This is a genomic window from Streptococcus taoyuanensis (assembly GCF_029589235.1).
Taxonomy (GTDB): domain Bacteria; phylum Bacillota; class Bacilli; order Lactobacillales; family Streptococcaceae; genus Streptococcus; species Streptococcus taoyuanensis.
Map to the genome: position 1 here is coordinate 1 of NZ_JARQVW010000018.1, position 43,485 is coordinate 43,485.

50 protein-coding genes and 1 tRNA gene are annotated in these 43,485 nt (G+C 38.8%); 43 read left to right on the forward strand and 8 right to left on the reverse strand.

Annotated elements, in window-relative coordinates:
* The first annotated feature begins 259 nt into the window (after nucleotides 1-259).
* The 8 genes from aac(6') (at nucleotide 260) to P5Y91_RS09580 (ending at nucleotide 5,158) form a co-directional block, all read left to right on the forward strand.
* Nucleotides 260-688, forward strand: a complete 429-nt coding sequence (gene aac(6'), locus P5Y91_RS09545) for an aminoglycoside 6'-N-acetyltransferase (RefSeq protein WP_129269384.1) — start codon at nucleotides 260-262, stop codon at nucleotides 686-688.
* Between the two features lie 120 nt (nucleotides 689-808).
* Nucleotides 809-1,687, forward strand: coding sequence for an aminoglycoside phosphotransferase family protein (locus P5Y91_RS09550; protein WP_277839338.1), 879 nt, complete (start codon nucleotides 809-811; stop codon nucleotides 1,685-1,687).
* Nucleotides 1,688-1,818: 131 nt separating this feature from the next.
* On the forward strand, nucleotides 1,819-2,595 hold the full coding sequence (locus P5Y91_RS09555; protein WP_277839339.1) for an alpha/beta hydrolase: 777 nt from the start codon (nucleotides 1,819-1,821) through the stop codon (nucleotides 2,593-2,595).
* 32 nt (nucleotides 2,596-2,627) lie between these two features.
* Nucleotides 2,628-3,365, forward strand: a complete 738-nt coding sequence (locus P5Y91_RS09560; protein WP_070665972.1) for a DUF4336 domain-containing protein — start codon at nucleotides 2,628-2,630, stop codon at nucleotides 3,363-3,365.
* Nucleotides 3,366-3,624: 259 nt separating this feature from the next.
* Nucleotides 3,625-3,918, forward strand: a complete 294-nt coding sequence (gene relB / locus P5Y91_RS09565) for a type II toxin-antitoxin system RelB/ParD family antitoxin (protein ID WP_048716237.1) — start codon at nucleotides 3,625-3,627, stop codon at nucleotides 3,916-3,918.
* Nucleotides 3,911-4,249, forward strand: coding sequence for a type II toxin-antitoxin system RelE/ParE family toxin (locus P5Y91_RS09570; RefSeq protein ID WP_070594508.1), 339 nt, complete (start codon nucleotides 3,911-3,913; stop codon nucleotides 4,247-4,249). The genes relB and P5Y91_RS09570 overlap by 8 nt, the downstream gene beginning before the upstream one ends.
* Before the next feature lie 12 nt (nucleotides 4,250-4,261).
* Entirely contained in the window at nucleotides 4,262-4,687 is a 426-nt protein-coding gene (locus tag P5Y91_RS09575; RefSeq protein ID WP_154857917.1) for a hypothetical protein, read from the forward strand.
* Between the two features lie 27 nt (nucleotides 4,688-4,714).
* The gene (locus P5Y91_RS09580) at nucleotides 4,715-5,158 is read left to right on the forward strand and encodes a GNAT family N-acetyltransferase (protein WP_442478252.1); all 444 of its coding nucleotides are present in this window, start codon (nucleotides 4,715-4,717) and stop codon (nucleotides 5,156-5,158) included.
* Nucleotides 5,159-5,393: 235 nt separating this feature from the next.
* Here P5Y91_RS09580 and P5Y91_RS09585 read toward each other — a convergent pair whose 3' ends face one another.
* The 3 genes from P5Y91_RS09585 to P5Y91_RS09595 are packed head-to-tail and all read right to left on the reverse strand — an operon-like array spanning nucleotide 5,394 to nucleotide 7,722.
* Nucleotides 5,394-6,110 (reverse strand): ABC transporter permease, encoded by a 717-nt coding sequence (locus P5Y91_RS09585; protein WP_277839340.1) that lies wholly within the window; start codon nucleotides 6,108-6,110, stop codon nucleotides 5,394-5,396.
* On the reverse strand, nucleotides 6,107-6,922 hold the full coding sequence (locus P5Y91_RS09590; RefSeq protein ID WP_277839341.1) for an ABC transporter ATP-binding protein: 816 nt from the start codon (nucleotides 6,920-6,922) through the stop codon (nucleotides 6,107-6,109). The genes P5Y91_RS09585 and P5Y91_RS09590 overlap by 4 nt, the downstream gene beginning before the upstream one ends.
* Entirely contained in the window at nucleotides 6,919-7,722 is an 804-nt protein-coding gene (locus tag P5Y91_RS09595; protein WP_277839342.1) for a MerR family transcriptional regulator, read from the reverse strand. The genes P5Y91_RS09590 and P5Y91_RS09595 overlap by 4 nt, the downstream gene beginning before the upstream one ends.
* A 128-nt stretch (nucleotides 7,723-7,850) precedes the next feature.
* On the opposite strand from P5Y91_RS09595, the gene P5Y91_RS09600 reads away from it, so the two are divergent.
* From P5Y91_RS09600 to P5Y91_RS09690, 19 genes are all read left to right on the forward strand, one after another.
* Complete coding sequence (locus P5Y91_RS09600; RefSeq protein ID WP_277839343.1) at nucleotides 7,851-8,870, forward strand: DNA/RNA non-specific endonuclease; 1,020 nt, start codon at nucleotides 7,851-7,853, stop codon at nucleotides 8,868-8,870.
* A gap of 119 nt (nucleotides 8,871-8,989) precedes the next feature.
* The gene (locus tag P5Y91_RS09605) at nucleotides 8,990-9,166 is read left to right on the forward strand and encodes a hypothetical protein (RefSeq protein WP_277839344.1); all 177 of its coding nucleotides are present in this window, start codon (nucleotides 8,990-8,992) and stop codon (nucleotides 9,164-9,166) included.
* A gap of 418 nt (nucleotides 9,167-9,584) precedes the next feature.
* Nucleotides 9,585-11,336, forward strand: coding sequence for a glycoside hydrolase family 13 protein (locus P5Y91_RS09610; protein WP_277839345.1), 1,752 nt, complete (start codon nucleotides 9,585-9,587; stop codon nucleotides 11,334-11,336).
* A gap of 101 nt (nucleotides 11,337-11,437) precedes the next feature.
* Nucleotides 11,438-11,956 (forward strand): RDD family protein, encoded by a 519-nt coding sequence (locus P5Y91_RS09615; protein ID WP_277839346.1) that lies wholly within the window; start codon nucleotides 11,438-11,440, stop codon nucleotides 11,954-11,956.
* Between the two features lie 59 nt (nucleotides 11,957-12,015).
* Nucleotides 12,016-12,459, forward strand: a complete 444-nt coding sequence (locus tag P5Y91_RS09620; protein ID WP_277839347.1) for an 8-oxo-dGTP diphosphatase — start codon at nucleotides 12,016-12,018, stop codon at nucleotides 12,457-12,459.
* 216 nt (nucleotides 12,460-12,675) lie between these two features.
* Nucleotides 12,676-13,536 (forward strand): MerR family transcriptional regulator, encoded by an 861-nt coding sequence (locus P5Y91_RS09625; protein ID WP_277839348.1) that lies wholly within the window; start codon nucleotides 12,676-12,678, stop codon nucleotides 13,534-13,536.
* Nucleotides 13,537-13,686: 150 nt separating this feature from the next.
* Complete coding sequence (locus P5Y91_RS09630) at nucleotides 13,687-13,998, forward strand: hypothetical protein (RefSeq protein ID WP_277839349.1); 312 nt, start codon at nucleotides 13,687-13,689, stop codon at nucleotides 13,996-13,998.
* 204 nt (nucleotides 13,999-14,202) lie between these two features.
* Complete coding sequence (locus P5Y91_RS09635) at nucleotides 14,203-14,790, forward strand: Ltp family lipoprotein (protein ID WP_277839350.1); 588 nt, start codon at nucleotides 14,203-14,205, stop codon at nucleotides 14,788-14,790.
* Nucleotides 14,778-15,113: a hypothetical protein gene (locus P5Y91_RS09640; protein ID WP_003006842.1), complete on the forward strand. Its 336-nt coding sequence runs from the start codon at nucleotides 14,778-14,780 to the stop codon at nucleotides 15,111-15,113. The genes P5Y91_RS09635 and P5Y91_RS09640 overlap by 13 nt, the downstream gene beginning before the upstream one ends.
* Nucleotides 15,114-15,272: 159 nt before the next feature.
* The gene (locus P5Y91_RS09645; RefSeq protein WP_277839351.1) at nucleotides 15,273-15,584 is read left to right on the forward strand and encodes a hypothetical protein; all 312 of its coding nucleotides are present in this window, start codon (nucleotides 15,273-15,275) and stop codon (nucleotides 15,582-15,584) included.
* A 202-nt stretch (nucleotides 15,585-15,786) separates the two neighbouring features.
* Entirely contained in the window at nucleotides 15,787-16,560 is a 774-nt protein-coding gene (locus P5Y91_RS09650) for an Ltp family lipoprotein (RefSeq protein WP_277839352.1), read from the forward strand.
* A 201-nt stretch (nucleotides 16,561-16,761) separates the two neighbouring features.
* Nucleotides 16,762-17,649 (forward strand): DUF4300 family protein, encoded by an 888-nt coding sequence (locus tag P5Y91_RS09655; protein WP_277839353.1) that lies wholly within the window; start codon nucleotides 16,762-16,764, stop codon nucleotides 17,647-17,649.
* Between the two features lie 3 nt (nucleotides 17,650-17,652).
* Nucleotides 17,653-18,066: a hypothetical protein gene (locus P5Y91_RS09660; protein ID WP_277839354.1), complete on the forward strand. Its 414-nt coding sequence runs from the start codon at nucleotides 17,653-17,655 to the stop codon at nucleotides 18,064-18,066.
* A gap of 67 nt (nucleotides 18,067-18,133) precedes the next feature.
* Nucleotides 18,134-18,985, forward strand: coding sequence for a CbrC family protein (locus P5Y91_RS09665; protein WP_277839355.1), 852 nt, complete (start codon nucleotides 18,134-18,136; stop codon nucleotides 18,983-18,985).
* A 60-nt stretch (nucleotides 18,986-19,045) separates the two neighbouring features.
* Entirely contained in the window at nucleotides 19,046-19,801 is a 756-nt protein-coding gene (locus P5Y91_RS09670; RefSeq protein WP_277839356.1) for a CPBP family intramembrane glutamic endopeptidase, read from the forward strand.
* Nucleotides 19,798-20,553: a CPBP family glutamic-type intramembrane protease gene (locus tag P5Y91_RS09675; RefSeq protein WP_277839357.1), complete on the forward strand. Its 756-nt coding sequence runs from the start codon at nucleotides 19,798-19,800 to the stop codon at nucleotides 20,551-20,553. The genes P5Y91_RS09670 and P5Y91_RS09675 overlap by 4 nt, the downstream gene beginning before the upstream one ends.
* 159 nt (nucleotides 20,554-20,712) lie before the next feature.
* The gene (locus P5Y91_RS09680) at nucleotides 20,713-21,384 is read left to right on the forward strand and encodes an ankyrin repeat domain-containing protein (RefSeq protein ID WP_070589156.1); all 672 of its coding nucleotides are present in this window, start codon (nucleotides 20,713-20,715) and stop codon (nucleotides 21,382-21,384) included.
* A 187-nt stretch (nucleotides 21,385-21,571) separates the two neighbouring features.
* Nucleotides 21,572-23,080: a glycerol kinase GlpK gene (gene glpK, locus P5Y91_RS09685; RefSeq protein ID WP_277839358.1), complete on the forward strand. Its 1,509-nt coding sequence runs from the start codon at nucleotides 21,572-21,574 to the stop codon at nucleotides 23,078-23,080.
* Nucleotides 23,081-23,563: 483 nt separating this feature from the next.
* Nucleotides 23,564-24,328 carry a (S)-acetoin forming diacetyl reductase gene (locus P5Y91_RS09690; protein WP_049472783.1) on the forward strand — a complete coding sequence of 255 codons (765 nt, stop codon included), beginning with the start codon at nucleotides 23,564-23,566 and terminating at the stop codon, nucleotides 24,326-24,328.
* Between the two features lie 114 nt (nucleotides 24,329-24,442).
* Here the strand turns inward: P5Y91_RS09690 and P5Y91_RS09695 are convergent, their stop codons facing one another.
* The 3 genes from P5Y91_RS09695 to P5Y91_RS09705 all read right to left on the reverse strand — a co-directional run bounded on the left by P5Y91_RS09695 (nucleotide 24,443) and on the right by P5Y91_RS09705 (nucleotide 26,385).
* The gene (locus tag P5Y91_RS09695) at nucleotides 24,443-24,685 is read right to left on the reverse strand and encodes a type B 50S ribosomal protein L31 (RefSeq protein ID WP_003016441.1); all 243 of its coding nucleotides are present in this window, start codon (nucleotides 24,683-24,685) and stop codon (nucleotides 24,443-24,445) included.
* A 161-nt stretch (nucleotides 24,686-24,846) separates the two neighbouring features.
* The gene (locus tag P5Y91_RS09700; RefSeq protein ID WP_277839359.1) at nucleotides 24,847-25,410 is read right to left on the reverse strand and encodes a lantibiotic ABC transporter permease; all 564 of its coding nucleotides are present in this window, start codon (nucleotides 25,408-25,410) and stop codon (nucleotides 24,847-24,849) included.
* Between the two features lie 30 nt (nucleotides 25,411-25,440).
* Entirely contained in the window at nucleotides 25,441-26,385 is a 945-nt protein-coding gene (locus P5Y91_RS09705; protein ID WP_277839360.1) for a DHH family phosphoesterase, read from the reverse strand.
* A 148-nt stretch (nucleotides 26,386-26,533) separates the two neighbouring features.
* Here P5Y91_RS09705 and P5Y91_RS09710 point away from each other — a divergent pair, with 148 nt between their 5' ends.
* The 10 genes from P5Y91_RS09710 (at nucleotide 26,534) to P5Y91_RS09755 (ending at nucleotide 33,254) form a co-directional block, all read left to right on the forward strand.
* Nucleotides 26,534-26,803, forward strand: a complete 270-nt coding sequence (locus P5Y91_RS09710) for a TIGR04197 family type VII secretion effector (RefSeq protein ID WP_041818175.1) — start codon at nucleotides 26,534-26,536, stop codon at nucleotides 26,801-26,803.
* Between the two features lie 17 nt (nucleotides 26,804-26,820).
* A complete protein-coding gene (locus P5Y91_RS09715; RefSeq protein ID WP_201087791.1) occupies nucleotides 26,821-27,180 on the forward strand; it encodes a DUF3958 family protein in 360 nt (119 codons plus the stop codon).
* Complete coding sequence (locus tag P5Y91_RS09720) at nucleotides 27,170-29,152, forward strand: DUF3114 domain-containing protein (RefSeq protein WP_201087790.1); 1,983 nt, start codon at nucleotides 27,170-27,172, stop codon at nucleotides 29,150-29,152. Before P5Y91_RS09715 ends, P5Y91_RS09720 begins: the two co-directional genes overlap by 11 nt.
* On the forward strand, nucleotides 29,073-29,720 hold the full coding sequence (locus P5Y91_RS09725) for a hypothetical protein (protein WP_013903472.1): 648 nt from the start codon (nucleotides 29,073-29,075) through the stop codon (nucleotides 29,718-29,720). Before P5Y91_RS09720 ends, P5Y91_RS09725 begins: the two co-directional genes overlap by 80 nt.
* Before the next feature lie 97 nt (nucleotides 29,721-29,817).
* Complete coding sequence (locus P5Y91_RS09730; protein WP_229099228.1) at nucleotides 29,818-30,516, forward strand: hypothetical protein; 699 nt, start codon at nucleotides 29,818-29,820, stop codon at nucleotides 30,514-30,516.
* A gap of 162 nt (nucleotides 30,517-30,678) precedes the next feature.
* The gene (locus P5Y91_RS09735; protein ID WP_003007049.1) at nucleotides 30,679-31,122 is read left to right on the forward strand and encodes a flavodoxin; all 444 of its coding nucleotides are present in this window, start codon (nucleotides 30,679-30,681) and stop codon (nucleotides 31,120-31,122) included.
* 63 nt (nucleotides 31,123-31,185) lie between these two features.
* Nucleotides 31,186-31,458 carry a chorismate mutase gene (locus P5Y91_RS09740; protein WP_129824137.1) on the forward strand — a complete coding sequence of 91 codons (273 nt, stop codon included), beginning with the start codon at nucleotides 31,186-31,188 and terminating at the stop codon, nucleotides 31,456-31,458.
* Nucleotides 31,459-31,504: 46 nt separating this feature from the next.
* On the forward strand, nucleotides 31,505-32,668 hold the full coding sequence (locus tag P5Y91_RS09745; protein ID WP_277839368.1) for a chloride channel protein: 1,164 nt from the start codon (nucleotides 31,505-31,507) through the stop codon (nucleotides 32,666-32,668).
* A 123-nt stretch (nucleotides 32,669-32,791) separates the two neighbouring features.
* Nucleotides 32,792-33,139 (forward strand): 50S ribosomal protein L19, encoded by a 348-nt coding sequence (rplS, locus tag P5Y91_RS09750; protein WP_003003254.1) that lies wholly within the window; start codon nucleotides 32,792-32,794, stop codon nucleotides 33,137-33,139.
* A 43-nt stretch (nucleotides 33,140-33,182) separates the two neighbouring features.
* Nucleotides 33,183-33,254: transfer RNA gene (locus tag P5Y91_RS09755), tRNA-Arg, on the forward strand.
* A gap of 321 nt (nucleotides 33,255-33,575) precedes the next feature.
* Here P5Y91_RS09755 and P5Y91_RS09760 read toward each other — a convergent pair.
* Complete coding sequence (locus P5Y91_RS09760) at nucleotides 33,576-34,832, reverse strand: MFS transporter (protein ID WP_277839361.1); 1,257 nt, start codon at nucleotides 34,830-34,832, stop codon at nucleotides 33,576-33,578.
* A gap of 710 nt (nucleotides 34,833-35,542) precedes the next feature.
* On the opposite strand from P5Y91_RS09760, the gene P5Y91_RS09765 reads away from it, so the two are divergent.
* The 5 genes from P5Y91_RS09765 (at nucleotide 35,543) to P5Y91_RS09785 (ending at nucleotide 40,922) form a co-directional block, all read left to right on the forward strand.
* Nucleotides 35,543-36,163 carry a tetratricopeptide repeat protein gene (locus P5Y91_RS09765; RefSeq protein ID WP_277839362.1) on the forward strand — a complete coding sequence of 207 codons (621 nt, stop codon included), beginning with the start codon at nucleotides 35,543-35,545 and terminating at the stop codon, nucleotides 36,161-36,163.
* A 1,604-nt stretch (nucleotides 36,164-37,767) separates the two neighbouring features.
* The gene (locus P5Y91_RS09770; RefSeq protein WP_260314309.1) at nucleotides 37,768-38,055 is read left to right on the forward strand and encodes a hypothetical protein; all 288 of its coding nucleotides are present in this window, start codon (nucleotides 37,768-37,770) and stop codon (nucleotides 38,053-38,055) included.
* Nucleotides 38,056-38,327: 272 nt separating this feature from the next.
* Entirely contained in the window at nucleotides 38,328-39,296 is a 969-nt protein-coding gene (locus P5Y91_RS09775; RefSeq protein ID WP_277839363.1) for a YdeJ family lipoprotein, read from the forward strand.
* Between the two features lie 169 nt (nucleotides 39,297-39,465).
* On the forward strand, nucleotides 39,466-39,957 hold the full coding sequence (locus P5Y91_RS09780) for a hypothetical protein (protein ID WP_277839364.1): 492 nt from the start codon (nucleotides 39,466-39,468) through the stop codon (nucleotides 39,955-39,957).
* A 152-nt stretch (nucleotides 39,958-40,109) separates the two neighbouring features.
* A complete protein-coding gene (locus tag P5Y91_RS09785) occupies nucleotides 40,110-40,922 on the forward strand; it encodes a PrsW family glutamic-type intramembrane protease (protein WP_277839365.1) in 813 nt (270 codons plus the stop codon).
* A 280-nt stretch (nucleotides 40,923-41,202) separates the two neighbouring features.
* Here P5Y91_RS09785 and mnmE read toward each other — a convergent pair whose 3' ends face one another.
* Nucleotides 41,203-42,576 (reverse strand): tRNA uridine-5-carboxymethylaminomethyl(34) synthesis GTPase MnmE, encoded by a 1,374-nt coding sequence (gene mnmE / locus P5Y91_RS09790; protein WP_277839366.1) that lies wholly within the window; start codon nucleotides 42,574-42,576, stop codon nucleotides 41,203-41,205.
* A 162-nt stretch (nucleotides 42,577-42,738) separates the two neighbouring features.
* Here mnmE and rpiA point away from each other — a divergent pair, with 162 nt between their 5' ends.
* On the forward strand, nucleotides 42,739-43,410 hold the full coding sequence (rpiA, locus tag P5Y91_RS09795) for a ribose-5-phosphate isomerase RpiA (protein ID WP_070594529.1): 672 nt from the start codon (nucleotides 42,739-42,741) through the stop codon (nucleotides 43,408-43,410).
* The last annotated feature ends 75 nt before the right edge of the window (nucleotides 43,411-43,485 follow it).

Here is a 43,485-nt window from a genome sequence, read left to right on the forward strand (position 1 = left end):
TTGAGGCGGTATCACTGCTTGTACGAGTTGTGGCATCAACGAAGTAGAAGTAGATGTTCCGCCCATGGGATAGGACTCGTAGAATGAGGGGGAAACCGACGAAATGATACAGTAAGTTCGAACCGCTGAGTGTGTGACTCTGCTCTTCCAATCTGAGACAGCGAAAAGTAGAAGGGTATGGTATTGGTATCAATCAATGAGTAACAAATTAACAGGATGATTCGAAACACTTGCTTGTAATTTGCGGAGGAACATCAATATGGATGGAATAACAAAAGATTCTATAAAAACGGCTGAACTAATGAAACAATTATGGCCCCAATTGACCGATAAAGAAGCTATTGATGAAGTAAAAAAATATACGAATAGCAAAAATACTGCAATCTTTACAGAAGTTGAAGGTGACACAATTGTAGGGTTAGCACTATGTTCACTCAGATTTGATTATGTTGAAGGTTGTAAATATAGTCCTGTTGGATTCTTAGAAGGAATTATTGTCGACGAGGAATATCGTTTAAAGGATATTGCTAAAAATCTCTGTGCAAAATGTGAGGAATGGGCGAAAAATAAAGGATGTAAGGAATTTGCAAGTGACTGTACTTTAACGAATACGGATTCTATAAGATTTCATCTCAATATTGGATTTCAGGAGGCAAATAGAATTATTCATTTTAAGAAGAAATTATAATTTCAGAACGTGGTCAAAATTTATGTATCTTTAGGAAGTGTAAAAGAATGGACGGACTACGAATTACTTTTCATTAGTTAAGAATATAGTAATGTTGTAAAGTTAATCGAGGAGTTATTGATGGATTTTAGTAGTAAGATAGCCATAAATAAAGGCTGGTCAGATGATAAAAAATATTGTGTGACAGATCAAAATCAACAAAAATATTTCTTGCGTGTTTCTGATAAGGAGAAGTTAGATTCTAAAAAATTTGAATTTGATATGATGGAGAAAGTAGCTTCTCTTGGAGTTCCGATGTGTAAACCGATTAGCATAGAACTCTGCGATGACGAGGTACACTCTTTACACGAATGGATAGACGGGAAAGATGCAAGAGAAACCATTTTAACTGTTTCGAAAGAACAACAATACATTTACGGAGTAGAAGCAGGAAGAATCCTCCAAAAAATTCATTCACTCCCTATTACAGAAGTTCGTGAAGATTGGGAGGTCTTTTATAATCGAAAAATTGATGACAAAATCTCCAAATACAAAGAATGTCCCGTCCAATATGAAAATGGTCAAATCTTTATTGATTTTTTAAATGCAAATCGAGAATGGCTAAAAGATAGACCTCAGGTTTTCCAACATGGAGATTTTCATATCGGGAATTTCATGATTGGTGAAGATCGTAAAATTTATGTCATTGACTTTGATCGATTTGATATCGGAGATCCTTGGGAGGAATTCAATCGTATTGTATGGTCTGCTCAAGTCTCTCCCTCTTTTGCGTCTGGTATGATAGATGGATATTTTGATGGTAAGGTTCCAGAATTATTTTGGAAACTTCTTGCCATCTATATTCTAAATAACATAGTTGGTGCTCTGTCATGGGCTGTACCATACGGAGCTGAAGAAATATCAGTAATGCAACATCAAGCTAAGGAAATTTTAGAATGGTATGATGATATGAAGCAAATCATTCCTAGTTGGTATTTGAACAAGAAGAAGACTGAATAATGTAAACGTTGGAATATCATTTTTGGAAAATATGACACGATTATTTGCCCAAATTTAAACACATCTGACTATCTTTAATATGGGTGATTTTAATCAATACAAGTTAAACTGGTATAGTAAGGAGTTTAAATATGAAATTCCATGAATTTGGTGATAAGAATTTGCCTCCTATCTTGCTGATACATGGCGGTGGCAGTTCTTGGTGGAACTATCTTCGTCAAGCACGGATCTTGTCAGGAGAATACCGTGTTATTTTACCTACTTTGAATGGCCACGGTGAAGAATATCATCTCGATTATGTTTCTACGGAAGATTCTGCTTTGGAGATCCTAGACTATATCAAAGAACACTGTGGTGGGAAGGTATTTGCGATCGGTGGTGTTTCACTTGGTGGTCAAATTGCTATGGAGCTTTTGTCCTTAGACAGCGAGATAGCTGAGAAAGCCATCATAGACGGAAGCCTCTGTATTCCTCAACCAGGGTTAGCTAAACTCAGCATCTTTCTAGTGTCCCTATTTGGTAAACTGATGTTCAGTAAATTCTCTTGTAAACTTCAATTAAGCATGATGGACAAACTCTATCCTAAACTGGCTTATCCAGAAGAGATAAAAGCATATTATTTGGAGGATCTGCCAAAGACGCCTATCAAAACATTAGTGACTATTTACAAAACCTATATGGGGTGTTACAAGCTGAAGGACACGATTTCTGCAAGCAAGGCCCAGGTTCTGTATATTTATGGTGAAAAAGAATTAAACTGTGTGAAAGCATCAGCGAAATTATTTCAGCAGCTACATCGCAACACGATCCTGTATGAAGCAAAGGGGTATAACCATGGCTATTTATCAGCTTACCTGCCTCAAGAGTGGGTTGATTTGGTGCTACCGTTTTTGGAGAATAACGATTGATTATACTTTATTAATTTAGAAAGCAGAGTTTCATGGAAGTCAAAAAATATAGTCCGCTCAATTCCTTAAAAAAGATAGCAGATAACCTCTGGATTGTAGATGGGGAAGAAGTACTGATGAATTTCAAACTCTTCAAAGTGCCTTTTTCAACTAGAATGACAGTTATCCGTCTGCAGAATGGTGGTCTTTGGGTGCATTCGCCGATTAAGCCTAGTGATAATTTACTTTTTGAAATCAAGCAATTAGGTGAGGTAAAACACCTTATTGCACCCAATGTCTTACATTATAGTTATATAAATGAGTGGCACGAACTATTTCCGGAAGCAGAAGTATGGCTAGCTAGTGGTGTTCAAAAGCGTGCCGGAAAATCGGGAATGAATTTATATTATGGTCATGAACTAGAGAAAGCCAATTGGAACGAGGAAATTTGTTTTACAACATTTGAGGGAAGTTTTTACGTGAAAGAGGTTGTTTTTTTCCATACTGAAAGTTCAACTCTAATTTTAACGGATCTTATTGAAAACATAGAAACAGAAAATTTATCGATTTTTGAAAAGCTACTGTTAAAAATAGGTGATAATCACTATCCAAATGGTAAAACACCAAGAGATTTAAGAATGACTTTTTTATTTGGTAAAAAACAAGCATTGAAGAGTTATCATAAAATAAAGAAATGGGAACCTAAGAATATTATTATTTCTCATGGACCGTGTATCATTGGACAAACAAAAGAGATGTTAAACCAAGCGTTCTTTTGGCTAGAGAAATAGGAATTTACTATAAAGAAATTAATAAAATATATCTAATATAATTGACTACAATTACTTGGAGTTGTTAAATTAAGATGTGGAATCTACTTAAATTGTTGATTCTAAGAGGTATCAGTTGACACGAGAGAAAGAATATAGATTAACTAACGGTATCTCTTAATTAGATTTAGTGAAAGAAGAATCCATTTTTCACTTGAATCCCTTCTCTTTCGTATGGTAGAATGTATATACAAATTGTATGTACAAAGGAGAGGTAGAAATGGCAAACACGAAAGCAGTGAATTTTCGCGCAGATGCGATGTTTTACCAAAAAACAAAAGAGGTACTTGCAGATCAAAAAATTTCGGTGTCAGATGTCCTAAATGCAGCACTTCGAAAAATTGCCAACGGGACTGTGGATCCAAGAGAATTTGTTTCAAGTGATTTGCAGGACACGCAGTATCAAGTGGCCTTTGAGGATTTGAAGAAGGAGATTTTAGTTGGGCACCAGGAAATTGCTCAAGGGAAAGTCACTTCTGTAGCCGATGTGAGAAAGGAATTTGGTCTTGACTAAGTTGAAACGCTATCAGGTCTTTCTTGCAGATCAGGCTAAGCAGGACTTGCGTGGCATTCACGACTATATTCTTGTGAATTTTTATAGCCAGCAAGCTGCAGATGGCAAAGTTGATTTGCTATTAAGTGCTCTTGAGACCCTAGAACTGTTTCCAGAAGCCTGTCCTCTGGTATCAAGCCGGGGCTATGGTGAGATGACGAATGATGGGAAACCCTATCGTTATATGCCAATAGAGAACTATCTCGCATTTTATTATATTGAGAAGCATACAGTGTATGTTGCTCGTATACTCAGTGCAAAGCAGGATTGGGTCAAGATTTTTTATAAGTAGGATGAGGACCCCATGTTAAAATCGAATAAGCTAATTATTTTTTTAATTTCTCTACCTTTTCTGATGGTCATTGTTTTCTATTCTCTTAGTGAGCATCCTGGATACAGTGATGATGGGAATTTCGTCAGAAGTCATGAGGCTGCCATTAAGCGTGAGATCATCGCACACTTAGCCCGGGAAAAGCAGGACATAGAATCTGTTACCTTATTGCCAAATACTGCTAGAGGAGAGTATGATAATGGTGGTGATGTGAGTGGACATTACCATATCTATTTTACAGCCTACGTCAATCATAATCGCGAGCAAACGATAAGCGTAGAACTATTCTTCCCAGATGCCAGCATCCCCCCTTTCACCTTGTTTCCTCCTAACCCTTATAAAGACAAAGGCAAAAAGATGTCCAATTGGTTGATGGGGAATATTGAAGTATCGGAATAAATCTCTAAATAGAAATAAGAACAAGTCATGATGAATAGAATAGTAGACGAACAGATCACTCTTATTCCTTATTATAGGAATGATGACATCTCCCTTCTTTGGTATCAGGATAGTGAGGTTTGCAAACAAGTGGATAATACTGATCAGATTTACGATGTAACAAAACTTCATAAAATGTATGATTACCTATCTTCATATGGTTCTTGCTATTATATCCAATATGAGGGAGTGTTAGTTGGAGATGTGACACTTCAAGATAACTCGGAACTTTCTATAGTGATCAGCAAAGAGTATCAGAATTTACAGATTGGAAGACGATGTATTTCTGAAATGATACAGTTGGCCAAAGAGAAAAAAATGGTTAAGGTAACTGCTCAAATTTATCCTTTTAATACTCAAAGTCAAAGAATGTTTTTGGCTTTGGGATTTCAGAAAGTAGATGAAGAGTGGTATGAATATAAGTTGATATAGAAAAGTTGTGTATCTCCATATATATTAAGACTGTAATCTACTGTTTATAAAACAATGTTCATGAAAAATAGAGTTAAAGGGTACCTCCTGATACATAGACAAGAGGTTTTTTCAGAAATCTAAAAATGAAGAGAACACCAACAGATGATTTTTTGTTGGTGTTCTCTTCATTTGATTTTACGATCTATCTCGCTTTTGCTTTAAAGTAAATGCTGCCATGGAATTATTCAGGCATCTAGTTAGATTTTTGTTTATTCAACAGGAAGAAAGATGATATTATTGCAATGCAAGATACAAGAATCAGATACCAAAGGTTTTCAAGACCAAAATCATAATCGACCATCAATCGGAATCCCCAAGAAGCGGGGAAAAGACGCCCTATTACTTGGAGAAAATCAGGCAGTAAGGTGATGGGAAACATGATTCCTGAGAGCATAATTGATGGTAAAAAGATAAGTTGTGCTATCAAGGTCAGCTTTGCTTGATTATTAACAGTAAGGCCCAGTATACTTCCGATACTCAACGATACAAAAATGTAGATGGCAAGCGCGAGAAAGAATAAGGGAAATTGACTTGGTAGACTTGCTTTAAATAAAATTGGAGCAAGTAGTAGGATCACCATGCAAGTCATTATCAAATGAACAAAGGCAGAGAGAACCATGGTCACCAAACCTAAGTGAATAGGCACACCATTTGCTTTATAAATCTTTTTTATGTCGCTTCCGTATGTTTCAATCAAGGAAGGCGGTAAGCCAAGAAAGGCTCCCATAGAAACACTCATGACAATCATAGACTGTATAAGTGTACTACTCATATCTGGTATAACGGAAGTAAAAATACCACCCATGAGAAGAAAGAAAATAAGCGGTACAATATAGTAAGTAACCAAAAGAGACTTACTTCGTATGTCCAATCTCCACTGTAATGCTAGGCTATATAAAAAACCATTCATTCCGATCCCCTCCTTGCCATTTCGAGGAAATGCTCTTCCAGTGTTCCACGATCAACCTTAATATCCAATATCTGGATATTTTTTTGTTTGCATTCCTCCAATAATGAAATTAAGCTATCCTCAATCGTATCTGTTTCATATGTGTCCTCCCCTGCCTGGGTCTTTAAATGGATGAAATATTTTCTTCCAAGTTTTACTGTCAGTTCTGAAGGACTACCACAAAAGACAATCTTTCCACTATTCAAAATGGCAATGCGGTCACATAAAGTTTCAACTTCGGCCATATCGTGGCTTGCCAAAACAATTGTCTTGCCTTGTGATTTGAGCTTTCGGATTTGTTCATGGAGAGATAGTCGTCCTTCAACATCAAGTCCCGCTGTAGGTTCATCGAGAAAAATAATATCCGGATTACTGATAAGTGCAAGAGCAAGATGTAATCTCCTTTTTTGACCGGTGGATAATTCTATGTATTGCGACTCTTCAATTTCTTTTATGCCAAGGGCCTTTAGCATAACATCATCAATGTGTGTATGATTCCATTTTGCAAAGAGTTTTATGGCTTCCATCGGTTTGATGTGGGCGGGTAGAGAGGAGGACTGTAGTTGAATTCCGGTTTTTCCGTTTACAACTATTGTGCCTTCATCATATTTTCTCAGACCTTCGATACATTCAAGCGTTGTTGTTTTACCAGCTCCGTTCACTCCGAGCAGAGCAAATATTTCTCCTTGTTTGATTTGAAAATCGAGACCTTTAAGAATTAATTTGCTACCATAACTTTTCTTTAATCCAGAAATCTCTATCGCGTTTTTCATGGTTCCACCTCCTCAAATGGATTTGTTCCAAGCCTTGAAAAATAGACTTGTAAGGCGGGTCCTAGATAATCATTGACGATTTTTTGCTTTTCTTCCCAAGCGTTTGAGGCGGTGTCAATTGTACCAACTTCCATCAACTTCGGAAGCATGCTCATATCACCATTTGTAAACTCCATAATCAAGCCCCAATATTCCTTCACAACTTGTTGGCTTTGTTCGCTTTCAACTGGTACGTTTTCTTTTTGAAGCTCCACGATTTGATCAGTTAGGTGGTTCAATCTCTCCATAAAGTCTAGTCCGCTTTTCTTGTCAAATCGACTGCGTATCTGGTCGAGTGTATCATCATCAAAACGCTTAATGAGAGAGTAGGAGTCATTTTTCATCTGGAGATTGACGATGATGTCTGCATACTTCTTAAAATTGACCGTTTGTATTTGTAAAACTTCGGCCTTTAGCTGCTCTATTGCGACCAAAGAATCCTTAAGTTGCTCTATATTTTTACGAATAGTGTCTGCCTGCTCTGTAAGAGCTTTAGCAACATCATCAGGTGTTTTTAAAGAGATCAAACGCCCTTTTATATCCTTGAGAGAAAAACCTAATGATTTTAAAGACAATATCTGGTGGAGCAGTACTAAATCTTTATCGGAATAAAGCCTGCGACCGCCCCCACTTTCTGCCGATGGGGAAAGCAATCCTTCTTTATCGTAGTATTGTAGAGTTCGGATGGTAACCCCCATTTTCTTAGCAAGTTCTCCAACTGTCATAAATCCTTCCGGAATTGCTCTATATTTAACCATCATTACCCACCTCCTCATACCTATTATACATCGTTACGTAAGGTCATGAACAAGAGTTTTTTGAAAAAATATTTTTTTGTAACCGCTTTGTTCTGCTATAATAATACTAGATAGTAACGCGGGGGGTTATTATGGTTACAAAACGTTTTTTTAAAAATGTCATCGTTGGGATAGTTGCGGTTTTCATGTCCTTAACCTTTGTTCAAGGTGTTCAAGCTCAGCAAACTGGACTCGATTACCAAAGTCTTAACCTGCTACCTTTTACTGGTAGCAAGAAGCTCGTTTTAGGTGAGTTTGATCATTTAGGTCGTGCGACTTCAGCTCATATACAGTTACAAGATAAGGATGAACCAAAGCAGAAAAGAGAGCCGCGACTTACCTACAATCCAGTTGGCTGGCATAATTATAAGCTGTCCTATGGAAACAAAGGGAAGAAGGCCTGGTTGTTCCATAGAGGACATCTGGTGGGCTATCAATTTAGTGGCTTGTCTAATGAAGGGAAAAATTTAGTTCCCTTAACTGCTTGGACCAATACGGGGAATTATAAAGGGACAGCGGATAGCAATGTGGAGGGCATGCTCTACTACGAGAAACGACTCGATAGCTGGTTGGCCACTCACCCTCATTATTGGTTAGACTACAAGGTGACCCCAGTCTATACTGGTGATGAATTAATTCCGAGACAAATCATCTTGCAGTATGTAGGGATTGATCAAGAAGGTAATTTACTCCGTATAAACCTGAGCAGTCCAAAAGAATCTGTAGATGCTTATGGGATTACCACTGTTACCTTGGACAACTACTCTAAGAATGCGACCATTGACTATCTGAAGGGAACCGCCAAACCGTCCTTAGTGCCAACGGAGCCAAGTAGTCAACCACAACCTGCCAGTCCTCCTGTAGAGACCCAACCAAGTCAAGCTCCTCAACCGAGTCAAGCAGTAGAGCCGGCTCAGCCAGTTCAACCCGTAGAGCCTACAGAACCAAGTCGTCAGTTAGCACCAGTTGTTTATGTAGCCAGAAATGGAAGTGCGGATGTTTATTGGTATTCTTTGGACAGTATGCCTCGCAATACTAATTTTTCTAAGGTTGTTCAAATGTCAGAAGAGCAAGCGCTAAGTCTTGGAAAGCGGCATACAAGTAAGGAATGAGGATCAGTTATTCTGCTGAAGAGAAAGCCCAATCACTGGGCTTTTTGTGTAGGGTAAGTACTAAATAGGAAAACTAAAATGATTGAAAATATGCTATAATAATAGGATGGAGGTAGAATATGACCTTAGATGTAGATAAAAAAAGAATGATGATTATGGGTGTGATTTTTGACAACAAAAAGGTTTTTAAGAGCGTCTGGTTTGCTCTGAGCACCAATATGATTGAAGGATGGCATCCCACGGTAGAAGATGTGGAACGACTGAGAGAAGAGGCTATTCTAGAAAGCGTAAACTAGAATAATCTATTTTTGAACCAAAAATGTAGGTTTATTTTTCTGATTGTATCAATAATTGCATTAGTAAATGTTAAAAAATATGAATAACACTTGAATTATCTAGTAAAAACTGTATAATACAATTAATAGGACCGCCCACCTCTCTTTGATGTGACAAGGCGGACATTTTTTTTACAAAAATATTGAAATAACTATTTCATAATTGGTTCATTAAGAATAATTCAATAAAAATCTTTCAAGCCCAATTGCTGGGCTTTTTGTGTTGCATTACAATCTTGAAAAGTTAGTAGTCTAAATTTATCTCTTACAAGATCTTGCAAACCTTTTCATAAAGTTGTATACTAGTACATGATTTTATGTAATCGTTTGCATGAATTGATGAATGATGAGAAAGAGAGTAACGTAGGAGACGAGACAGATGGAATTAACAGCTATTTATCACAGGCCTGAATCGGAGTATGCCTATCTTTATAAGGACGGCCAGCTCCACATTCGCATCCGGACCAAAAAAGAGGATATCAAACGGATCTTCTTGCATTATGGGGATCCCTTTATTTTTACAGAGGATCTATATGAGGCAACTGAGGAGATGGACAAGGTAACCTCAGATGATTTGTTTGATTATTGGCAGGTTTCCGTAGCCGTTGGCTATGCACGGATCCAGTATCTCTTTGAATTAGAAGATACAAAAGGAGATAAGGTCTTGTATGGGGATCGGGGTGTGGCAGCCTACACCAAGGAGAACCTGGACTTTGTCATGAACGGTTTTAAGCTTCCTTTTATCCATGAGATTGACGGTTGTGCTGTCCCGGATTGGGTGGCTCAGACAATTTGGTACCAAATCTTCCCTGAGAGATTTGCTAATGGGAATCCAGCCATTTCCCCAGAAGGGGTCCACCCTTGGAATGCGTCTATTGCCCCTACAATGTTGGATTTCTTTGGTGGTGATTTGCAAGGGATCATCGATCACTTGGACTACTTGCAGGAGTTAGGGATTACAGGGCTCTATCTTTGCCCGATTTTTGAATCTCCAAGCAACCACAAGTACGATACCATTGACTATTATGAAATTGATCGCCATTTTGGTGATAAGGAAACCTTCCGCCAGCTAGTGAAAGAGGCCCATGCGCGTGGGATGAAGATTATGCTGGATGCCGTCTTTAACCATATTGGTTATGATTCACCCCAATGGCAGGATGTGGTCAAACACGGGGAGAATTCGATTTACAAGGATTGGTTCCATATTAAAGAGTTCCCTGTCTCCTCAGAAAATCTGTGGAATAGTCGCGACTTGTCTTACCATGCTTTTGCCTTTGCAGGCTATATGCCTAAGCTCAATACGGCTAATCCTGAGGTGAAGGCCTATCTCTTGAAGGTGGCGACTTACTGGATTGAAGAGTTTGATATTGATGCTTGGCGACTGGATGTGGCCAATGAGATCGACCATCAATTCTGGCGAGATTTCCGTAAGGCGGTCTTAGTCAAGAAACCAGACCTCTATATCCTCGGGGAAATCTGGCATTCGTCCCAACCTTGGCTCAAGGGCGATGAGTTCCATGCAGTGATGAACTACCCCCTCTCTGAAAGTATTAAGGATTATTTCCTGCGGGGGCATAAGGAGACGCAACGCTTCATTTGGGAGATCAATAGCCAGTCTATGTATTACAGGCAGCAGATCTCTGAGGTGATGTTCAACCTCTTGGACTCACATGATACAGAGCGCATTTTGACGACGGCCAAAGGCGATCTCCAGTCCGTCAAGTCTGCCCTCGCCTTCCTCTATCTGCAACGCGGAACGCCATGTATCTATTATGGAACGGAGCTAGCCCTCATCGGTGGTCCAGACCCAGATTGCCGGCGTGTCATGCCTTGGGAGCGTGTGTCATCGGACAACGATATGCTGAACTTTATGAAGAACTTGATCCAGCTCCGAAAAGAAGTGGCAGGAATAATCCAGCATGGCAATGTTAGCTTGGAAGAAGTTGATCCAGATGTGGTGGCAGTAGAATGGCAATATGAAGGACAGTTCCTAAAAGCCTACTTTAACCACTCCAAGAAAGATTTTGTTCTAGAAAGAGGACAAGCAGATCTGATCAGTCATGGGAGCATTTCCGATGAGCGATTAATCGTTCAGCCAAATGGATTTGTTATTTATAGAGAAGAGCAGTAAGAAAGAAGCCTGGAGTTGAAAGATTGCAGGCTTCTTTTTATATACGGTTTATTTATTCATGGTCTTATATTATAATAGGAGATGAGAAGGGGGAGACGGTGATGAAGATGTTAGCAATCAATCCTATTTCGTTTAAAAAAAGAATGACAGAATTTCTGTTTGATTATCTTTTCATTTTAGCTTACCTAGTTCTTCTGTTTTTAGGTTCGATGCTTATTTACATCATCTTTTTTAATGGCGTCCCAGAGTTTACAGAAGTTCAGTCGCAGTGGCTTGCATTTTTTACCTCTGTTTTGCCAATCACTCTACTTTTTACATTCTTAGATTATACAAATAATGGGAGTTTTGGGAAGGCGAAAGCTGGACTTCAATTGGTTTACAAGAAAAAAACAGTGCAAGCTAGCTTGATTAGAAATGTCATCAAATTTTTACCTTGGCAACTCGGTCATATGGGGACGATACATGGTGTCTATAGTGAGTTTGATGTGTTATCCATTAGCCTCTCTATTTCGGCGACTCTCCTCGCAGTTTTGCTACTGGCAATGACAGTGTTTAGAAAAGATAAGAGGCATCTAGGGGACCTGCTAGCCCATACGCAAGTTCAGCAAAAAGGTGACTAGGATACAGATTGTCTATTCTGTCCTCAGTGAAAAAATACACATAGTTAGGAAGTATCTATATGAATGAAAACGTCGAGTTTACGAATCTTTGTATGGTAAGAGATGGCGATAGAGTTCTTGTTATGGATCGTAAAAAAGAGGACTGGCCAGGCATAACCTTTCCTGGTGGTCATGTCGAAGCGGGAGAATCATTTACGGAAGCAGTGATACGTGAAGTGAAGGAAGAGACTGGCTTAAGGATCGCTTCTCCCCAGATTTGTGGAATGAAAGATTGGGTAGAAGACGGCATTCGTTATGTAGTTCTCTTTTATAAGACAGAAAAGTTTGACGGAGAATTAATATCCTCTGAAGAGGGGAAAGTCTGGTGGGAGGACCTGAAAGAATTGCCAAAACTAGACCTCTCCTTAGATATGGAGGATATGCTTCGTATTTTCCTTGAAGAAGACCTTTCTGAATTTTTCTACTACCAAGATGGAGAAGATTGGAAATACGATTTAAAGTAAATTTAAATACTAATTCTTCTAAAGATTTAATTTATTTTTCTAAGCAGTTAACTGGATGGTTGGCTGTTTTTCTTTTTTTATGACTGATTTATTCGTGGAACCTTGTTATAATAAAGGAGGGAAGTAATAGAAAAATGATCGTCTTCTGTTTATAAGGTAAAGGTTGACATGCCCCTTGGGGACAGGAGTATCATATAGTAAAGGGGGTGCAAGATTATGTTAAGAAATGATATTCAAAGAATAACAGGTTTAACTCGAAAAGCACTAGAATACTATGAAGAAAAAGGTTTTATTCATCCTCGAAGACTAGAAAATGGGTATAGGGAATATTCGGAAAAGGATGTGGAGATTCTGAATAAGATTGCCTTGTTTAAAAAATTAGGGCTAAGCATAACAGAAATAAAGGACTGTCTGAAGTCAGATGGGGCTACTGCATCTAGTATTCTCAGAAGAAAAGAGCAAGAGCTAGAAAGTGATGAGAAACGGAAAGTAGTGTTTGATCTCTATATAAAAGGTGCAGACACGGATCTGATCAATGAAAAACTTGCGGTCATCGAAGCTGAGGACTCCATTTATAAGAGACTCGAAAGAGCATTTCCAGGATACTTGGGGCAATGCTTATTTGCTGCCTATCAACCTTTTTTACAGGAGCCCTTGTCAAAAGGTGGAGAAGAAGCATTTAAGAAGTATATTCAGTATTTAGATAGCCTTCCAACCTTTGAGTTAAGCAGAGAAGAACAGGATTATGTTGATGAACTGAGTTCTAGTTTTAATATGAAGACCTTAAAAGAAGTTAATGAAGCTAAGATAGCTTCGGTAGAAAATTATGAAAAGTGGCATAATGAACATAAGGACACGATTTCTATCTATGATCGTTATTTGAACAGTGATGATTACAAAACAAGTCCAATGAAACACATTCAAGATCAACTGAAAACATTTTTGGTTGACCATCACTACTATGAACTCGCTATTCCGCTGATTAGACAATTTAGTAAGAGTTACGATCATTATTATAAAAAACTAACGGAGGCAAGTAACTATTACTTAAAACAAAAAGGGGATGCTCCACAATAAATGGAAGATAACTATACTTCATAAGATTTAACGACTAAAAGATAGAGTGAGGGATGACTTGCCCTTGCTCTATTTTTCAGTTCCTTTAGTTGTACTTTATCCTACATAGGTGTATAATGTGTCCTTAGATAAACAAATGAGGAATTTACTATGGAATTAAAAGATTTTACAGAAAAAGAACAAGAACAAATCAACCAAGGTTTGAGTACAGCTGAGATTTCTGATAAAGAAGCGGCGAAGAAGTTGCTCGCTTTAGTCCCGCAAGAATGGATCAAACGTATTCCATTCTTTGTCAGAGGGCATGCAACGACCAAGACAGTTGAGCGTGTAGCCAAGCAATCCCCTGAACTCTATGCCGTGGCTAAACGTCAAGGGGACCTTCCTGAAAAAGAAGGAGAAGAGCTCCGCAAGATTATGACTGGCATTTTTGAAGAAAAGATGAACAAACATAAGATTAAATAATCCTTTATATTACTTTGTTATTTTTTATCTCACAATTGAACGAGTGATTGCAGTTGAAATATTGCAGTCGCTTTTTATTTACTAATATAAAGACGTTTACACTAAAAAATAAAAATGAAGAATATTTCATGATATAATACTCATGAAAGTAGTTCAAGAGGAATGAAGGATTCCTTTGGAGAAAAATAAGTAAAGGTATTCATTATGAAAAAATTTTTGATATTTATTTTTACAATGTTTGGATTGATGTTAGGAATGTTAGCTATGATGTATAATGAATATATTCGAGCTTATGAAGCGGCTCATCATAGATCAAGCTTTCCAGAACCGAAAGAAAATTTACTAGTACCAGTAAGTACAAGGGCATATGCAAAAGCTAAATCTTGGTCAGAGAAATCTCCTTTATCGAAGCAACAAATTAAAATTTATCTTACTAAGTATGGCATGTATTCAGAGTATATTTCCCAGTCCGCTGTCAATAAGCTTAATATAGACTGGAAAGAGCAGGCTGTTTTAAGAGCAAAATCATATCAAAAGTTTCATTATTCAAAAGAAAAGTTAGTTGGGCAACTTGTAAATGTTGATCTATTTACTCCAGAAGAGGCTGATTATGCTATAGAAAAAGTTCATTTCGATTGGAAAGAGGAAGCTGTGAAAGAAGCGGAATCTTCTGCAAACGGTGGCAAGATTTCGAAAGAACGGTTATTAGAAATACTTGTTGAAAATAGAAAATTTACTCAAGAGGAAGCGGAGTACGCAATAGAACATGCTCAAGTAGATTGGTTAAATTAAACAATAATTTTACTATTGATTTGAAGAACTTAAAAGAGGCTGATGAATCTAAAATAGCTACGATAGAAAGTAATGAAAAGTGGCATAATGAAAATAAGGACACAATTTCTATTTATGATCGCTATTTGAACAGTGATGATTACAAAACAAGTCCAATGAAAAATATTCAAGATCAACTGAAAACATTTTTGATGGACCATCACTACTATGAGGTCGCTATTCCGCTGATTAGACAATTTAGTAAGAGTTACGATCATTATTATAAAAAACTAACTGAGGCAAGTGACTATTACTTAAAGCAAAAGGGTGATGCTCCACAGTAAATCGGAAATTAATATCCTTCATAAGATTTTACGATTAAGAGATAGAGTGAGGGATGACTTGCCCTTGCTCTATTTTTCGGTTCCTTTAGTTGTAGTTTTCACTACATAAGTGTATAATGTGCTCTTAGATAAACAAAATAGGAGAATGAGGAGTTTACTATGGAATTAAAAGATTTTACAGAAAAAGAACAAGAACAAATCAAGCAAGGATTGAGCACGGCTGAGATTTCTGATAAGGAGGCAGCAAAGAAATTACTCGCTCTTGTACCTCAAGAATGGATCAAACGCATTCCTTTCTTTGTCAGAGGGCATGCGACGACTAAGACAGTTGAGCGTGTAGCCAAGCAATACCCTGAACTTTATGCCGTGGCCAAACGCCAAGGGGACCTTCCTCAAAAAGAAGGAGAAGAGCTCCGAAAGATTATGACAGCCATCTTTGAAGAAAAGATGAACAAACATAAGATTAAATAATCTTTTATAATACTTTTGTTATTTTTTATCTCACAAATGAACGAGTGATTGCAGTTGAAATGCAGTCACTTTTTAATTTGCTAGCATAGAGACTTTTACACTAGTAAATAAAAATGAACAATATTTCATGATATAATACTAATGAAAGCAGTTCCAGAGGGATGAAAATTTCATTGGAGAAAAACAAGTAAAGGTAGTCATGATGAAAAAGTTTTTGATATTTATTTTTACAATTTTTGGATTATTTGCAGGAATGCTAGCTCTTATAGTAATTGATTATGAAATAAATTATAATAAATGGATAAATTCACGTTCAGGATCACAGTTGACTAATCCTGTACAAAAATACTCTTCTTCAAGTGATGGAAATAAGGATGATTTTGAATCATCAAAACAAGAATACGCTACTTCAAGTTCTAGTACGCAGAATTATGATTATAAAAAATACTCTTCTTCAAGTGATGGAAATAAGGATGATTTAGAATCATTAATGAATATGTTTATGAAAGGACTATTTCCTCCAACTTTACTATATCCAGAATATACAAGGGCGTATGAAGAAGCTAAATCTTGGTCAAAAAAGCATTTATCGCAGCAGCAAATTAAAATTTATCTTACTAAGTATGACAGGTATTCAGAGGATGCTACTCAATACGCTTTAAATAAGCTTAATGTAGACTGGAAAGAGCAAGCACTTTTAAAAGCAAAATATTATCAAGAGTTTCATTATTCAAAAGAAAAATTAGTTTGGCAACTTATAAATGTTGAACGATTTACTCAAGAAGAGGCTGATTATGCCATAGAACAAGGTAATTTCGATTGGAAAGAGGAAGCTGTGAAACAAGCAGAATCTTCTTCAAATGGTGGCAACATTTCAAAAGAAAGGTTATTAGAAATACTTGTTGAATATAGAAAATTTACTCAAGAAGAAGCTGAGTACGCAATAGAACATGCTAAAATAGATTGGTTGAATTAAACAATAATTTAAATTTTGATTTTTGTAACATATTGAAGGGCTGGACAGTTTGCCAGCTCTTTTTTGCTGCTTATAAACTTTTCTCATTTCGTAAAAAATAGTTGGAGCAAAGCCAGTTTTAAACTATAATAGAGGAAAAGGATTATCGATATGAAAAATTTATAGAACAAACATTTTAATCAATAGAGAAGGAACCACTTTATGAAACCATCTAAAAAAATCATGCTCCTTGCTAGCTGTGCCTTGGCGATCTTTGCTTTAGCGGCTTGTGGTAGCAACCAAAAGCAATCCAAGGAAAAGGAGGAACCCTCAACGGTTCAGAAATCTAGTTCAGATAAGGAGCGCTACAAGGGTACCTACAGCAACCTCAACAGCAAGGCAAGTGTCGAAGAAGTGCGGACTCTTTTGTCTGCTTATTTGGATAAGGACAGTGTAGATAAATTTCTAGGTCTAGTAACGGATTACGATAGCATTGTTGGCTCGGTCGGCTTGACGGGTGACTTCAGCACCTTCAAGAAAACAGACTACAATGTCGAGAAGATCAGTGACTTGTGGACCAAGCAGAAGGGCGATTTCGTCGGGACCAACTGCCGGATCAATAGCTATACCTTGCTGAAGAATCGCATCGAGATTCCTAAGATGAAAGCGGATAGTGAACTTTTATTCGTGGACAATGATGCCATTGACAAAGGAAAAGTCTTCGATGAGGCAGACAAGGAAGCCTTTAACATTCTGTATTCACGGGTTCCGACAGAGGCTACAACGGATGTCAAGGTCCATGCCAAGAAGATGGAAGAGTATTTTTCTCACTTCAAGTTCAATGAAAATGCGCGCATGCTTTCTGTTATCGTTCATGATAACCTGGATGGAAATAGCCTTTTTGTCGGGCACGTCGGTGTCTTGGTTCCTGCCAAGGACGGCTATCTCTTTGTCGAAAAGCTGACCTTTGAAGAGCCCTATCAAGCCATCAAGTTTGCGACCAAGGAAGATGTCTACAAATACTTGGAGACCAAATACCAAGATTACACCGGTGAAGGTCTGGCTAAGCCCTTTATCATGGATAATGAAAAATGGGTTGAGATGAAGTAGAGGATGAAAGACAGCGTGTTAGAATTTAGAAAGATAATGGAGAATGCTCCGATTCTATTTGTGCTAGTTTTCTTGCTCTTTTTCACTGTTCTACTTTACCTGAGAAGAAGGGCAATCGCGAGGCGTAGTAGTGGCCCCTTCTTTGCTCCCTTCCATATTAACCGTGGAATCTTCTATATCCATGTCGCTCTGTGTTTCAGTCGGCGAATGATCCCACTGAAAGAGATCAAGCAAATCACCTATGCAATTTTTCGTGGACGATCTGGTGGTGGGGCTCGCTATGCTTTCTATATCGAACTTAGAAATGGAAAGACCATTCCCTTCTTTTTTGGAAAAAGTAAGCGGAATGAAGCTCTGGTTGAGAAGCTCGAACGAAATGCTGGCAGGTATGGGTTTAAAGTACATTTTCAAGGTTAGAATATAATCCTGTATAGGAATAGAATCTGCGATTTGATTCTTTGTAAAAACGAAAGCGAGCAATACTATGAACGACTCTATGAAAGAATATATCCATCTTAAAAAGCAGTTCCAAGAGCAAGAGAAGGATTCATCCAGCGTGCTGGCTCTCTATGAATTTGCGGATCGGCTAGCTTTACTAGAAACTCCAGAAGCCAAGCAGGTATTGGTGGATGTTTACCAAGAGTTGGGCTTGTATGCTAGTGCCTTTTCCCTCTTCTTAGAGCTAGTAGACAAGTCTGATCGCAAGCAAGTTAAGAAGCTTTTTACCTTAGAAAAGATGAGTCATAGTCACGGAGATCGCTTTGCTCTCCCTCGTCCTTTGACTGAAAAAGAAAAAGAGGCTCATAAAGAGAAAATCAGTTCCTTGCCAACCTTCCGCTATCATCCGGATCCACTAGCGACGGGTGCCTTTAAGGAAGGGGAGCCTAAGACCTGTCCTTCGTGTGGGGAAGACCACACCATCTATTATGCTCTGAGACCTTATTGTGTGGAGGAGCTAAGCCATCTCTGTCCGACTTGTATTGCTACAGGTCGTGCTGCCCAGAAGTTTGAAGCAGAGTTTATCCAAGATGCTGATTGGCAAGGGGTCATGGATAAGGAAAAAGACCAGATCCTATTCTGTCAAACTCCAGGCTATAGTAGTTGGCAAGGAGAATATTGGCTCTCTTGTTGCCAAGACTACTGTGCCTATCTGGGGACAGTTGGCACTCGTGAATTGGAAGAAATGGGCATTGCAGAGCAAGTATTAGCAGAATACGAGGCACGTAATGAATTTCAGGATGTGGCTGAATACTTAGTCAAGGATGGTTCAATGTGTGGCTATCTCTTTCGATGTCTCCATTGTGAACAATACCATCTGTGGGTTGATGCAGATTAGGGGATGCTCCAAATCTAATAGAGTCATGAACTAGATGAAAGAATAGAAAAGGAATCACGAATGAATAGAAAGCAAGCCCTATCTATGTATTTGTTAGGGACCTTTGGTCAAGTATTAGGAGTTAGCCTTCTGGTGTGGTTTTTAAGAGCAGGAGGAGTAAAGGTTGATTTTATATCACCAATGGGGATGATCGCTGTTGTTTTAGGTGGCTTATCATCAGCTTTGTGGGGCAGTCTTGCAAGCATTAGTTACCATCAATCTAGTTTCAAACAAGTTCTCAAAGATTTTTTTCAAGTCAAAGACAGTTTGGCAAATTATTGTTTGGTACTTGTTTTCTTGCTTCTCGACTTTTTTCCCTTAATTTTTGGTGGTAAGCTCACCACTCAATCGTTGGTCTTGCCAGTAGTACTCTTTTTTAAGGCTCTTCTTTTCGGTGGAGTTGAAGAAATTGGCTGGCGTTATTTCTTTCAACCAACTTTGCAGGAAAAAATACCTTATCTTTCAGCTACTGTGATCACCTTTTTAGCCTGGTCTAGTTGGCATCTACTATACTTTTATATCGATGGTTCTTTAGCTGTCATTCAATTGTTTCCGTTTTTAGTAGGTCTGCTAACTAACTGCTTTATCTTATCGGCCTTGTATCATAAAACGCAAAATTTATGGCTCTGTGTCATGACCCATGCCTGTATCAATTCCTTGTCTCAGATTCTAGTGAATGAAGAGGTATGGCTATCTATCGTCAGTAAAATTCTTATTATTAGTTTAGCAATCATGATTGCAAGAAAGAAGAATGAAACTGTAAAGGAGGAAAAATGAACAAATTTATTTCAAAACAATCAGTCGCTATCTGGTATGTACTGACTGCCCTCCTTACTACATTTATAGTAGGGCAAGTGATCCTTTGGTGTTTTCCAGATGGGAGGAGTATGGGGGCCTCGCTCCTGTTTATCCTAATGAACTTGATTCCCATGATTGTGGCTGCTGTCTTTTCTCTTGTGTTAAGGGAAATCAACTCCTTGGGTGAATTTTTCAAAAAGGTCTTCCTTCAAAAAGAAAGTCCCCTATCCTGGATTTTAGCTTTTTTCATCCCCGTCATCTATTATGGGATTTCCATCCTGCTCATGAATGTTCGCTTTACTGGGAACTCCCTCTTGGCCTTCTTCCTTTATTTCCCCTGGACCTTTTTATATGGAGGTCTGGAAGAAGTCGGTTGGCGTTGGTTTTTACAATATCATCTTTCCTTTAGCAAGCGCTTTATACCTAAAATGATGCTTCTTTCCATTGTCTGGTTCCTCTGGCATATTCCTATCTATCAACTCCCTTGGATTACAGCAGGTTCGTCCAACTATCTCATCTTTTACCTGATGATTTTAGGGAATACCTTCCTATTTGGAGCGCTCAAGGAGTACTCGAAAGGAGCTGTCCCTTGTATCCTCGCTCATATGCTAATTGATAGTCTGGCTGTTCTTATGCTGGTTCAGAGCTCTCTTCCTCAGATTATCCTTCTAGTTATTTTCGAAATCCTAGCAGCCTCTTGGCTGGTGGCTGCACGAAAATCAAAGAAATAGAGTTGTACCTCTTTCTGTGAGAGTCTGTCATCTTTACCCTTTAGGACTTCAGTGTAGAGTCCATAAAATGGTATAATCAGTTTAATGAAGATGCTAGAGATAGGACCAAAGTATCAACACAGTGTCATTCTTATCTATAATGAGAGAGGGGGAAAGACCATGCAAAAAACCTTTCAGTTGTTGCGAAGAGGAGATATAGAGGGAGTCCGTCAGATATTGGATAAAAAGCCTGAAGAAGTCAATGCTGTTTCGGGTGACAAACCTAAAAGAGATCAGGGACAGTCGCTCCTTCAAGTCGCTATCAAATCGGGACATTTAGATATTGCAGACTTACTTCTTGATAGAGGAGCAGATCTTAACTTTATTGAAGAGCCGACAGAGCTGAATCCATTTTGTCAACCAGTCCTCCAAACAGCGGGTGGACGAGCTGTATTTGACTGCCGGCGCATGATCAAACGCTGGAATGGTCAATATGAGATGTATTCGTCTAAGGAAAAGGCTGACCAGTCTTTCAAGGTTTTTGAGAAAATGTTGGAACTTGGGGCCGATATCTCTCAGAAGGACAGCCATGGTGGGACTTTGTTGCAAACTATTTTAATTGAAACCAAGGAAGTTCTGCCATCTTATTATTGGAAAACAAAAGAAACAAGCGATAATGTCCTCATAACGGATGAATTACGTCATGATTTAAATCGTATTTATGATCTATTAATTCGTTACGGTGTGACTGCGGATGAAATAGCGGTCTATCAGAAGATTCCCCTCAAAGAGCTTTACCAAGACAGTCCGACCATGGAGTTCTTAAATCGGTTAGATCAAGGCAGATCTTGATAAGCATTTGAACTACTAGTTAAAAGAGCCTCAGGGCTCTTTTTGCTTGGTCTGACAAAGTTAGAAGTAGTAGGAAAATGTTAGACCGGATTTTCTTAAAAAAATGGATACAAATTCTAGATGAAATAGAGTATACTAGTTTATGAAAGAACAAGATTTTTAAGTACCTAATTTAGGAGGGCAGTTTATGTCTCAAGAAACTTTCATCATGGCGATTGACCAGGGAACCACTAGTTCGCGGGCTATCATTTTTAATAAAAAAGGCGAGCAAGTTAGCTCTAGTCAAAAGGAATTCACTCAGATTTTTCCGCAGGCTGGTTGGGTGGAGCACAATGCCAATGAAATTTGGAACTCGGTGCAGTCGGTGATTGCTGAGGTTTTTATCGAAAGTGGCATCAAGCCCAATCAAATAGAGGCAATCGGCATTACCAATCAGCGAGAAACGACAGTTGTTTGGGATAAGAACACGGGGCTTCCTATTTACAATGCCATTGTCTGGCAATCACGGCAAACGGCTCCACTGGCTGAAGAACTTAAAAACCAAGGCTATTTAGAAACCTTCCACCAAAAGACAGGTCTAGTCATTGATGCCTACTTCTCAGCGACTAAAGTTCGTTGGATTTTGGACCACGTAGAAGGAGCACAAGAGTGTGCGGAGAAAGGTGAATTGCTCTTTGGGACCATTGATACTTGGTTGGTCTGGAAGCTGACAGATGGAGCTGCCCACGTGACAGACTATTCCAATGCAGCCCGTACCATGCTCTACAATATCAAGGAACTGAAATGGGACGATGAAATCTTAGACATTCTCAACATTCCTAAAGCCATGCTTCCTGAAGTGCGTTCAAACTCTGAAATCTATGGCAAGACAGCGCCTTTCCATTTCTACGGTGGACAAGTGCCGATTGCAGGTATGGCGGGAGACCAGCAGGCTGCTCTCTTTGGCCAATTGGCCTTTGAACCTGGTATGGTCAAAAATACCTATGGAACTGGGTCCTTCATCATTATGAATACGGGTGAGGAGATGCAGTTATCAGAGAATAACCTGTTGACGACGATTGGTTATGGGATCAATGGCAAGGTCTACTATGCCCTTGAAGGATCTATTTTTATCGCTGGAAGTGCCATTCAATGGCTCCGCGATGGCCTGCGTATGATCGACAGTTCACCTGAATCCGAGGCCTATGCTCTGAAGTCTCAGAATGACGATGAAATCTATGTGGTCCCTGCCTTTACTGGTCTTGGAGCACCATATTGGAACCAAGAGGCGCGTGGTTCTGTCTTTGGGTTTACCCAGGGAACGACCAAGGAAGACTTCATCAAAGCAACCCTTCAATCCATTGCCTATCAAGTACGCGATATCATAGACACCATGCAGGTAGATGCAAAAACTCCTATCCCTGTCTTAAAAGTAGATGGAGGGGCAGCGAAAAATAATTATTTAATGCAGTTTCAGGCAGATATTCTTGGGATTGCGATTGCTCGTGCCAAAAACTTGGAAACAACGGCTTTAGGAGCAGCCTTCCTAGCAGGTCTGACCGTAGGCTATTGGAAGGACTTGGAAGAATTAAAATCTCTTCATGGAGCAGCTCAAATCTTTGAACCAAAGATGGATGAAGCTCGCAAAGAGAAATTGTACAAGGGGTGGAAGAAAGCAGTCAAAGCCACTCAAGTATTTGCGGAGTCCGATGACTAAAGGGATCAATCAAACGAATAGTTTATAAGAGAGAGTGGGACAGAAATCGGTCATTCGTTAGAATTCGATTTCGTCGTCCCACCTCCGCACAGTTGAGTAGGGCTGTAAAAGCTGATGAAATCAGCGTAGTAGAGCCCACTCAACCACTGCGTCTTGCTCGACAATCCAAAAACAATTGAGAGGCTAGGACTTTTGTCCCACTCTCTTTTTATGTAGGGTTTACAGAATAGAACAGTTAACCGTTTTGGCTAAAAACTTTACTCTATTTCACGCTTTAGTTCATTTATCACTAAATAAAGATATCATATAAATAAACTATTTTTTTCAAAAAACAGGCTAGAGTTTGAAATGTTTTTCACAAAAGAGTATACTATTAGCATAGTTTTGTCGGAATTTATGATAGACCCCATCAAAACTAGTTGTCAACCCTTGCTGTTCTGATAGGAACGTTTGCTGGTATCGTTGATACCAAGGAGGAATCATATGTCTAAAGTAGCTATTGTCACAGGTGCTGGTCAAGGAATCGGTTTTGCAATCGCAAAACGCTTGGTGCAAGATGGCTTTAAGGTTGGAGTATTGGACTACAATGCTGAAACAGCTGAAAAAGCAGTTGCTGAGTTATCGGCTGAAAATGCTTTTGCGGTTGTTGCTGATGTATCTAAAAAAGAAGAAGTGGCTGCAGCTTTCCAAAAGGTTGTTGACCATTTTGGAGATTTGAATGTTGTCGTAAACAATGCAGGTGTTGCGCCAACTACACCACTTGATACAATTACAGAAGAACAATTTACACGTACATTTGCTATTAACGTTGGTGGCGTGATTTGGGGTGCTCAAGCTGCACAAGCTCAATTCAAAGCGCTTGGCCATGGCGGAAAAATCATCAATGCAACTTCACAAGCAGGTGTTGTCGGAAATCCAAACTTGACTGTTTATGGTGGTACTAAATTTGCAGTTCGTGGTATCACACAGACTTTGGCGCGTGACTTGGCTGATTCAGGCATCACTGTCAATGCCTACGCACCAGGTATCGTCAAGACTCCAATGATGTTTGACATTGCCCATGAAGTTGGTAAGAACGCAGGTAAAGATGACGAATGGGGTATGCAAACATTCGCTAAAGATATCACTTTGAAACGTCTTTCTGAACCAGAAGATGTAGCAGCGGCTGTCAGCTTCCTTGCTGGACCTGACTCAAACTACATCACAGGTCAAACCATTATCGTGGATGGTGGTATGCAATTCCATTAAGATGAAAAAAGAGGTTGGGATCAACATCCTAACCTCTTATTTTGTGCGTTCACAATAAAAGAAACGGAGATCAAAAAAACCACTCCCGAAAGGGAAGTGGTTCTGTGTTGGTTCTTATTTGAGACCGTATTTTTTGTTGAAACGATCCACACGTCCATCTGCTTGAGTGAACTTTTGACGTCCAGTGTAGAATGGGTGTGAGTCTGATGAAATTTCAACACGGATCAATGGGTAAGTTTCACCTTCGAATTCAACAGTCTCGCTAGAGTACTTAGTTGAACCGCTGAGGAACTTGTAACCAGTAGTAGTGTCCATGAAGACAACAGGGCGATATTCTGGATGGATATCTTTTTTCATTTTGCAATATTTCCTTTCTGCCATGGTCTCTTTCCGAGCCATAGATTGTTACTAAGCTAGTTTACCAAATTTCCAAGATCTTGACAAGTATTTTCACTAATTTTATTTAAATTTATGATCAAAAAAATCACCCTGGCTAAGCCAAGGTGAATCTAATCTTATTATTGTTCAGATTGATTTGGATCTTTTGGTGCTTCAACTGGTTGATCAGCTTGTCCCTCAGTGTGTTCGTGTGATTCTTTTTTGATTTCATTTACAGCAGTTTTTACAGTAGAAGTTGTCACGCGTCCAACAGATTGGGCAAATCCTTTACCAGATTCAGAAAGTTCTTCGAATGTTCCTTTTGTGATTTTACCACCTGACATCGCCAAGAGACCAGTTACAACAATAGCGATTGATGCGATCAAAGCAAGGATCAAACCAAAGCCAATTGAAACCCCATAGCCATTGAAATTAACAGCGTACTTGTTCACACCGAAGACATCGATCAATGTTACAACAGTTGAGAGAGACCCTGATACGATAACACCAATTGCAAAACCTTTTGGTAGTGAAGTTTTTACATCGTTCAAGCAAGCAAGGACAATCGCAACGACTGCGAAGATAATAACAAACCATCCATCTCCGCGAAGGCCATTCCAGGTGTATGAACCAAAATTTCCAGCATTAAGGTTTGCCCATGGCAAGAAAGAGCTAAGAATCGCTACCGCAAATGAAAACCCCATTACCAAGATAAAAAGGCTGAGAAATCGTTCTCAGCCTTCGTTCGTGCGTGCCACTTCTTGTAGCTCTTTGTAGATTTGATCGTTTTCTTCGAGGGAGTAGGAGTTGGCTCCACTCGCTAGTGGATGGCCACCACCATTATGTCGTTTGGCAATCTCGTTGATCACTTTTCGTTTGCTACGCATCCGGACACGGAAGTGACCGTCGGCCTGCTCGACAAAGATGGCCCAAACAGATACGGTATCTATGCGTCCAGGGGCTCCGACAATTGCAGCAGTCTCTGAATCCCGTAGATCGAATTTCTTCAAGAGCTCTTGTGTCAAGGTCACACGCGCAGCACCATGTTCATCGATCTCAAGATGGTCATAGACATAGCCTTGAAGCTTAGCTGTTTTGAGATTGATCATATCCATCTGACGAGCAAGTGCTGTAAAATCAAAGGGAATGCTTCGAAGAGTTGCAGCGATCTCAAAGGTCCGAGTCGAAGTAGCAGGATAAAGGAAGCGACCTGTATCTCCGACAATCCCAGCATAGAGAAGACGCGCAGCACTTACAGGAAGTTCAAGATCCAATTCCTTAGCAAAAAGTGCGATTAACTCACTGGTAGAGCTAGACTCAGTATCGACCCAAAGCAGATCGCCATAAGCATCGTCATTTGGGTGGTGGTCGATCTTGATCAGGAAATCACCATTCGTATAGCGCTTATCATCGATGCGGGGAGTATTAGCCGTATCACAGACAATCACCAAAGCTCCAGCATAGTCCTCATCGCTGACAGTATCCATTTCAGCAAGCCAAGTCAAGGTCGGCTCATCATAGCCAGTTGCCAAGACCCGCTTTTGAGGGAAGTGTGCACGCAGGAGATCCCGCAAGCCCACCTGGCTACCAATCGCATCCGGATCCGGATTCTGATGACGGTGGATAATAATCGTGTCATAAGCTTGAATCTTTTCAAGAATTTCATTCATTACGTTCATACATTACCTCATTTTCTCTGTCAATTTTAACATAAGAAAGGCCCATCCAGCAAGCATTTATCACTAATTAGGAGCTGTGGAAGCGGTTTTACATTAGTTCAATATTTTGGTAGAATGGATAAATAGATTTAGTATGGGAGGGACTAGGATGATTGAAATTAAAAGTAATGCTGAAACGGCACAAGAGTTAGCGGCTTCTTTAAAAAGTAGTGGAGATGCACTTTCGGGAGTTGCATCGGCTTCGAAAGATGAACAAACCAAACTATCTGGTAATGATGCGGCCCATCAAGCCATTGATACTGCTAAAACCAAAGCAGAAGAAATTGCAGCGGCGATTGAATCAATCGGGACCAACCTGCAAAGCGTTTCAACTGGATTTACAGCAGTGGATGAAGCTACTGCTGCGAGCATTCAATAGCTTGAGAGAGTTGGAAGATGAATCACGATCAACAACTATCGGAATTAAGAAGACAAGAAGACCAACTTTTCCAAAAAGAAAGAGAAATTGTAAGAGAAAAAAGAAATCTGGAAGATGAGTTGAACCGCTTTGAGGGCTATAGCTCTGATGCGCACCGTTATTTATGGGATGCATTTGAATCCTATCCTTCCTCTAGAAATTTTTTTGACCAACTTCAAGAGGGATTTCTTCATGAATCGCGAAAAATTTCAAATAGTTATTTAGAAGAGCTGGATGAATTAGCTATTAAAAAAAGAAAAGTCGAAGATGATTTAAATGATATCTATCATGAACGGAAAAAATTAATGATTGAAAAGGAGTGTGACGATGGGAATTGAAGTTTATCGCGGTAGTTTGGATAGCCAAGCTAGTAGCACAGGTACTATGATTGAGCAACAATTGAAAGCTTATGAATCACTAGAAACATCATTAACTCAAATAGAAAATTCTGCCTCGCGCTTGTCTGGCCAAGCTTACGACTCTTTTAGAAGCTTTGTGACAAGTGTTGTCCAGCCATTGAAGGAGGCCGGTGTAGCTTTAGCAGAAGCTACGCAAGAAAGCGTGAAGAAGCTTCCAGCATCCTATCGCTCGGAGGTGGCTGACGAGGACTTACAGGAAGAAAAGTTGGTTTCTGATATTGAACAGTGTGATCGGATGATTGCTATCTTTCATGCAGAGATCAATGAAATTGCTGCTAGTAAATCGACTAGTGCTGGAGATTTTCAACGGTTGCAGAGATTACAGAGGATTCAAGGCTTAAACGTATTAGAAAATATTTTTAAAGCTACTAAAAATAAACTACAAGAAAAATTAAATAAACTCAGAGCGTTTAATGCATCATCGCCAAGTATCTTCTGGGAAATTGATGTCTTAGCCCAAGCTATTCAAATAGCTGTCAATCAAATTAACGTAGCGTGGAATCCAAATACTGGAATGTATTCTATTCCAAAGGATTTATCCTGGTCTGATCTCGTAAATGAAACGATTAAGAATAAAGAGTTTGAAAATGAATATTTGCCAAAGAAACCAAAGGATGTAACAGCGTTCGAATATAACCAATTTCTTACGGGATTACGTGAACAATCAGTGAACCTCAAAGAAATAGATGGCTGGGATAAGGATGCCATCAAAGGTTATGTTAAAGGCGTTTCAAAAAGAACTGCTGATGCCAAGACAGGCAGTGAGTTAAATGCAAGGAGAGATGCTTTGTATGCAGAAACCAAGGAGATTGGATCAGATATCTATACAGAAATGTATGCTAGTAGTAAACTCGATTCTGAAGCGAAAGTTGAACTGGTTCTTAAGCAATTAGGTGCAGAAACGGATGGTAATCTGTTTATGCATTTGACAAGCAAAACGCATAAGATTTCAGAGAATCTACCACCACATGGTGATTTCAACATGTATTTCAGACGTGATGTTGTAAAAGCATTCGGTGATAAACATCTTAATTCATTGAGCGGTGAAAAACTTACTGATAAAGAACGTAAAGAAGAACTTAAGAAAATTAGTCAAAAAGAAATAGCATTGCGACAGCAAGTTCATTTTTTCCGTTATTATCTGGATCGCCAAGCAATTTACTATATTCGCAATCATTACGAAGGCGCAAATGATTACGAAAAACTGTTAGCATATGGTAAAGAAAATAATATTGAATTTGATTACACAACTGGCTCTAACTACCATAATCGCTTTAATCCAAAAGATGGCTTTAAACGTCCCTATAATATGAAGGTTCAAGTCCCTCAGGGCAATTCAGCTAAAGGAAAAGATTTAAACAATGCACGGATGGTGGAATTTATTGTGAATTTGGATACCGGCGAGTTTGACAGTCAATGGGATGCCTATGACAATCATAAACTAGCAGATGGTCGCTATGATTCCAATCCAAATAATTATTTTAAAGATGAATTAAGGGAAATTGCTAACACGGAATCATTTAATTACGGCCCTTCAAAAGGTAATAATACGGATGTTTCGGGAATTTATCAAGGAAAACATGGAATGCTTGATGTGGATGGTACTCCTGAGCCAGCTACTCGAACTGAAGCAAAAAGACTATTTCGCTATGAAAATGATTTGGGTAAAACAGATGAAAAAACTGCTCATGTAGGTCAATTTGCGGATATTGTAAAAGGAGGAGGACATGAAGACTATGAAGCATGGCAACGTAATACAAAAGGAATGTCAGAAAAAGAAAAAATGGAAGAGTATAATAAATATAAAAGTTATGCTAGTGGCATTAAGCCTAGCGATCGCGGGTATAATAAGTATACTCGTAGCCCTGAGTACATCAAAGAGCATAAGTGATACTCATTCAATATTAATAAATAAACGTTATATTGAGACTCAAAGTATTTCAGATAATGATAAAAAATTATCAATCAGTGCAGGTTTTGATTTAAAAGAAAAAGATTTTTTTTATTACCATGGAGCTGCAATAAAAAATAATAAATTGTATGGTGGTAGTCAGGAATATAGTGCTGCGGAGTATTATAAAAGAGCTTTAGATATTGAGCTCACTTCAGCACTTTTAAATCACCAAATTAATATTAAAGATATAAAAGATTCCAACTATCAAATCACTCGTTCAACTGATTCATTCATCAATAAAAAATTATTAGAAGAAAAACATCCGCCTGAATTTGAAGGTAGATATTCTATCAAGGATAGTCAGTTTTCCAAAGTCCGTATCACCTACAACAAAGAATTTCTACCAACAAAAATTGAGTGGTACTATAAGGGTGAAGAAGGACTAAAATGGTACACTTGGCGCACCTATTCGTATCCCTTCAAAAATAAGTCTGATTTTGATAAAAAGCTGGATGAAGAAATTGAAAATATTAAAGAAATTCAAGAGGAAAATGAGGGAGATTAACCTAGTTTTGAGATAAAGCTGAGCTTACATATGTCTCAGCTTTTTGAATAGTTTAACACTTCACTTTGGATGTATATTTTGCTAGAATGTGATGGATATGATGAAAGAAATTAAACAGAGAGGATTCAGTTCGAAAGTCTTTCTAGTTGCTTTGTCTCTAGTAGTTGTTGCTGGTGTTTTCATTGCATTCCGCAGAGGCAAGATTCAAGAAAATTCAAAATCGATATTAGAACAACAGCGGTTTATTGTTGTGGATGATTCGGGCGATGAAAATTTATATCGATCTTATTTTGAGAATGGCTATGACTTGAGGAGCAATAATTCTTATAGTAAAACTCAAGTAGTAGTAAAAAATGGGAAAAAATATGGCAGTTATTCGGACGAAAAACCATCCGATAGGTATCATAGAGACTTATACCGAAATATTACTTCCGCAATTTTGAACTTAAAAGTTTCGAGAGAAGAGATCGAAAAATCAAACTTTGTTATTGAGCGAGATCCGAAATCGTTGATTACTAAATCTCTAGTGAAGGAAGGGAAGACACCTGATTTTGAAGCCAAAGTTTTAAATGAAAAGAATCAATTTTCCAAAGTTCGGATCACCTATAATCAAGATTATTTACCGATCAAACTTGAATGGTATTTTAAAGGTAAAGATGGGTTGAAGTGGTATACCTGGAGCCGTTTTTCATATCCATATAAGACTGAATCTGAATTTAATAAAAAACTAGATGAAGAAATCCAGCGTATTAAAGATATTAAAGAGGAGTACGAGTTGGAGAAGGAAAACAGATAATAATTGAACTATTAAAGCAATTCAAGAAGAAAATGAGGGTGATTAGGTTGAATCGGTCCAAATTCTTGAAACGTGTCCCTTCTTTCAGCTTATCGGGAAAGGTTTCGTGCAAAATGCTTGAAAAAGTGGTATAATACGGGAAATAGCTTTTGGGAGGAAATTATGACTGTAGCGAAGATTGTTTTTGCTAGTATGACTGGAAATACTGAAGAAATTGCTGATATCGTAGCGGACAAATTCCGTGATCTTGGTGTCGAAGTAGATGTGGATGAGTGTACAACTGTGGATGCGGAGGACTTCCTTGATGCGGATATCGCAGTGGTAGCGACTTATACTTACGGTGATGGAGAGCTTCCAGATGAGATCCAAGATTTCTACGAAGATTTGGCTGGCCTTGATCTCAAAGGCAAACTTTACGGTGTGGTAGGATCAGGTGATACCTTCTACGATGAATTCTGTAAAGCAGTTGATGATTTCGACCGTTGCTTCGCTGCGACTGGTGCTGAAAAAGGTTCTGAGTGTGTCAAAGTTGATTTGTCTGCAGAAGACGAAGACATTGAAAAATTAGAAGCCTTTGCAGAAGAACTCGTAGCAAAAGCAAATTAATGACAAAGAGGTTGGATCGATGGATTTCAGCCTCGATTTATATCCAAAATAAAGAGGAGACACATGGATTTAGATCAGATTCGTAAGGACATTGACCAAATCGATCAAGAGCTTGTAGCCTTGCTGGAAAGACGGATGGTCTGTGTCGGTCAGATTGTAGAATATAAGGAGCAGCAGGGGATACCTGTGCTCGATCAAGGAAGGGAAAGAGAGGTACTTGAGAAAGTTGGCTCTCTCGTGACGGATGAGCAGTATCGGGCGACCATTCAAGCTCAGTTTCAAGATATGATGAAGCGCTCGAGAGACTTCCAAGAGGAGGTGAGGGCGCGTGACTAGTCTATCTATCAAGCAAAAAGCACAACAGTATGTGGTCCTAACAGGGATGGCGCTTTTCATTGGACTCTTGGTTGGTGCTATTGATATGATTTTTGGTCAAGGTCTTCTCCTGATAGGAGATTTTCGAAGCCAGCATTGGCCCTTGATTCTTTTTCTGGCCATAGCGGGGCTTGTCATCGTTTATCTTTATAAACGTTTTGGTGGCAAGGCTTCAAAAGGAATGGGCCTGATCTTTGATGTTGGACACGCGCGTGAGGAGAAAATCCCCTTGGTCTTGGTGCCTTTGATCATGCTGACGACCTGGATGAGCCACCTCTTTGGTGGTTCGGTCGGTCGGGAAGGCGTAGCGGTCCAGATCGGAGCGACCCTTTCGCATCGTTTTGCCCGTCATATTAAGATTCCAGATGCTTCACGTATCTTTCTCATGACTGGGATGGCAGCTGGTTTTGCGGGGCTCTTTCAGACGCCACTCGCAGCAACCTTCTTTGCCCTTGAAGTCTTGACGGTTGGGGAGTTGCAGTTGGTGGCTCTCTATCCTGCCCTCGTCGCCTCGATCGTGGCGAGCTTCACCTCTCACGCCCTTGGTTTGGAGAAATTTGCTGTGCCACTAAGAGAAACGCTGAGCTGGACACCAGAGACCTTGATCAAAGTCGCTCTACTTGGCCTAGCTTTTGGACTCGCTGGGAAACTCTTTGCAGTTAGCCTTTCTTGGTTGAAGAAAGCAGTCGCTCAAGTCTTGCCTAATCCCTATATCCGGATTTCCCTTATAGGGGCTGGACTTAGCTTGGTCCTCTTGACCCTCCAGCTGACCAAGGTCGGAACATACAGTGGACTTGGAACCAATCTGATTGATGTGGCTTTTCATCAGGGCAGTGCGCAGAGTTATGACTGGATCTTGAAGCTCCTCTTTACCGTGGTGACGATTTCAGCTGGTTACCAAGGAGGAGAAGTGACACCGCTCTTTGCGATCGGGGCTACGCTTGGAGTCTTTCTCGCTCCTATGCTAGGGTTACCAGTCTTAGTCGTGGCCGCTATTGGTTATGCCAGTGTCTTTGGCAGTGCGACGACGACCTTGCTCGCACCGGTCTTGATCGGAGGAGAAGTCTTTGGCTATGCCAATCTTCCTTTCTTTGTCATTGCTTGTGCCATCGCCTATTGCCTACCAAAAGAGTGGAGCATTTATTCCGGTCAAAAAGTTGCGAAAAAGTAGAGAAAAGAGCTTTACAAACCTGAAATTATCTGATATGATAGTTTCTGTGCGTAATGGAAGCACAAAAATACAGTTTATCCGCTGAGGGAGGTCCCTCAAGATTGACGAAGATAGGAGAATAAAATGAATCCATTAATCCAAAGCTTGACTGAAGGTCAACTTCGTACTGATATCCCTGCATTCCGTCCTGGTGACACTGTTCGTGTACACGCGAAAGTTGTCGAAGGATCTCGTGAACGTATCCAGATCTTTGAAGGCGTAGTTATCGCTCGTAAAGGTCAAGGACACACTGAAATGTACACTGTTCGTAAAATCTCTAACGGTGTCGGTGTTGAACGTACATTCCCAGTACACACTCCACGTGTAGAAAAGATTGAAGTTGTACGTTACGGTAAAGTACGTCGTGCGAAATTGTATTACCTTCGTGCATTGCAAGGTAAAGCAGCTCGTATTAAAGAAATCCGTCGTTAAGACGAACAAGGAGGCGGGAGTGATCTCGCTTCTTTTTTTATAGGTCCCCTTAGTTCAATGGATATAACAACTCCCTCCTAAGGAGTAGTTGCTGGTTCGATTCCGGCAGGGGACATATTTTTTCGAACATGAGGGATTTTCAAATTGAATAGAAATTCCTCTTTCGAGACTTTCCTTAGGTGTAATTCTATTTAGTTTATATATTTTTAGTATTCTAAAAGAGATAAAGGAATTAAAGCAAATAAAAGGTAAGTAAATAGATAGACGTAATCTAATTTGTATTGTCTTTATCTGGACTATACATCCGTATCTTGAACAGGTTACTAAAAAGGTGCTAAATTATGAAAAAAGTCCCATTGTTAGTATTTAAAAAAAGACAAGGTGTTTTATCCTTGTCTTTTTCGTTTTACGTTTTAGTACTGCTTTTGTTTCAATGTCAATAAATGTGTTCTTTTTGGAGTATTCTATATATTCGAGGTAACATTATCATGGTATAGATCAGGAGAGAAACACCTCCAAATATGAATATCAGACCTCCGTTTATGTCCTTTTGAAATAGATAAGTAAATACAATGGTACCTATCGGCATGATAGACGTATTTAGTGTGAACAAAGTACTCATTACTCTTCCTAAATAATTTGTTTCAATACTACTTTGAAGATAGGTCATGACGACAATATTTAGAATAACAAGAGTAAATGCTATAATTCCCATAAATAAACCGCCAACGGAAGAAATAATCACTTGGGTGTTAGTAGTTGCAAATGTAATACCCAAACCAACGATAGCGATGGTTAGAAGAAAAAGTGGAATGCGAATTCTATTAGAAAGAAGTGTATTATTTTCTTTTTTGTCTGGCAATAGTGACATAGACACACTGGCTAATAACATTCCAACTGCAGACATTGTTTCTAGGATACCTACTGTTGCATTATCTAATAAGAGTTGCTCTTTGACTACAAATGGCACTCCAATGCTAATGGAAGTATAGAAAAAATTCAGTACAACACTAACAAGAATAATATATTTTACAATCTGATTTTCTTTTAAAAATTGGATAATTTCTTTGACCCCGTGTTGATGCTTTTCATTCTGTTTAATCTTAGCTTCTTGCTCTTCGTGTTCATAAAAGAATTTCATGGTAAGTAAGACACCTAAAGAAAGGAGATTTGCAATGATCTCTATAAGAATAAAGCCTGAGAAGCCTAACCAATTATAAAAAATGACTCCAATAGCTGGGGAAAGCATGGTTGCGATAGCAATAGCGGTTTGTGTAACAGAGCTTAATCGTTGAATTTTTGTATCATTTACTAACTCGTGGATAGAGGCTGAATAACAAGTATCATTGATGTTAACTGTAATAGAGTGGAGTATGACAAACGGGATTACGAGGTATAAGATAGTAGATGAATTCGTTAAAAAATAAAAAGCATAAAACAGAAGAAAGATTATAAGCCTAAAGATAAAATTATAAATTAAGATCTTTTTATGACGGTATCGGTCTACTAAATTACCGATTGGAACCAAGAAAATCAAACTAACTAAAGGATAGATGATCATATTGATTCCAAAACTCATTGCCGATTTTGTTTGGTCCAGTAACATTAATCCTAAAGCAAAATTAAAAGCTTTTCCACTTAAAGAACTAATAAAACTACTAATAAAGTCTTTGATGATTTGTCTATTAGACATTTGATCACTTATTAAATTCTTAATATTAACCCCCTCCATTCGTTTCAACATTGCTTCGATTATCTAATCCTATTCAATGAACCTGTGTTGTAAGGTAATTGGAATATTAGATAAGCCATAATTTTTGTTAATTAAGATTTTATCAATTATACTAATAAAAGTATATTAAAAAATGTAAAAAATATTGTATTTATGTTTACTCATTATATTTCTCTCTTGCTTTGACATTATCTAAATTGATAACTTCATACGTACCTCTTCTAAAATAGGATATATTTTACAATCGTTAAAGGATTTCAAAATGAAACAGATTGATTTATTTTGATTTTTATAGGCTTTAAATTTATTCCAGATGTCTATACTATTTATCACAACATTTGACACCGCTTTCAAACGGGAGTACAATAATATTGAGGACAAGATGGTTAATCTCTTTTATTTAGGAGGTGTCAGATATGCAAATCTATTTTGTTTATTCTATTTTCTATCTATTATCACGCGTAGTAGCACTTGTAGTTCTAGCTTATCTTATTAAGTTACTCATTGCTCGTTTAAAAAGAAACTAAGTAACATTTTTCCCAAATAGTAGTTATTTGGGCTTTTTGCTATACTTTAGTTTAGTGGATTAAATCTGTAAAGGTAGGATTTAGTATATTCTTGTTGAGTGATTTTATTTTATGAAGGTTGTTTATAGTTGAAGGGGGAAATAGATGGTCTCTAAAATCGATGTAGCTTGGGACTTGTTCCTAGAAGGAAATATATTAGAAGCTAAAAAGTTGGTTGAACAAGATTTTTCCATTGATACCTGTACAGATTTTAGCCTTTTAAATCTAATGGGGTATTTATTATTGGCAGAAAAAGACTATGCCTCGTGTACCCATATCTTTGAGAAATACATTTTATTAGCTCGACAAAATGAAGATAAAGAAAATGAACATATTGGCTTACATCAATTAGCTATGATCTACAGAGATCAGGGTGATTTTCATAAGGCTTTAAAACTCATTGAAGACGAAGAGAAGATAGTTGAAGAGTATTTTCCAAACGATAATCTAAAGAAAGCTGTGAATAACTACGAACAAGGCTATGTGAGATTTAAATTAAACAACCTTCATGAAGCTCTTACATTCATGAATCTGTCATTGGAACAATCTTTAGAGACTGATGATGTGATTTCTCAAGCTTGTAGCTATAGAGGGTTAGGTGAAATCTATTTAGCCTTGAAAGATACGGAATTATCCAACAGACATTTTAAACGAGCTATAGAACTTTTCGAAAGTGTTGGAGAGTTTGAAGGGGTAAAGGAAATTGAGGAATTGATTAATAAATGATTTGACATTTAGATTTTGCTATTAATTTGCCTAAATAAAAAGTTTTAATATGCTATAAATCATGTATTTGATTAAGGGTGATAAGATAAGAGGTTGTGCTAGAAATGGAATTTCTATTTATTTTAATTATTTATATACCTTATTTCTTTTATTTAAATTGGAAGGATAAGCCTAAACAAAAAAATAAGTCCTTTTGCTATCTTTATAAGTTTTACATGATTTACTTGTGGTTTATCCTCATAATTTCCATAATGGCTATCGGTATTTTTTCCCTTGGAGTACTAGCTGTTATAGGCGAAATACTTACGTTAGGTTTCTTTGTTTTATCTTTTTTTGGTGTAGTTCTATTTAGTGTCTATATTTTTAGTATTCTAAAAGAGATAAATGACTTAAAGCAAATAAAAGGGAAGTAAATATTAACTAAGAGAACTAGCTAAATAGCTTAAGTAAAATATAACACGGCTATGATTCATGAGCCGTGTTTTTATATGAATGTACAATTGAAAAATTTTTAGTTTTCACTTAAATAAAGTACATAATTGACAATGATTAGCTCAAAACGTTTTTTGGTTATGAAAGGGTGCCAAGAGATTTCGAAAAAATACTTTCTTTTAGGAAAATATTTTTCCGAAAAATTGATCTTTTTCCGAAAGTTTTGTAATGAACAGAAAAACAGCGCAAACCACTTACGCTGTAGGGATTTTTAGTGGTAGATTGTCCGTACTTTAATCTGAAAATAGCCCAGAATGACTATCTCAGCATGATTTTTTAACATTTTATGCAAAAAAATAATTATTCGGTAGCAAAATTTCGAGAATTTTACCGAATAGTTAAAAAAATCAGCAGAATAGATTTTTTTATCGTATCTAATTTATAGAGTTTGTTGGGATAGTTTCTGAGTTTTTATTTATCACTCCAACTTTATTATTATACCATTAAAATTATTAGAAAAACAGACTTGAATTATTTTGAAATTGGTATATGATTAAGGTGTAGAAAACTATAAAATAGCCTGTTAGAAAGGGGAACGAAAGAATTAATCAGGCTATATAAAATTGGTATTTAATGTTGTAAAACAAGAAAGGGTAAGGTAAAAAATGCAATTACATAAAAAAATTTTTATAGTGGCGTTGGTTTTATCTATTTGTATCTCACTATATTTTCTTATCAATCCGTCTAATATCTTCACCTTTCCGATCCGTGTGCATTCATTTGATGACACATTTAAATATTACATGTTTGTGAAGATTGGAATTGTATTATTATTTATCAAATTCTTACTGGATATATGCTTAGAGTATATCAAGAATTGGTTTAAAAAGTTTTGATATATCTTCACGCAAAAAAACTTAGCATGTTTAGTAACTGCACCCCAATAATGGAACAAGAGAAAGTCCTCTTATGCGACCAGTTTTCTGTACTCTACAGGAGGCTGGTCATTTATTTTTTAAAACATGTTGTATATAAGAATTGCAACAATAGAAAAGATTAATAAGAGGATTAAGAGGATTAACAAGATAAAAATAATTACTTTTTTCATTGTAGTTCTCCTTTATTTTTTGTATGATTATATCAGAATGTTTTTAAAAATGAAAGGGTTTTCTATGGGAAACGATGTGTTTTTTGATTCTTTTTTAAGATCACTTAGGTTTCATTTTCGTGATAAGTGTAAGGATATTGGATTTATAGAGTTTTTCAAAGATGAAAATAATTGTTTTATTACTATAGAGGATTATGTTTTGGAATCTTTTGTAATATTGTCAAATATTTTGAGTCAGGAGAGGATTGTATTTACTTGTGGAATTATTTATAGTAAGGGGGTAGTTACTGGAGTAGAAGTATCTATGAGTGTATTAGAGTTAGAAAGATTAAATAATTTGTACAAGATATAGTTTTGAAGCATATTAAAAAAATAAGGGAAACTGTCTATGTAGGATGTGTGGAGTTGATAGTATCAATGTTTCCTTGTTTTAGAGCTGTGTTCTTTAGAATGATCCCAAAACAAGAAAAACAAAAAATGAAGGTCTAGGAGCTCGATACATTGAGCTTCTATTTCTTTAGAAATTCAAATAATAATTTTACAGACTTTTATGCCCCCTCCACTTTTTCTTTGACTCTCCTTTCTTATTTCTCTAAAATAATAGGTATGTGAAGGGAGATTGATATGAAAAAAGGTTTTGTGATTGTGCTTTCTGCTTTGGTTTTGGCTTCGTGTGGTCGTCCTCAGAGGACGGTAACGCCTAAGAGCTCGGACACCAAGCAGACCAGCACTTCGGAAAAGAAGCAGTCTGGCATGGACTTGAAAGCGATCAAGGCTAAGGACTACTCGAGTATCAAGGGGACTTGGGTTGATGGTCGTGGCAATGAGTTGTTTTTTGATGACAAAGGCTTGGTCAGTGAGGACGTTGAACTTGATGCATCGAGCTTTAAGCAGAAGGACCAGATTGCTGAGATGACGGTCAGTGCCAAGTCGGGTGTTGGAGGCTACGGTCTCTTGCTCCTTCCAAAAGGTCAGAAAGCTGGCAAGGACGATGCTTCAGATAAGTCCAAGGATCGGATCTGGGCTGGTCAGTCACCGGCTTATGGCGATGATGACAATTTCTACTATCGTAAGAAAGAGCAACCCAAAGATCGGGAACAAGTAGATACCGAGGATAGCAGTAGTACGTCTAAGACGAGTAAGGCCAAGAAGTGGAATACTCGATCGGATAGCGAGGTTAAATCTTCGAAGAAGGCGGATCAGAATGATTATCCAGGCTACACCGATGCTCAGGTCGAAGCTGCGCGTGTCTGGGCTTATGTGATCAAGTCTGTACCGACAGAATTGAGTATTAATGAAAAGAGTGCTGGTACAAAAATTTACTTTGGTGGGCTAGGAGTTGATTATCCTAAAGATGTTCGTCAGTTGTTTACTCCTATTTCTGCAGAAGGACATGTGACTTACGCATCAAACGGTGATGGGACGGTAACGATCTATCCTGTTCCGAGTCATTGGCAACAGTCTGCAGATGAGCTCAATAGTGAGGAGTTTATGACGCAATTTACTCAAGGGATCTTGGACCATGCTGAAACGGTGACTTTGCCAGATGGGGATCCAGACATGATTCGCCAGATTCTTGCAGTACTGAAGTAAGGGAGATTATGGTAGAATAATATTAGATAAAAATTTTTTAAACTATTAAAGATCTAATGACCTATTAGGTTATCAGATTAAAGGTTTGGTATATCTTTTACAGGAAGCTTATGCAATTTTGGTCAATTACAGGTCGTTTTCTACTTGTAAAAATAAAAGGAGAAAATCTATGAAAAAAACTATGTTTGCAACAATGACCATCCTCTCGCTATTTCTGTCTTCGTGCGCGCAAAAAGAAGTGAAGAATGAAGACAAAAAAGAGCAGTCTACTGAACAGAATGTAAAAGATTCTACAAAGGAAAGTAAAGAATCAGTGGTCAAAGGGATGAATCAAGCCCCTACCTCATTGGTTGGAAATGAAAAAACTAATGTAGTATTTGCTTATATGCTTCAAAATCAAATCAATGGCGAAATTGAGATGGCGAAAGTGTATTATAATGAAGAGTATGTGATCCTTGTCTTCTCTGTATCAGAAAATATGCTATCTTTAGCAAATATAAATCCAAAAGATTATTGTAAGACGCTTTTTGATCTAAAAGAAGAGATAGTAAAGCAATACAATGCAACTCAAAACACACCAAGCAGTATAAAACTTAAAATATATGATAAAGATGAGAAGCTCTTGGCAACGGAGGAAAATGGAGCGCTGGTGATTAAGTAACTAAATTTAGTCAACCATTTGTCGCCATCAACGTTTACATTTTTCTCACTAATCCACATTTATTGTTTTTTTAAGCTGATCCTGATACAATAGAAACACAGAAAAAAGACTGGGCTTCCAGCCTTTTTCATTTCACTTTAGAAAGGTCTTTTATGAAACGCAAATCGATTTTGTTTCTCTATTTACTCTTGCTAGCGATCGGCCTAGCCTATGAGACCCAGTCACTGACAGAAGGCTGGATGTCTGGCAGCCAGTACGGGATTGCGGGACTTTCGTCCTTGATCCTTTTGGTCTATGCACTTCCTGCTGTTTGGGCTCTCTTTCATTTTGCCAAGAAGTGGAAGTTGTCTTGGGTACCGGTTCTATTTTCTGTATTAGGTGGGGGCTTTGTTGCCGGTTGGTTGTCTAGCTTTGCCAATACTTATTTCCATGATATGATTCAAGCGATCGCTCCAAATAGCGACTTTTGGAACCAGTACGAGAGTGCCATCGCTGCGCCTCTCTTTGAGGAACCCTTTAAGTTGATTCCGATCTTCTTTGTCCTCTATTTGTTCAGTGTTCGTCGCATCAAGTCGATCTTCCTCTTGGCGATTGCCTCTGGTCTTGGTTTCCAGATCGTCGAGGACTTTGCCTATATCCGTCAGGACCTGCCGGGAGGTTTCTCTTACACGGTGTCAGGGATTCTCGGCCGTGTGGCCAATGCGCCCATGTCTCACTGGGTCTACACAGGTCTTGTCATGCTGGGGCTCTTCCTGATTGTCCAAGCAAGCAGAGGACGCAAGGATTTACGTCTAGCAGGCTGGGGATATTTAGTAGCTGGGTTTGGACTCCATTTTGTTGGCAATTCACCTTTCTCACAAATCGTGACCGAGTTGCCGATTGCGATTCCAATCTTGAATGCTACTGGGCTCTTCCTGATCTACCAAGCTTATCAGACCGTCGAGCGATTAGAACAAGCAAAATAAGAACAAAAAATGCGTATGTGTGCAAACATACGCATTTTTGTTATTTTGGACATACTTTTGTATAAACTGGGTGATCCTATAACTGTAAACTAAATTCAATTTTGAAAGAAGTATTTGAGACTTTCCGCCGTGAGAAAAGTGCTTGAAACATTGTTGTTTCAAGCACTCGGGAGTTTTGAAACGTTAGATTCAAAACTAAGTCATGGAACTTCTTCGAAGTTCGCTGACGTCCGTACTCACCTAAGGAAAGTCTCTAAGAGTATAGGATCTTAAAATGGATTTATTTACCAAGACAGAACTGGCTGAAGAGTTGGGTGATGAGCTCATCTGGAGCGGCATCCCCTGTGATTTCTCCGAGGATTTCCCAGGTGCGGGTGAGGTCGACTTGAAGCAGGTCTACCGGCATACCGAGGGCCAAGCCTTCGTTGACCGCTTGCAGGCTTTCAACAGCTTTTTCGATGAGAGAGATGTGACGAGCATTAGAAAGATAAGTCGCATCTTGCTCAACCAGCCCAGCATTTTCGAAGAAGAGGGCGTTGATCCGGTCTTCAATTTGATCGATGTTTTGGTTTTTCAGGACGGAAATCTTGATATGATCTTCCGGCAGTTGGTCGATTTCGATCTTCTCTGGGAGGTCGACCTTGTTGAGGAGGATGATGCGGTTGCTGTCTTGAGAGATTTCAAGGAGTTGGCGGTCTTGATCGGTCAAGCGCTCGCTAGCATTGAGAACCAGAAGAACCAAATCAGCTTCCTTGAGGGCTTTTTTCGAACGTTCTACACCAATTTTCTCAACGATGTCTTCGGTTTCCCGGATCCCAGCCGTATCGACCAGTTTGAGGGGAACCCCGTTGATGTTGACGTATTCCTCGATAACGTCACGAGTGGTTCCTTCGATATCGGTAACAATGGCTTTTTCTTCGCGAAGAAGATTATTGAGGAGGCTAGACTTGCCGACGTTTGGACGACCGATGATAGCAGTAGAGATCCCTTCACGCAAGATCTTGCCACGACGGGCAGTCTTGAGGAGGTTGGTCAAGAGTGCTTCAAATTCACTGGTCTTTTCACGGATGATCTCAGTGGTTGCTTCTTCGACATCATCGTACTCAGGATAGTCGATATTGACTTCGACCTGGGCCAGGGTATTGAGTATCTCTTGGCGGGTATTGTTGATCAGATCAGATAGGGATCCGTCCAACTGTTTGACTGCAATATTCATAGCCTTGTCGGTCTTGGCGCGGATAATGTCCATGACAGCTTCGGCTTGGGTTAAATCGACCCGACCGTTCAGAAAGGCCCGCTTGGTAAATTCCCCAGGCTCAGCTAATCGAGCTCCTTCACGGATGACTAATTGCAGGATTTCATTTGTCACCGCAATCCCGCCGTGGGTATTGATCTCGATAATGTCCTCGCGGGTGAAGGTCTTCGGCGAGCGCATGGCTCCCACCATGACTTCGTCGAGAATCTCGTCCTTATCTGGATCTACGATATGACCGTAGTTGAGGGTGTGGCTAGAAACGCTGTTCAAATCTTTCCCTTTGAAGATCTTTTGCGCAATGGCAAAGCTGTCTGTCCCGCTCAAGCGGACGATCCCGATAGCCCCCTCACCAAGAGGGGTCGAGATGGCAGCAATGGTATCAAATTCTTTAGTAATCATGTCATTTCTCTTTTCCTGTAGATTCATCTCTATTCTATCGTAAAGTCAGCGGACGGGCAAGGTTTTGCTTTTAGAACTAAAAGATGGAAAGGTTTTCAAATAATTAGTGAAATCTCTTTCAGAATATGCTATACTGTAATAGAATATAAAAGGAGGTCTATGATGGTAAACCTAAAAGAACAGGTAGGAATTAAGGCGGCTGAGTTTGTCAAAGACGGCATGATTGTCGGTCTCGGTACAGGGTCAACTGCTTATTATTTTGTGGCTGAATTGGGTCGTCGCATCAAAGAAGAAGGCTTGCAGATCACAGCTGTCACAACGTCGAGTGTGACCTATGATCAGGCTGAAAGTTTAGGCATCCCGCTCAAGGCTATCGACGATGTCGAAGTGGTCGATGTGACAGTGGATGGCGCAGATGAAGTGGATCCTCAATTGAACGGGATCAAAGGTGGCGGTGGGGCTCTCCTCATGGAAAAAATCGTCGCAACCAATTCAAAAGATTGCATTTGGATTGTGGATGAATCCAAACAAGTCGCAACTCTTGGGGCTTTCAAACTTCCAGTGGAAGTAGTGCAATACGGAGCTGAAAATCTCTTCCGGCACTTTGAGCAAAAGGGTTACCATCCTGCTTTCCGTCTCGCGGATGATCAACGTTTTGTCACCGACCAAGGCAACTTTATCATTGACTTGGATCTCAAGGTGATCGAGGATGCAGAAGCTCTAGCCAATGAATTGGATCACACCGTCGGGGTTGTCGAGCACGGTTTATTCTTGAACATGATTTCAAAAGTGATTGTAGGGACACCAGATGGCCCTGTCATCATTGAAAAATAGAGAGTGGGACAGAAATCGGTAATTCGTTAGAATTCGATTTCGTCGTCCCACCTCCGCACAGTTGAGTAGGGCTGT

Excerpts from the sequence above, each read along its gene's own strand:
- P5Y91_RS09550 (WP_277839338.1), top strand. The coding sequence starts at position 809 with ATGGATTTTAGTAGTAAGATAGCCATAAATAAAGGCTGGTCAGATGAT.
- P5Y91_RS09555 (WP_277839339.1), top strand. The coding sequence starts at position 1,819 with ATGAAATTCCATGAATTTGGTGATAAGAATTTGCCTCCTATCTTGCTG.
- P5Y91_RS09560 (WP_070665972.1), top strand. The coding sequence starts at position 2,628 with ATGGAAGTCAAAAAATATAGTCCGCTCAATTCCTTAAAAAAGATAGCA.
- relB (WP_048716237.1), top strand. The coding sequence starts at position 3,625 with ATGGCAAACACGAAAGCAGTGAATTTTCGCGCAGATGCGATGTTTTAC.
- P5Y91_RS09575 (WP_154857917.1), top strand. The coding sequence starts at position 4,262 with ATGTTAAAATCGAATAAGCTAATTATTTTTTTAATTTCTCTACCTTTT.
- P5Y91_RS09580 (WP_442478252.1), top strand. The coding sequence starts at position 4,715 with ATGATGAATAGAATAGTAGACGAACAGATCACTCTTATTCCTTATTAT.
- P5Y91_RS09585 (WP_277839340.1), bottom strand. The coding sequence starts at position 6,110 with ATGAATGGTTTTTTATATAGCCTAGCATTACAGTGGAGATTGGACATA.
- P5Y91_RS09590 (WP_277839341.1), bottom strand. The coding sequence starts at position 6,922 with ATGAAAAACGCGATAGAGATTTCTGGATTAAAGAAAAGTTATGGTAGC.
- P5Y91_RS09595 (WP_277839342.1), bottom strand. The coding sequence starts at position 7,722 with ATGATGGTTAAATATAGAGCAATTCCGGAAGGATTTATGACAGTTGGA.
- P5Y91_RS09600 (WP_277839343.1), top strand. The coding sequence starts at position 7,851 with ATGGTTACAAAACGTTTTTTTAAAAATGTCATCGTTGGGATAGTTGCG.
- P5Y91_RS09605 (WP_277839344.1), top strand. The coding sequence starts at position 8,990 with ATGACCTTAGATGTAGATAAAAAAAGAATGATGATTATGGGTGTGATT.
- P5Y91_RS09610 (WP_277839345.1), top strand. The coding sequence starts at position 9,585 with ATGGAATTAACAGCTATTTATCACAGGCCTGAATCGGAGTATGCCTAT.
- P5Y91_RS09615 (WP_277839346.1), top strand. The coding sequence starts at position 11,438 with ATGAAGATGTTAGCAATCAATCCTATTTCGTTTAAAAAAAGAATGACA.
- P5Y91_RS09620 (WP_277839347.1), top strand. The coding sequence starts at position 12,016 with ATGAATGAAAACGTCGAGTTTACGAATCTTTGTATGGTAAGAGATGGC.
- P5Y91_RS09625 (WP_277839348.1), top strand. The coding sequence starts at position 12,676 with ATGTTAAGAAATGATATTCAAAGAATAACAGGTTTAACTCGAAAAGCA.
- P5Y91_RS09630 (WP_277839349.1), top strand. The coding sequence starts at position 13,687 with ATGGAATTAAAAGATTTTACAGAAAAAGAACAAGAACAAATCAACCAA.
- P5Y91_RS09635 (WP_277839350.1), top strand. The coding sequence starts at position 14,203 with ATGAAAAAATTTTTGATATTTATTTTTACAATGTTTGGATTGATGTTA.
- P5Y91_RS09645 (WP_277839351.1), top strand. The coding sequence starts at position 15,273 with ATGGAATTAAAAGATTTTACAGAAAAAGAACAAGAACAAATCAAGCAA.
- P5Y91_RS09650 (WP_277839352.1), top strand. The coding sequence starts at position 15,787 with ATGAAAAAGTTTTTGATATTTATTTTTACAATTTTTGGATTATTTGCA.
- P5Y91_RS09655 (WP_277839353.1), top strand. The coding sequence starts at position 16,762 with ATGAAACCATCTAAAAAAATCATGCTCCTTGCTAGCTGTGCCTTGGCG.
- P5Y91_RS09660 (WP_277839354.1), top strand. The coding sequence starts at position 17,653 with ATGAAAGACAGCGTGTTAGAATTTAGAAAGATAATGGAGAATGCTCCG.
- P5Y91_RS09665 (WP_277839355.1), top strand. The coding sequence starts at position 18,134 with ATGAACGACTCTATGAAAGAATATATCCATCTTAAAAAGCAGTTCCAA.
- P5Y91_RS09670 (WP_277839356.1), top strand. The coding sequence starts at position 19,046 with ATGAATAGAAAGCAAGCCCTATCTATGTATTTGTTAGGGACCTTTGGT.
- P5Y91_RS09675 (WP_277839357.1), top strand. The coding sequence starts at position 19,798 with ATGAACAAATTTATTTCAAAACAATCAGTCGCTATCTGGTATGTACTG.
- P5Y91_RS09680 (WP_070589156.1), top strand. The coding sequence starts at position 20,713 with ATGCAAAAAACCTTTCAGTTGTTGCGAAGAGGAGATATAGAGGGAGTC.
- glpK (WP_277839358.1), top strand. The coding sequence starts at position 21,572 with ATGTCTCAAGAAACTTTCATCATGGCGATTGACCAGGGAACCACTAGT.
- P5Y91_RS09690 (WP_049472783.1), top strand. The coding sequence starts at position 23,564 with ATGTCTAAAGTAGCTATTGTCACAGGTGCTGGTCAAGGAATCGGTTTT.
- P5Y91_RS09695 (WP_003016441.1), bottom strand. The coding sequence starts at position 24,685 with ATGAAAAAAGATATCCATCCAGAATATCGCCCTGTTGTCTTCATGGAC.
- P5Y91_RS09700 (WP_277839359.1), bottom strand. The coding sequence starts at position 25,410 with ATGGGGTTTTCATTTGCGGTAGCGATTCTTAGCTCTTTCTTGCCATGG.
- P5Y91_RS09705 (WP_277839360.1), bottom strand. The coding sequence starts at position 26,385 with ATGAACGTAATGAATGAAATTCTTGAAAAGATTCAAGCTTATGACACG.
- P5Y91_RS09710 (WP_041818175.1), top strand. The coding sequence starts at position 26,534 with ATGATTGAAATTAAAAGTAATGCTGAAACGGCACAAGAGTTAGCGGCT.
- P5Y91_RS09715 (WP_201087791.1), top strand. The coding sequence starts at position 26,821 with ATGAATCACGATCAACAACTATCGGAATTAAGAAGACAAGAAGACCAA.
- P5Y91_RS09720 (WP_201087790.1), top strand. The coding sequence starts at position 27,170 with ATGGGAATTGAAGTTTATCGCGGTAGTTTGGATAGCCAAGCTAGTAGC.
- P5Y91_RS09725 (WP_013903472.1), top strand. The coding sequence starts at position 29,073 with ATGCTAGTGGCATTAAGCCTAGCGATCGCGGGTATAATAAGTATACTC.
- P5Y91_RS09730 (WP_229099228.1), top strand. The coding sequence starts at position 29,818 with ATGATGAAAGAAATTAAACAGAGAGGATTCAGTTCGAAAGTCTTTCTA.
- P5Y91_RS09735 (WP_003007049.1), top strand. The coding sequence starts at position 30,679 with ATGACTGTAGCGAAGATTGTTTTTGCTAGTATGACTGGAAATACTGAA.
- P5Y91_RS09740 (WP_129824137.1), top strand. The coding sequence starts at position 31,186 with ATGGATTTAGATCAGATTCGTAAGGACATTGACCAAATCGATCAAGAG.
- P5Y91_RS09745 (WP_277839368.1), top strand. The coding sequence starts at position 31,505 with ATGGCGCTTTTCATTGGACTCTTGGTTGGTGCTATTGATATGATTTTT.
- rplS (WP_003003254.1), top strand. The coding sequence starts at position 32,792 with ATGAATCCATTAATCCAAAGCTTGACTGAAGGTCAACTTCGTACTGAT.
- P5Y91_RS09760 (WP_277839361.1), bottom strand. The coding sequence starts at position 34,832 with ATGTCTAATAGACAAATCATCAAAGACTTTATTAGTAGTTTTATTAGT.
- P5Y91_RS09765 (WP_277839362.1), top strand. The coding sequence starts at position 35,543 with ATGGTCTCTAAAATCGATGTAGCTTGGGACTTGTTCCTAGAAGGAAAT.
- P5Y91_RS09770 (WP_260314309.1), top strand. The coding sequence starts at position 37,768 with ATGGGAAACGATGTGTTTTTTGATTCTTTTTTAAGATCACTTAGGTTT.
- P5Y91_RS09775 (WP_277839363.1), top strand. The coding sequence starts at position 38,328 with ATGAAAAAAGGTTTTGTGATTGTGCTTTCTGCTTTGGTTTTGGCTTCG.
- P5Y91_RS09780 (WP_277839364.1), top strand. The coding sequence starts at position 39,466 with ATGAAAAAAACTATGTTTGCAACAATGACCATCCTCTCGCTATTTCTG.
- P5Y91_RS09785 (WP_277839365.1), top strand. The coding sequence starts at position 40,110 with ATGAAACGCAAATCGATTTTGTTTCTCTATTTACTCTTGCTAGCGATC.
- mnmE (WP_277839366.1), bottom strand. The coding sequence starts at position 42,576 with ATGATTACTAAAGAATTTGATACCATTGCTGCCATCTCGACCCCTCTT.
- rpiA (WP_070594529.1), top strand. The coding sequence starts at position 42,739 with ATGGTAAACCTAAAAGAACAGGTAGGAATTAAGGCGGCTGAGTTTGTC.